The 57107-nt window shown below is 56.3% G+C and carries 55 protein-coding genes and 5 tRNA genes (2 of these 60 running past the window's edge); 15 read left to right on the forward strand and 45 right to left on the reverse strand.

Annotated elements, in window-relative coordinates; genetic code table 11:
- Positions 1 to 970 carry the 5' portion of a biotin synthase BioB gene (gene bioB, locus V4835_RS17010; RefSeq protein ID WP_331412967.1) on the reverse strand. 71 nt of this gene lie to the left of the window's left edge, so 970 of the gene's 1041 nt are visible here — the first part of the coding sequence; the start codon lies at positions 968 to 970; its stop codon lies beyond the left edge, outside the window.
- 86 nt (positions 971 to 1056) lie between these two features.
- Between bioB and bioA the strand changes: the two genes are divergently transcribed.
- Together bioA and V4835_RS17020 are read left to right on the forward strand one after the other, a co-directional pair.
- On the forward strand, positions 1057 to 2346 hold the full coding sequence (gene bioA, locus V4835_RS17015) for an adenosylmethionine--8-amino-7-oxononanoate transaminase (RefSeq protein WP_442877317.1): 1290 nt from the start codon (positions 1057 to 1059) through the stop codon (positions 2344 to 2346).
- A 48-nt stretch (positions 2347 to 2394) separates the two neighbouring features.
- Positions 2395 to 2871 carry a kinase inhibitor gene (locus tag V4835_RS17020; protein WP_014831139.1) on the forward strand — a complete coding sequence of 159 codons (477 nt, stop codon included), beginning with the start codon at positions 2395 to 2397 and terminating at the stop codon, positions 2869 to 2871.
- Positions 2872 to 3407: 536 nt separating this feature from the next.
- On the opposite strand, the gene hutH is transcribed toward V4835_RS17020, so the two are convergent.
- The 5 genes from hutH to hutI all read right to left on the reverse strand — a co-directional run bounded on the left by hutH (position 3408) and on the right by hutI (position 9652).
- Positions 3408 to 4928: a histidine ammonia-lyase gene (gene hutH / locus V4835_RS17025; RefSeq protein WP_063143125.1), complete on the reverse strand. Its 1521-nt coding sequence runs from the start codon at positions 4926 to 4928 to the stop codon at positions 3408 to 3410.
- On the reverse strand, positions 4928 to 6613 hold the full coding sequence (hutU, locus tag V4835_RS17030) for a urocanate hydratase (RefSeq protein WP_148242800.1): 1686 nt from the start codon (positions 6611 to 6613) through the stop codon (positions 4928 to 4930). Before hutU ends, hutH begins: the two co-directional genes overlap by 1 nt.
- Before the next feature lie 126 nt (positions 6614 to 6739).
- Complete coding sequence (locus V4835_RS17035; RefSeq protein WP_024908773.1) at positions 6740 to 7474, reverse strand: histidine utilization repressor; 735 nt, start codon at positions 7472 to 7474, stop codon at positions 6740 to 6742.
- 19 nt (positions 7475 to 7493) lie between these two features.
- Complete coding sequence (gene hutG / locus V4835_RS17040) at positions 7494 to 8432, reverse strand: formimidoylglutamase (protein WP_331412969.1); 939 nt, start codon at positions 8430 to 8432, stop codon at positions 7494 to 7496.
- Positions 8429 to 9652: an imidazolonepropionase gene (gene hutI, locus V4835_RS17045; RefSeq protein ID WP_331412971.1), complete on the reverse strand. Its 1224-nt coding sequence runs from the start codon at positions 9650 to 9652 to the stop codon at positions 8429 to 8431. Before hutI ends, hutG begins: the two co-directional genes overlap by 4 nt.
- A 224-nt stretch (positions 9653 to 9876) precedes the next feature.
- Between hutI and V4835_RS17050 the strand changes: the two genes are divergently transcribed.
- Positions 9877 to 11160: a putative acyl-CoA thioester hydrolase gene (locus tag V4835_RS17050; RefSeq protein WP_063143130.1), complete on the forward strand. Its 1284-nt coding sequence runs from the start codon at positions 9877 to 9879 to the stop codon at positions 11158 to 11160.
- Between the two features lie 87 nt (positions 11161 to 11247).
- Here the strand turns inward: V4835_RS17050 and pgl are convergent, their stop codons facing one another.
- Positions 11248 to 12243, reverse strand: a complete 996-nt coding sequence (gene pgl / locus V4835_RS17055) for a 6-phosphogluconolactonase (protein ID WP_331412973.1) — start codon at positions 12241 to 12243, stop codon at positions 11248 to 11250.
- A 140-nt stretch (positions 12244 to 12383) separates the two neighbouring features.
- On the opposite strand from pgl, the gene V4835_RS17060 reads away from it, so the two are divergent.
- Complete coding sequence (locus tag V4835_RS17060; protein ID WP_331412975.1) at positions 12384 to 13202, forward strand: pyridoxal phosphatase; 819 nt, start codon at positions 12384 to 12386, stop codon at positions 13200 to 13202.
- Here the strand turns inward: V4835_RS17060 and modC are convergent, their stop codons facing one another.
- The 4 genes from modC to V4835_RS17080 all read right to left on the reverse strand — a co-directional run bounded on the left by modC (position 13203) and on the right by V4835_RS17080 (position 16053).
- Complete coding sequence (gene modC / locus V4835_RS17065; RefSeq protein WP_032661184.1) at positions 13203 to 14261, reverse strand: molybdenum ABC transporter ATP-binding protein ModC; 1059 nt, start codon at positions 14259 to 14261, stop codon at positions 13203 to 13205.
- A 2-nt stretch (positions 14262 to 14263) separates the two neighbouring features.
- Positions 14264 to 14953 (reverse strand): molybdate ABC transporter permease subunit, encoded by a 690-nt coding sequence (gene modB / locus V4835_RS17070; RefSeq protein WP_032649484.1) that lies wholly within the window; start codon positions 14951 to 14953, stop codon positions 14264 to 14266.
- Positions 14953 to 15726 (reverse strand): molybdate ABC transporter substrate-binding protein, encoded by a 774-nt coding sequence (gene modA / locus V4835_RS17075; protein WP_331412977.1) that lies wholly within the window; start codon positions 15724 to 15726, stop codon positions 14953 to 14955. The genes modB and modA overlap by 1 nt, the downstream gene beginning before the upstream one ends.
- Before the next feature lie 177 nt (positions 15727 to 15903).
- A complete protein-coding gene (locus V4835_RS17080; protein WP_008501118.1) occupies positions 15904 to 16053 on the reverse strand; it encodes an AcrZ family multidrug efflux pump-associated protein in 150 nt (49 codons plus the stop codon).
- Between the two features lie 127 nt (positions 16054 to 16180).
- On the opposite strand from V4835_RS17080, the gene modE reads away from it, so the two are divergent.
- The 7 genes from modE to gpmA all read left to right on the forward strand — a co-directional run bounded on the left by modE (position 16181) and on the right by gpmA (position 24001).
- Positions 16181 to 16969 carry a molybdenum-dependent transcriptional regulator gene (gene modE / locus V4835_RS17085; protein ID WP_331412978.1) on the forward strand — a complete coding sequence of 263 codons (789 nt, stop codon included), beginning with the start codon at positions 16181 to 16183 and terminating at the stop codon, positions 16967 to 16969.
- 67 nt (positions 16970 to 17036) lie between these two features.
- Positions 17037 to 18509: a molybdate ABC transporter ATP-binding protein ModF gene (gene modF / locus V4835_RS17090; RefSeq protein ID WP_331412979.1), complete on the forward strand. Its 1473-nt coding sequence runs from the start codon at positions 17037 to 17039 to the stop codon at positions 18507 to 18509.
- Between the two features lie 201 nt (positions 18510 to 18710).
- A complete protein-coding gene (gene galE / locus V4835_RS17095; RefSeq protein ID WP_024908784.1) occupies positions 18711 to 19727 on the forward strand; it encodes a UDP-glucose 4-epimerase GalE in 1017 nt (338 codons plus the stop codon).
- 9 nt (positions 19728 to 19736) lie between these two features.
- Complete coding sequence (gene galT / locus V4835_RS17100) at positions 19737 to 20783, forward strand: galactose-1-phosphate uridylyltransferase (RefSeq protein ID WP_047648356.1); 1047 nt, start codon at positions 19737 to 19739, stop codon at positions 20781 to 20783.
- A 3-nt stretch (positions 20784 to 20786) separates the two neighbouring features.
- Positions 20787 to 21935, forward strand: coding sequence for a galactokinase (gene galK, locus V4835_RS17105; protein WP_029739550.1), 1149 nt, complete (start codon positions 20787 to 20789; stop codon positions 21933 to 21935).
- Entirely contained in the window at positions 21929 to 22972 is a 1044-nt protein-coding gene (gene galM / locus V4835_RS17110) for a galactose-1-epimerase (RefSeq protein ID WP_331412981.1), read from the forward strand. The genes galK and galM overlap by 7 nt, the downstream gene beginning before the upstream one ends.
- Before the next feature lie 276 nt (positions 22973 to 23248).
- Positions 23249 to 24001 (forward strand): 2,3-diphosphoglycerate-dependent phosphoglycerate mutase, encoded by a 753-nt coding sequence (gene gpmA, locus V4835_RS17115; RefSeq protein WP_023310804.1) that lies wholly within the window; start codon positions 23249 to 23251, stop codon positions 23999 to 24001.
- Positions 24002 to 24061: 60 nt separating this feature from the next.
- Here gpmA and aroG read toward each other — a convergent pair whose 3' ends face one another.
- The gene (gene aroG / locus V4835_RS17120) at positions 24062 to 25114 is read right to left on the reverse strand and encodes a 3-deoxy-7-phosphoheptulonate synthase AroG (RefSeq protein WP_331412982.1); all 1053 of its coding nucleotides are present in this window, start codon (positions 25112 to 25114) and stop codon (positions 24062 to 24064) included.
- A 304-nt stretch (positions 25115 to 25418) separates the two neighbouring features.
- On the opposite strand from aroG, the gene V4835_RS17125 reads away from it, so the two are divergent.
- Both V4835_RS17125 and zitB read left to right on the forward strand, forming a co-directional pair.
- On the forward strand, positions 25419 to 25799 hold the full coding sequence (locus V4835_RS17125) for a protein YbgS (RefSeq protein ID WP_331412983.1): 381 nt from the start codon (positions 25419 to 25421) through the stop codon (positions 25797 to 25799).
- 104 nt (positions 25800 to 25903) lie between these two features.
- A complete protein-coding gene (gene zitB / locus V4835_RS17130) occupies positions 25904 to 26842 on the forward strand; it encodes a CDF family zinc transporter ZitB (RefSeq protein WP_331412984.1) in 939 nt (312 codons plus the stop codon).
- On the opposite strand, the gene pnuC is transcribed toward zitB, so the two are convergent.
- From pnuC to sdhC, 26 genes are all read right to left on the reverse strand, one after another.
- Complete coding sequence (gene pnuC / locus V4835_RS17135) at positions 26839 to 27558, reverse strand: nicotinamide riboside transporter PnuC (protein ID WP_331412985.1); 720 nt, start codon at positions 27556 to 27558, stop codon at positions 26839 to 26841. The two genes, zitB and pnuC, sit on opposite strands and share 4 nt — an antisense overlap.
- Positions 27559 to 27580: 22 nt before the next feature.
- The gene (gene nadA, locus V4835_RS17140) at positions 27581 to 28624 is read right to left on the reverse strand and encodes a quinolinate synthase NadA (RefSeq protein ID WP_331412986.1); all 1044 of its coding nucleotides are present in this window, start codon (positions 28622 to 28624) and stop codon (positions 27581 to 27583) included.
- A 222-nt stretch (positions 28625 to 28846) separates the two neighbouring features.
- Positions 28847 to 28922, reverse strand: a tRNA-Lys gene (locus V4835_RS17145).
- A 31-nt stretch (positions 28923 to 28953) separates the two neighbouring features.
- A tRNA-Lys gene (locus V4835_RS17150) sits at positions 28954 to 29029 on the reverse strand.
- Between the two features lie 41 nt (positions 29030 to 29070).
- Positions 29071 to 29146 (reverse strand) — tRNA-Lys (locus V4835_RS17155).
- 3 nt (positions 29147 to 29149) lie between these two features.
- Positions 29150 to 29225, reverse strand: a tRNA-Val gene (locus tag V4835_RS17160).
- 26 nt (positions 29226 to 29251) lie between these two features.
- A tRNA-Lys gene (locus tag V4835_RS17165) sits at positions 29252 to 29327 on the reverse strand.
- A 161-nt stretch (positions 29328 to 29488) separates the two neighbouring features.
- Positions 29489 to 30280, reverse strand: a complete 792-nt coding sequence (gene cpoB, locus V4835_RS17170; RefSeq protein ID WP_331412987.1) for a cell division protein CpoB — start codon at positions 30278 to 30280, stop codon at positions 29489 to 29491.
- A gap of 9 nt (positions 30281 to 30289) precedes the next feature.
- Positions 30290 to 30811, reverse strand: coding sequence for a peptidoglycan-associated lipoprotein Pal (pal, locus tag V4835_RS17175; protein WP_003858578.1), 522 nt, complete (start codon positions 30809 to 30811; stop codon positions 30290 to 30292).
- Between the two features lie 35 nt (positions 30812 to 30846).
- Positions 30847 to 32139, reverse strand: a complete 1293-nt coding sequence (gene tolB, locus V4835_RS17180; RefSeq protein WP_063143146.1) for a Tol-Pal system beta propeller repeat protein TolB — start codon at positions 32137 to 32139, stop codon at positions 30847 to 30849.
- Between the two features lie 134 nt (positions 32140 to 32273).
- Positions 32274 to 33560 carry a cell envelope integrity protein TolA gene (tolA, locus tag V4835_RS17185; protein WP_063143147.1) on the reverse strand — a complete coding sequence of 429 codons (1287 nt, stop codon included), beginning with the start codon at positions 33558 to 33560 and terminating at the stop codon, positions 32274 to 32276.
- A 28-nt stretch (positions 33561 to 33588) separates the two neighbouring features.
- On the reverse strand, positions 33589 to 34017 hold the full coding sequence (tolR, locus tag V4835_RS17190; protein ID WP_003858589.1) for a colicin uptake protein TolR: 429 nt from the start codon (positions 34015 to 34017) through the stop codon (positions 33589 to 33591).
- A 3-nt stretch (positions 34018 to 34020) separates the two neighbouring features.
- A complete protein-coding gene (gene tolQ, locus V4835_RS17195; RefSeq protein ID WP_008501101.1) occupies positions 34021 to 34713 on the reverse strand; it encodes a Tol-Pal system protein TolQ in 693 nt (230 codons plus the stop codon).
- Positions 34710 to 35114, reverse strand: a complete 405-nt coding sequence (gene ybgC / locus V4835_RS17200) for a tol-pal system-associated acyl-CoA thioesterase (RefSeq protein ID WP_003858593.1) — start codon at positions 35112 to 35114, stop codon at positions 34710 to 34712. The genes tolQ and ybgC overlap by 4 nt, the downstream gene beginning before the upstream one ends.
- Positions 35115 to 35262: 148 nt before the next feature.
- Positions 35263 to 35553 (reverse strand): cyd operon protein YbgE, encoded by a 291-nt coding sequence (ybgE, locus tag V4835_RS17205; RefSeq protein ID WP_133550023.1) that lies wholly within the window; start codon positions 35551 to 35553, stop codon positions 35263 to 35265.
- Positions 35553 to 35666 (reverse strand): cytochrome bd-I oxidase subunit CydX, encoded by a 114-nt coding sequence (gene cydX, locus V4835_RS17210; RefSeq protein ID WP_003858598.1) that lies wholly within the window; start codon positions 35664 to 35666, stop codon positions 35553 to 35555. Before cydX ends, ybgE begins: the two co-directional genes overlap by 1 nt.
- Positions 35667 to 35680: 14 nt before the next feature.
- Positions 35681 to 36820 carry a cytochrome d ubiquinol oxidase subunit II gene (gene cydB / locus V4835_RS17215; RefSeq protein WP_039261312.1) on the reverse strand — a complete coding sequence of 380 codons (1140 nt, stop codon included), beginning with the start codon at positions 36818 to 36820 and terminating at the stop codon, positions 35681 to 35683.
- Positions 36821 to 36835: 15 nt separating this feature from the next.
- Positions 36836 to 38404, reverse strand: a complete 1569-nt coding sequence (gene cydA, locus V4835_RS17220; protein WP_063143149.1) for a cytochrome ubiquinol oxidase subunit I — start codon at positions 38402 to 38404, stop codon at positions 36836 to 36838.
- Positions 38405 to 39134: 730 nt separating this feature from the next.
- The gene (gene sucD / locus V4835_RS17225) at positions 39135 to 40004 is read right to left on the reverse strand and encodes a succinate--CoA ligase subunit alpha (protein ID WP_008501094.1); all 870 of its coding nucleotides are present in this window, start codon (positions 40002 to 40004) and stop codon (positions 39135 to 39137) included.
- Positions 40004 to 41170, reverse strand: a complete 1167-nt coding sequence (gene sucC, locus V4835_RS17230) for an ADP-forming succinate--CoA ligase subunit beta (RefSeq protein WP_047347067.1) — start codon at positions 41168 to 41170, stop codon at positions 40004 to 40006. Before sucC ends, sucD begins: the two co-directional genes overlap by 1 nt.
- 117 nt (positions 41171 to 41287) lie before the next feature.
- Entirely contained in the window at positions 41288 to 42508 is a 1221-nt protein-coding gene (gene odhB, locus V4835_RS17235; RefSeq protein ID WP_041910762.1) for a 2-oxoglutarate dehydrogenase complex dihydrolipoyllysine-residue succinyltransferase, read from the reverse strand.
- Between the two features lie 14 nt (positions 42509 to 42522).
- The gene (sucA, locus tag V4835_RS17240; RefSeq protein WP_331412989.1) at positions 42523 to 45330 is read right to left on the reverse strand and encodes a 2-oxoglutarate dehydrogenase E1 component; all 2808 of its coding nucleotides are present in this window, start codon (positions 45328 to 45330) and stop codon (positions 42523 to 42525) included.
- 238 nt (positions 45331 to 45568) lie between these two features.
- The gene (gene sdhB / locus V4835_RS17245; RefSeq protein ID WP_008501090.1) at positions 45569 to 46285 is read right to left on the reverse strand and encodes a succinate dehydrogenase iron-sulfur subunit SdhB; all 717 of its coding nucleotides are present in this window, start codon (positions 46283 to 46285) and stop codon (positions 45569 to 45571) included.
- A gap of 15 nt (positions 46286 to 46300) precedes the next feature.
- Positions 46301 to 48067: a succinate dehydrogenase flavoprotein subunit gene (sdhA, locus tag V4835_RS17250; RefSeq protein WP_014883036.1), complete on the reverse strand. Its 1767-nt coding sequence runs from the start codon at positions 48065 to 48067 to the stop codon at positions 46301 to 46303.
- Entirely contained in the window at positions 48067 to 48414 is a 348-nt protein-coding gene (gene sdhD, locus V4835_RS17255; protein ID WP_008501088.1) for a succinate dehydrogenase membrane anchor subunit, read from the reverse strand. Before sdhD ends, sdhA begins: the two co-directional genes overlap by 1 nt.
- Positions 48408 to 48812: a succinate dehydrogenase cytochrome b556 subunit gene (sdhC, locus tag V4835_RS17260; protein WP_020684965.1), complete on the reverse strand. Its 405-nt coding sequence runs from the start codon at positions 48810 to 48812 to the stop codon at positions 48408 to 48410. Before sdhC ends, sdhD begins: the two co-directional genes overlap by 7 nt.
- Before the next feature lie 639 nt (positions 48813 to 49451).
- Between sdhC and V4835_RS17265 the strand changes: the two genes are divergently transcribed.
- A complete protein-coding gene (locus V4835_RS17265) occupies positions 49452 to 50735 on the forward strand; it encodes a citrate synthase (protein WP_063143154.1) in 1284 nt (427 codons plus the stop codon).
- A gap of 100 nt (positions 50736 to 50835) precedes the next feature.
- Here V4835_RS17265 and nei read toward each other — a convergent pair whose 3' ends face one another.
- From nei to V4835_RS17300, 7 genes are all read right to left on the reverse strand, one after another.
- On the reverse strand, positions 50836 to 51627 hold the full coding sequence (gene nei / locus V4835_RS17270; protein WP_063143155.1) for an endonuclease VIII: 792 nt from the start codon (positions 51625 to 51627) through the stop codon (positions 50836 to 50838).
- An 18-nt stretch (positions 51628 to 51645) separates the two neighbouring features.
- Positions 51646 to 52386 (reverse strand): 5-oxoprolinase subunit PxpA, encoded by a 741-nt coding sequence (pxpA, locus tag V4835_RS17275; RefSeq protein ID WP_331412991.1) that lies wholly within the window; start codon positions 52384 to 52386, stop codon positions 51646 to 51648.
- Complete coding sequence (gene pxpC / locus V4835_RS17280) at positions 52373 to 53305, reverse strand: 5-oxoprolinase subunit PxpC (protein ID WP_331412992.1); 933 nt, start codon at positions 53303 to 53305, stop codon at positions 52373 to 52375. The genes pxpA and pxpC overlap by 14 nt, the downstream gene beginning before the upstream one ends.
- Entirely contained in the window at positions 53299 to 53955 is a 657-nt protein-coding gene (pxpB, locus tag V4835_RS17285) for a 5-oxoprolinase subunit PxpB (RefSeq protein ID WP_331412993.1), read from the reverse strand. Before pxpB ends, pxpC begins: the two co-directional genes overlap by 7 nt.
- Positions 53956 to 53969: 14 nt before the next feature.
- Positions 53970 to 54713, reverse strand: coding sequence for a type 2 GTP cyclohydrolase I (locus tag V4835_RS17290; RefSeq protein ID WP_331412994.1), 744 nt, complete (start codon positions 54711 to 54713; stop codon positions 53970 to 53972).
- 10 nt (positions 54714 to 54723) lie between these two features.
- Positions 54724 to 56136: a deoxyribodipyrimidine photo-lyase gene (phrB, locus tag V4835_RS17295; RefSeq protein WP_331412995.1), complete on the reverse strand. Its 1413-nt coding sequence runs from the start codon at positions 56134 to 56136 to the stop codon at positions 54724 to 54726.
- 391 nt (positions 56137 to 56527) lie between these two features.
- Positions 56528 to 56734, reverse strand: a complete 207-nt coding sequence (locus tag V4835_RS17300; protein WP_014069366.1) for a YbfA family protein — start codon at positions 56732 to 56734, stop codon at positions 56528 to 56530.
- Positions 56735 to 57042: 308 nt separating this feature from the next.
- Between V4835_RS17300 and kdpF the strand changes: the two genes are divergently transcribed.
- On the forward strand, positions 57043 to 57107 hold the 5' portion of the coding sequence (gene kdpF / locus V4835_RS17305; RefSeq protein ID WP_014069365.1) for a K(+)-transporting ATPase subunit F. 25 nt of this gene lie beyond the right edge of the window; the window shows 65 of its 90 coding nt (coding positions 1–65); its start codon is at positions 57043 to 57045; its stop codon lies beyond the right edge, outside the window.

Consider the following 57107-nt stretch of genomic DNA (forward strand, 5'->3'; position numbering starts at 1 on the left):
GCTCGTTATCGCCCGTCAGCACCTCGGTCTGGTGCGGGTTAAGCCCCAGCTTGCGGAAAAGCTGAACGTCTTTGTCCTCTTCCGGGTTCGGCGTGGTCAGCAGCTTGCAGCCGTAGAAGATGGAGTTGGCTCCGGCCATAAAGCACATGGCCTGAGTTTGCTCACTCATCTGCTCGCGACCGGCGGAGAGACGCACGAAAGAGGTCGGCATCATGATGCGCGCCACCGCGATGGTGCGGATAAAATCAAACGCATCCACGTCGTCGTTGTCCGCCAGCGGTGTGCCCTTGACCTTCACCAGCATGTTGATCGGCACGCTTTCCGGCGGGGTCGGCAGGTTCGCCAGCTGCAGCAGCAGGCCCGCGCGGTCTTTTACCGTTTCGCCTAAGCCCACGATACCGCCGGAGCAGACCTTGATCCCCGCGTCGCGCACTTTATCCAGCGTGTCCAGGCGCTCCTGATAGGTTCGCGTGGTGATGATGTTGCCGTAAAACTCCGGCGAGGTGTCGAGGTTGTGGTTGTAGTAGTCCAGTCCCGCGGCGGAGAGGCGCTGCGCCTGTTCGTCATTCAGCGTGCCGAGGGTCATACAGGCTTCGAGACCCATCTCCTTCACGCCCTTCACCATCTGCTCCAGATACGGCATGTCGCGATCGTGCGGGTTCTTCCACGCCGCGCCCATGCAGAAGCGGGTCGAGCCGGCGTTTTTCGCCTTGCGCGCCGAGTCGAGCACCTGCTCGACTTCCATCAGCCGTTCGGACTCCAGGCCGGTTTTGTAGCGCGCACTCTGCGGGCAATATTTGCAGTCTTCAGGACAGGCACCGGTTTTGATCGACAGCAGCGTGCTGACCTGAACGTGGCGGGGATCGAAGTGCAGACGATGCACCTGTTGGGCTTCGAACATCAGCTCAAGGAAAGGTTTGTTGAATAATTCAGTGACTTGCGACATCGTCCAGCGTGCGTGGTGAGCCATGGGGCTTCTCCAAAGGGTTTTGTTAATTTTCGGTTCGGTTTATACTCGTAAACCTAAAACTTTTCAAAATGGTTTACAAGTCGATTATGACCCTGGACGATCTCGCCTTCGACAAGCAGCATATCTGGCACCCTTACACCTCCACCACCCGCCCCCTGCCCGTCTATCCGGTGGCTTCGGCCCACGGCTGCGAGCTGCACCTCGCCAGCGGCGAGCGGCTCGTTGACGGGATGTCCTCCTGGTGGGCGGCCATTCACGGGTACAACCACCCGCGCCTGAATGCGGCGATGAAGGCGCAGATTGACCAGATGTCGCACGTGATGTTTGGCGGGATCACCCATCAGCCCGCGGTGGATTTATGCCGTCGCCTGGTGGCGATGACGCCTGAATCGCTGGAGTGCGTGTTCCTGGCCGATTCCGGCTCCGTGGCGGTGGAAGTGGCGATGAAAATGGCGCTGCAGTACTGGCACGCGAAGGGCGAAACGCGCCAGCGGTTCCTCACCTTCCGCAACGGCTATCACGGGGATACCTTCGGGGCGATGTCGGTGTGCGATCCGGATAACTCCATGCACAGCCTGTGGAAGGGCTATCTGCCGGAAAACCTGTTTGCCCCGGCCCCACAGAGCCGCTTCGACGGCGAGTGGAACGAGATGGACATGGTCGGCTTCGCGCGGCTGATGGCGGCGCATCGCCATGAAATCGCCGCCGTGATCCTTGAGCCGATTGTCCAGGGCGCAGGCGGAATGCGGATGTACCACCCGGAATGGCTGAGGCGTATTCGCAAGATGTGCGACCGCGAGGGCATTCTGCTGATTGCCGATGAGATCGCCACCGGCTTTGGCCGCACCGGCAGGCTGTTTGCCTGTGAGCATGCGGGTATCGCACCGGATATTCTGTGTCTGGGTAAAGCGCTGACCGGCGGCACCATGACGCTCTCCGCCACGCTCACGACCCGCCACGTTGCCGACACCATCAGCGACGGCGAGGCGGGCTGCTTTATGCACGGCCCGACGTTTATGGGTAATCCTCTCGCCTGCGCCGTCGCAAGCGAAAGTCTGGCCATTCTGGAAAGCGGCGAGTGGCAGACACAGGTGGCGGCGATTGAGGCGCAGCTGAAAGAGGAGCTAAGCGCCGCCTCGGGTGCGAATTTTGTGGCGGACGTTCGCGTGCTGGGCGCCATCGGGGTGATTGAAACCACCCATCCGGTGAATATGGCGGTGCTGCAGCGCTTCTTCGTTGAGCAGGGCGTCTGGGTGCGGCCTTTCGGCAAGCTTATCTACCTGATGCCGCCGTACAGCATTACGCCAGAGCAGCTGCGTAAATTAACCGACGCGGTCGTAACAGCCGTTAACATTCCCGCGCATTTCACGATTTAACCCTATGCATTACACTTGCTGGACGAGCGATCAACGAGGGTAAATCGTATGAAAATCATCAGTAAAGATCTGCGCGACGGTGAAAAACTGCCGGAACGCCACGTATTCAACGGCATGGGGTATCAGGGAGACAATATCTCCCCGCACCTGGCGTGGGACGATGTTCCGGCCGGAACCAAAAGCTTTGTCGTGACCTGCTACGACCCGGATGCGCCTACCGGCTCCGGCTGGTGGCACTGGATTGTAGCGAACCTGCCTGCCGACACGCGCGTCCTGCCGCAGGGCTCTGGTTCAGACCTGGTTGCCCTGCCTGAAGGCGCCATTCAGACCCGCACTGACTTTGGTAAAGCGGGCTACGGCGGCGCGGCGCCGCCAAAAGGGGAAACTCACCGCTATATCTTCACGGTGCACGCGCTGGATGTGGAGAAGATTGAGGTCGATGAAGGGGCGAGCGGCGCGATGGTAGGGTTTAACGTGCATTTCCATTCGCTTGGGAGCGCGTCGATTACGGCGATGTATTCATAAAAAAAGCCGGGTGGCGGCTACGCCTTACCCGGCCTACATTTCGAACTCGTAGGCACGATAAGCGCAGCGCCACCGGGCAAAAATCACAGCACCGAAGGAAGCAGTCCTACAAGCCTTCCCTCTTCCAGAAGCTGCATCGCCTGGCGCATAAAAAAGCCGGGTGGCGGCTACGCCTTACCCGGCCTACATTTCTCACTCGTAGGCCCGGTAAGCGCAGCGCCACCGGGCAAAAATCACAGCATCGAAGGTAACAGCCCCACCAGCCGCCCTTCTTCCAGAAGCTGCATCGCCTGGAGCATAAAACAAGCCGGGCGGCGGCTTCGCCTTACCCGGCCTACATTTCGCACGCGTAGGCCCGGTAAGCGCAGCGCCACCGGGCAAAAAATCACAGCACCGGCGGTAACAGCCCCACCAGCCGCCCTTCTCCCAGAAGCTGCATCGCCTGGCGCATAAAAAAAGCCGGGTGGCGGCTTCGCCTTACCCGGCCTACATTTCGCACTCGTAGGCCCGGTAAGCGCAGCGCCACCGGGCAAAAATCACAGCACCGAAGGTAACAGCTCCACCAGCCGCCCTTCTTCCAGAAGCTGCATCGCCTTATCAATATCCGGCGCAAAGAAGCGGTCGTCATCGTAGTGCGATACATGCTCGCGCAGCGCATGACGCGCCTGCTCCAGCAGCGGGCTGGATTTTAGCCCTTCTCGCAGATCGATACCCTGACTTGCCGCCAGCCATTCCACCGCCAGCACGCCGCGGGTGTTGGAGGCCATTTCCCACAGACGACGCCCGGCAGCCGGTGCCATCGAAACGTGATCTTCCTGGTTCGCTGACGTTGGCAGGCTGTCCACGCTGTGCGGGTGCGACAGGGCTTTGTTCTCGCTCGCCAGCGCCGCAGCGGTCACCTGGGCAATCATAAAGCCCGAGTTGACCCCGCCGTTACGCACCAGGAACGGCGGCAGCTGGGACATATGTTTATCCATCATCAGCGCAATGCGGCGCTCGGACAACGCGCCGATTTCGGCAATCGCCAGGGCGATGTTATCCGCCGCCATCGCCACCGGCTCGGCGTGGAAGTTGCCCCCGGAAACCACCTCGTTTTCCTCGGCGAACACCAGCGGGTTATCGGACACCGCGTTGGCCTCCACCAGCAGGACCTCTGCCGCCTGACGTATCTGCGTCAGGCACGCGCCCATCACCTGCGGCTGGCAGCGCAGAGAATACGGATCCTGCACCTTCTCGCAGTTATGGTGTGAATCGGCAATTTCGCTGGTGTCGGTAAGCACGTGACGATACATCGCGGCGGCATCAATTTGCCCGCGCTGACCGCGCACCTCGTGGATGCGGGCATCGAACGGGCGACGCGAGCCCAGCACGGCTTCGGTGGTCAGCGCACCGCACACCACTGCCGAGGCAAACAGATCTTCCGCTTCAAACAGGCCGCGCAGCGCGAAAGCGGTCGATGCCTGCGTGCCGTTCAGCAGCGCCAGCCCCTCTTTCGCCGCCAGCGTAATGGGCGTTAATCCCGCTTTTTTCAGCGCCTCTTTCGCAGGAAGCCACTCGCCCTGCCAGCGCGCTTTGCCTTCGCCCAGCAGCAGCAGCGACATGTGCGCCAGCGGCGCAAGATCGCCGGACGCCCCAACAGAGCCTTTCGCCGGGATCCACGGATAGACTTCCGCATTGACCAGCGCCATCAGCGCCTGAATCACGCTCAGGCGAATGCCGGAGAAACCGCGCGCCAGGCTGTTGATTTTAAGGACCATCATCAGACGGACAATCTCATCATCCAGTGGCTGGCCGACGCCCGCCGCGTGCGACAGCACCAGCGAACGCTGTAAGTTTTCCAGATCGTGCGTTGCGATGCGGGTCTGCGCCAGCAGCCCAAAGCCGGTGTTAATCCCGTAGGCGGTGCGCCCTTCGGCAACAATGGCCTCGACGCAGGCGACGCTGTCATTAATGGCGGCGTGGGCCGTTGCATCCAGCGAAAGGGTGACCGGCTTGCGCCAGACGTTACGCAGCTGCTTGAGCGTCAGCGAGCCGGGAGTGAGTGTTAACGCGTTCATTAATGCTTTCCTTGTGTGGCAGGGATCATCGGCAGGTTAAGGCCCTGCTCTTTGGCACAGTCAATGGCAATCTCATAACCCGCATCAGCGTGACGCATCACGCCGGTGGCCGGGTCGTTGTGCAGCACGCGAGCGATACGCGCGGCGGCTTCATCGGTTCCGTCGCAGACGATGACCATTCCGGAATGCTGGGAGAAGCCCATCCCCACGCCGCCGCCGTGGTGCAGCGATACCCAGGTCGCGCCGCTGGCGGTATTCAACAGGGCGTTCAGCAGCGGCCAGTCGGAGACCGCATCCGAGCCGTCGCGCATGGCTTCCGTTTCGCGGTTCGGGCTGGCGACGGAGCCGGAGTCCAGGTGGTCTCGGCCAATGACGATCGGCGCGGAAACTTCACCGCTGCGCACCATTTCGTTGAAGGCCAGGCCGAGTTTTTGACGCCACTCCAGCCCTACCCAGCAGATACGCGCCGGTAAGCCCTGGAAGTTAATGCGCTCGCGGGCCATGTCCAGCCAGCGATGCAGATGCTCGTCATCGGCGACGATCTCCTTCACTTTGGCGTCGGTTTTGTAGATATCCTCCGGGTCACCGGACAGGGCAACCCAGCGGAACGGACCGATACCGCGGCAGAACAGCGGGCGAATATAGGCAGGAACGAACCCCGGGAAGTCGAACGCGTTATTCACGCCCATCTCTTTCGCCATCTGGCGGATGTTGTTGCCGTAGTCAAAGGTCGGAATGCCCATCTGGCTAAAGGCCAGCATGGCGGAGACGTGTTCTGCCATGGAGCGTTTCGCGGCGAGTACCGTGCCTTCCGGGTCGGTTTCCGCTTTTTGCTGATAGGCTTCCCACGTCCAGCCTTTTGGCAGGTAACCGTGCAGCGGATCGTGGGCGCTGGTCTGGTCGGTAACCAGATCCGGGCGCACGCCGCGGGCGACGAGCTGCGGGAGAATGTCCGCCGCGTTGCCGCACAGGGCAATCGACACCGCTTTGCCTTCGGAGGTGTATTTTTTGATGCGTGCGAGCGCATCGTCCAGATCGGTTGCCTGTTCATCGACGTAGCGGGTACGCAGACGGAAATCAATGCGGCTCTGCTGGCACTCAATGTTGAGCGAGCACGCGCCGGCAAGCGTGGCGGCCAGCGGCTGCGCGCCGCCCATGCCGCCGAGACCCGCGGTCAATACCCAGCGGCCTTTGAGCGAGCCGTTATAGTGCTGGCGACCGGCTTCCACGAAGGTTTCGTAGGTGCCCTGCACAATCCCCTGGCTGCCGATGTAGATCCAGCTACCCGCGGTCATCTGGCCATACATCGCCAGCCCTTTTGCGTCCAGCTCGTTGAAGTGTTCCCAGGTAGCCCAGTGCGGCACAAGGTTAGAGTTGGCGATCAGCACGCGCGGCGCGTTTTTGTGCGTTTTAAATACGCCCACCGGCTTGCCTGACTGCACCAGCAGGGTTTCGTCGTGTTCGAGTTCGGTCAGGGATTTTACAATTGCGTCATAGCATTCCCAGTTGCGCGCGGCGCGGCCTATGCCGCCGTAGACCACCAGCTCGTGGGGGTTCTCCGCTACCTCAGGATCAAGGTTGTTCATCAACATGCGCAGCGGTGCTTCGGTGAGCCAGCTTTTGGCGGTGAGTGTGGTGCCGCGCGCGGCGCGGACATCCTGCTGGCGGTATTTACCTGACGACATTGTGTGCTCCTCATACGGGACAGTGATGCATTTAGATATACTTGTATAGACAAGCACACACAAGGTCAGATTTAACAAAAAAGATACAATTTTGTTATATTGCGTTAGCTATCACGCTTTTAAAACTTATGACATAAAGTGGCCCTGCAGCCGGTAGCGGTTACCCGGGAAAAGCAGCCGGGCATGCGACACAATGTGCGACGAGGACCAGGTCCGACGGCGGATCAGCAGGCACGGATCGTGCTCTTTAATGCGCAGCCGCTCGCACTCCTGCGGCGTGGCGCGCACGGCCTCCACAATGTGCTCCCCTTCCGTGAGCGGTGCGACGAGCGAGAGATAGGCGTGCGGCGTGGTTTGGGTGTAATCCTGGTTCAGATAGTCCGGTATCCGTTCCGCGTTCACGCAGCGATCTTCAATCTGCACCGGAATGTCGTTCTCAAAATGCACCATCACGGAGTGGAAAATACGGCTGCCTTCTTTGACATTCAGCTCTACGGCCTGCTCGGCGCTGGCCTGGGTCTCTTCGAGCACCAGCACCTCACAGCGGTGCTGATGATTTCGCGAGGTTATCTCATCGGCAATACTGCGGATTTCAAACAGGGCAGATTGCCCTTTCGGTTCCGCCACAAACGTCCCCACGCCCTGCAGGCGCACCAGAAGCCCTTCGTCGGTCAGTTCGCGCAGCGCCCGGTTGACGGTCATCCGGCTAAAACCAAACTGCGCCACCAGCTCGGCCTCCGAGGGAATGCGGTCGTGCGGCCGCCAGACGCCGGTGGCGATTTTTTCGCTGATCGCCTGCTTCACCTTTTCGTAGAAAGGCGCGGGAGGGCTCGACTGCGGCAGAGGTGAGCGTGAAAACATCGTGACTCCTTGAATAGTGTTATGCCCACCAGTGAGCAATTTGCCAGGCCAGACGGGCGGCAAGCTTAGCGCCCTGTCCGTCCCGATCGTACTGCGGGTTAAACTCTACCAGATCGGTGGCCTGTAGCTTACCGCTACGGCAGATTTGTTCGATAACCGGGAGAAGATCCAGCGCCGGTATGCCTAACGCGGCCGGTGCGGACACGGCAGGCATTTCGCTGGCGGGCAGGACGTCCAGATCGATCGTCAGATAGATACGATCGGCCTGCGCCAGCGCCTTTTCCAGCGCGGATGGCGCATCGCGCCTGAAATGGAGATCCTCCACCAGCGTGACGTTCAGGCGTTCGGCCTCATCCCACAGCGCCAGCGTGTTCGCTGCCCGGCTCACGCCAAAGCAGGCGTACTGAAATTGCCGCCCGCGCTCATCGCAGTACTGCGCCAGCTGGCGAAACGGGGTGCCGGACGTCGCCCGGTCGGCCTTGCGCAGATCGAGATGGGCATCAAGGTTGATCACCGCCACGCGCTCGTTAGGGAACGCATCCAGAACGCCCCGACCGTGCGCCCAGGCGGTTTCGTGCCCGCCGCCAAAGACCAGCGTGCGCATCCCGGACTGCTGGCAGGCCGTGACGGCATCGCTTAACGCCTGCTGCGCCGCTTCCAGCTCGTCGCCTTTAACGTAAACCGAGCCCATATCCGCCAGCCGTTCATGCCCCTGATGGCTCGCCATATTCGCCAGCGCTTTTCGCAGCATATCCGGTGCCTGCACGGCGCCGGGCCTGCCCTGATTGCGTTTAACCCCTTCATCACATTCAAAGCCTATCAGCGCGATGCCGGATGAAAGCGGCGTGAACTGTACCTGCTGCTTTATCGTCTGGAAAATGCGCGTAGCATTGCTGGCCTCGGCGCTGTCGTCGCGCCCCTGCCAGACCGTTTCGGCTACCGGCCGCCATAACCTCATACTGCCTCCCCACGGAAAATACGTTGATACAGCGGATTGCGCCCCGGCTCGTAGACCATCTCAACCGGATGGCGAGCATCCCAGACGATAAAATCAGCGACAAACCCTGCCCTGAGCTGCCCGTGGGTTGCGCCACGGCCCAGCGCCTGCGCGGCATGGCGCGTGACGCCAGCCCAGGCTTCTTCAGGGGTCAGACCAAACTGGACGCAGGCCATGTTCATCGCCAGGTGCAGGCTGGCAAACGGGCTGGTGCCGGGGTTATAGTCGGTCGCGACGGCCATCGGTACCCCCTGTTTTCTGAGCCGTTCAACCGGCGGACGCTGGCGCTCCTGAAGAAAATAGAACGCCCCCGGCAACAGGACGGCAACCGTGCCGCTTTCCGCCATCGCCTGAACGCCTGCGTCGTCGAGATACTCAATATGATCGGCGGAAAGCCCCTTATACTGGCTGACCAGCGCCGCGCCGCCCTGATTCGACAGCTGCTCGACATGCCCTTTCACCGGGATACCCAGCGCAGTCGCCGCCTGGAAGAGGCGCTCGGTTTGCGAAGGGGTAAAGCCGACGTTTTCACAAAACACGTCTACTGCTTCATATAACTCTTTTTGCCACAGCGCGGGCATGATCTGCTCGCAAACCAGCGTGAGGTACGCATCCGGATCCTGCCGGTACTCCGGCGGAACCGCGTGCGCCGCCAGCAGCGTTGGGCTGATATCGATCGGATTATTGAGGCTCAGCTGGCGCGCGACCTGCAGCATCTTCTCTTCGGCCTCGGGGTTTAGACCGTATCCCGACTTGATTTCAACCGTAGTGACGCCTTCATTCATCAGCCGCTGAAGCCGCTGCTGCGCCAGCTGAAGCAGGGTTTCGGGGGAGCTGCTGCGCGTCGCCGTCACGGTAGCGTTAATCCCGCCCCCCTGGGCGCTGATGGTTTGATAAGAGACGCCGTTCAGACGCTGCTCCCACTCCGCCGCGCGATCGCCGCCAAACACCAGGTGGGTATGGCAGTCAATCAGGCCAGGCGTGACCAGACGCCCCTGGAGATCGACACAGTGAGGGTGTCCGGCAGGAACGTCAGATTCAGGGATCACGGCCAGAAGGGTGTGGCCGCGCACGATCAGGGCATGTTGCTCTTTCAGTCCATAAGGCGCAGAGACGTCCGGCGCCATCGTAGCCAGTCGCGCATTTCGCCATATTACATCGTCGGGATGAATCTGCTGCATGGGCATTCCACTTGTCATGGGTTGTATAGACATTTATTTTCATCTGCTGTCTGCTGTCAACCGACTTTGCGGAAAATGTTATTTATTTGTGATCACTTACCTGCCGCCCCGGGGTTAAAAATGCAACTTTTACCCTTTTTATCTTCCCGTTTCGCTCAACTTAGTATAAAAAAGCAGGCTATTTCGTCTATCCCGTAAAGACTTGCATACCCAGGAGCTTCACCTTGAACATTTCCAGGATTTCCCGTCTGGCGTTAGCACTCGCCTTTGGCGTGACCTTATCCGCATGCAGTTCAACTCCACCGGATCAGCGACCTTCTGAGCAGGCTGCGCCCGGTACCGCCTCCCGCCCGATTTTGTCCGCTGATGAAGCGAAGAACTTCGACCGCGCGCACTACTTCTCAGCGATGGATCCTAACGCTGCGCCGTGGACACCGTCGTCTATTAACCTGCCTAAACAGCCTGACTTCGTGGTTGGCCCGGCGGGTGCGCAGGGCGTAACGCATACCTCTATTCAGGCTGCGGTTGATGCTGCCATCACTAAACACAGCGCGTCTCGCCAGTACATCGCGATCCTGCCAGGTGAATATGAAGGCACCGTGTATGTTCCGGCGGCCCCAGGCAGCATTACGCTTTACGGTCTGGGCGAAAAAGCGGTCGACGTAAAAATTGGCCTGGCGATTGATTCCGAAATCGACAGCAACACCTGGCGTCACCTGGTGAACCCGGCCGGTAAATATATGCCGGGTAAACCGGCGTGGTACATGTTTGATAACTGCCAGAGCAAGCGTTCCGCCACCATTGGCGTGATGTGCTCCGCGGTATTCTGGTCCCAGAATAACGGTCTGCAGCTGCAGAACCTGACCATTCAGAATACCCTGGGCGACAGCGTTGATGCCGGTAACCACCAGGCCGTAGCGCTGCGCAGCGATGGCGACCAGGTGCAGATTAACAACGTCAACATTCTGGGCCGTCAGAACACCTTCTTCGTGACCAACAGCGGCGTGCAGAACACCCTGCAGAATAACCGCCTGACCCGTACCCTGGTGACCAACAGCTACGTTGAAGGTGACGTGGATCTGGTGTCCGGCCGCGGCGCGGTGGTATTTGATAACACCGATTTCCGCGTGGTGAATTCACGTACTCAGCAGGAAGGCTACGTGTTTGCTCCGGCAACCCAGTCTAACCTCTTCTACGGCTTCCTGGCCGTGAACAGCCGCTTTAACGCAGCCGGTGACGGCGTGGCGCAGCTGGGACGCTCCCTGGACGTGGACTCTGCGACTAACGGCCAGGTCGTGATCCGCGACAGCGTGATCAACGAAGGCTTCAACATGGCGAAGCCGTGGGCTGATGCCGCGATCTCCAAACGTCCATTCTCCGGCAATACCGGTACGGTGGATGATAAAGGAAACGTGCAGCGCAACCTGAACGACGCTAACTTCAACCGCATGTGGGAATACAACAACCGCGGTCTGGGTAGCAAAGTGGTTGCAGAGCCGAAGCAGTAAGCTGTTTTGCCGGGTGGCGGCTTCGCCTTACCCGGCCTACAGAGATAAAAAAACCTCGCATTCGCGAGGTTTTTTGCTTTTAGCCGCTTAGTGAGCGTTTACCACGACCCACATTGGCCCCTGGCCGACGGCGTAACGTCCTCTCTCTTCCAGCAGCCCCTGCTCGCCTTTAATTTCATACAGCGCGATGTGGTGGGATTTCTGCCCCGCCGCAATCAGGTATTTACCGCTGTGATCGATATTAAAGCCGCGCGGCTGGGTTTCCGTTTGCTGGAACCCTTCAATCGCCAGCACGCTGCCGTCCTCAGAGACGCTAAACACGGTAATCAGGCTGGAGGTACGGTCACAGGCGTACAGATGGCGACCATTTGGCGTAATGTGGATATCCGCCGCCCAGCGGGTATCGGAGAAGTCAGACGGCATCATATCCAGCGTCTGCACGCACTCAATCTGGCCGTTAGGATCTTTCAGCTCCCAGACGTCCACAGAGCTGTTCAGCTCATTGACCACGTAGGCGTACTGCTGGTTCGGATGGAAGACCATATGACGCGGACCCGCGCCTTCAACGGTAGTCACTTCGGCAGGATGCTGCGCCACCAGGTGACCATCGTCGCTCAGGGTGAACAGGCAGATACGATCCTGCTTCAGCGCAGGCACCCACAGCGTGCGGTTATCCGGCGTGATATTCGCCGAGTGGCAGCCTTCAAGCCCTTCCACCACATCCACGGTCTCGACCGGAATGCCATTTTCCAGACGCGTTACGCTGACGCAGCCCGCGTTATAAGAGCCGCTGAAGACAAAGTTGCCTTTACGATCGGTAGAGATATGGGTTGGGCTGCCCGGCAGTGGTGCTTCGGCAGTGTACGTCAGCGCGCCATCGTCCGGAGAAATGCGATAGGCCAGCACGCGGAACTCCGGGCGCACACCCACGTACAAGAAACGTTTATCCGGGCTGATGACCATCGGTTGCACCTGGCCTGGCACATCAACAACCTGAACCAGCGTGAGTGTCCCTTCGGTATTTAAACGCCAGACGTGGATCTGCTGGCTTTCAGGACTGGCGGTATAAACGGTTTGTTTCATGAATATTCACTCCTCACTGCGCATGAAAGTAGTTAACTTTTGACGGTGAATGCTGAATTGTCGACAGGAATTTTGAAGCGTTCGCCTCTCGGTGTACCATCCCATCAAAACGTAAATTCAATATTAACCCGGGAAAACAGATGACCTCGCGTGTGATTGCTCTGGATTTAGACGGTACCTTACTGACGCCGCAAAAAACCCTTCTCCCCTCCTCCCTTGAGGCGCTTAAACGCGCGCAGGAAGTGGGATATCAACTCCTTATCGTAACGGGTCGACATCACGTTGCCATTCACCCTTTTTATCAGGCACTGGCGTTAGATACACCTGCAATTTGTTGTAATGGCACTTATTTGTATGATTATCAGGCAAAAAAGGTTTTAGCATCCGACCCGCTGCCGGTTCCCCAGGCGCTGCAACTGATTGATCTGCTGGATGAGCACGCCATTCACGGCCTGATGTACGTGGACAACGCGATGGTGTACGAGCGCCCTACTGGCCATGTAGTACGCACCAGCAACTGGGCGTTGTCCCTGCCTGAAGCGCAGCGTCCGGTCTTTACCCAGGTTTCCTCCCTGCGTCAGGCAGCCCAGGACGTTGAGGCTATCTGGAAATTCGCCCTGACGGATGAAGACACCACCAAACTGAACACCTTCGCAAAACACGTGGAGCAGACGCTGGGTCTGGAGTGCGAATGGTCCTGGCATGACCAGGTAGATATTGCCCGCAAAGGCAACAGCAAAGGCAAGCGTCTGACGCAGTTTGTGGAATCAAAAGGCTGGTCGATGCAGGATGTTGTCGCCTTTGGTGATAACTACAACGACATCAGCATGCTGGAAGCCGCCGGTACCGGCGTAGCGATGGGCAATGCCGACGACGCGGTCAAAGCCCGTGCCAACGTGGTGATTGGCGACAACACTACCGACAGCATCGCGCAGTACATTTATACCCACCTGCTGTAATCAGGCGGTGATCGAGACGCTCTTAATTTGCGCGTAAAGCCACAGGCCGGGTTTGATCCCTAACTCATCCCTGGCCCACGGGCTGATGCGCGCCCAGAGCGTCCTGCTGCCCACTTCAAGCTTCACTTCCACCTGCCCGTTATCATCAAAACACTCCGCGACTTTGGCGCGCAGAATATTTCGAATACTGGTTTGCAGCGGCGGCTGCAGCACCAGCGAGACGTCCGACGCCTGGATGCGAATTCGCAGCGCGGACTGCAACGGTTTGTCGATCTTATTGACCCAAAGATGCTGGTCACCCAGCGCCAGGGCGGTCATCGCGTAGTGTGGATGGTGTTCCAGAACGCTCACTTTCAGGATGCTGCTCTGCTGTTCCCGGGGTAACCACGGGTGCATTACGCTGCTGCCCCACACCTCTTCGAGGTTACCAAACGCCTTAACGCTGCCCTCTTCCAGCACCAGTACCTTGTCGGCCAGATGGAGGATCTCATCCAGCGAATGGCTGACGTAGAGCATCGGAATATTAATTTCGCGCGTCAGGCGCTGTAGATAAGGCAGAAGCTCGCGTTTACGCGGAATATCGAGCGAAGCCAGCGGTTCGTCGAGCAGCAGCAGTTCGGGTGCGGTCAGCAACGCGCGGCCAATGGCCACACGCTGTTTTTCTCCGCCGGAGAGCGAGGAGGGTAGCCTGTCGAGCAGGGGTTCAATGCCTAACAGCGTCACCAGCTTATCAAACTGCCCGGCCATGCTTTTCGCCATGCCGTAACGCAGGTTGCCGCGCACGCTGTAGTGCGGGAACAGGCGCGCGTCCTGGAAAACATAGCCGATGCGGCGTTTATCCGGCGAGAGGTAAACCTTATTCTCCACGTCATTCAGAACGCGGTCATTCAGGACAATACGGCCTGACTGCGGGCGGGTCAGGCCGCTGATGGCATTAATCAGCGACGTTTTTCCCGCTCCCGACACGCCAAAGATGGCGGTAATACCGCTTGCAGGCAGCGTCTCGTTAAGCGTCAGGGTATGGTTTCCCAGGGTCTGGGTGAAATGGAGTTCCAGCATGCTTATTTCCCCATCCGCTCGCGGCTAAGCCGCGCCAGCCATTCAGACACCATTAGCGATGCCAGCGCCAGCACGATTGAAATAATACATAGCCGCGCCGCCGCGCCTTCACCGCCCGGCGTTTGAATCAGGGTATACATTGCCGAGGGGATGGTTCGCGTCTCGCCGGGGATGTTCGACACAAAGGTGATCGTCGCGCCAAACTCGCCCAGCGAGCGGGCGAAGGCCAGCACCGTACCAACAATAATGCCGGGTAACGTCAGGGGGAGCGTGATGGTGAAAAAGACGCGCCAGCGCCCTGCGCCCAGCGTGCGGGCCGCCTGTTCGAGCTTTATGTCCACGCCTTCCAGCGCGAGGCGTATCGCCCTTACCATCAGCGGGAATGACATCACCGCCGCCGCCAGTACCGCACCGCGCCAGCTAAAAGCAAACGTCAGCCCAAACCAGTCGTAGAGCTTCTCACCGATAAAACCGCGTCGCCCCATCGAAATCAGCAGCAGGTAGCCGACCACCACGGGCGGCAAAACGAGCGGAAGATGAAGCACGCTGTCGAGCAGCGTTTTGCCGGGAAACTGGCAGCGAACCAGTAGCCAGGCAAAGAAGATCCCAAAGGGCAAACTCAGCGCAACCGCCAGGGAAGAGACTTTAAGGCTCAGCAGAACAGCCTGCCATTCAGGATCGGTCAATATCATCAGTGAGTCGTAAATCCATAGCGTTTAAAGATTGCGGACGCTTCCGGGCCCTTCAGGTAATCGCGGAAGGCCGTCACGGTCGCATTTTTATGCCCATCAACAATCGCAACAGGATATTCCACTTTCTTGTGGGAGTCTTCCGGGAACGTTGCGACCACTTTTACACCTTTACTGGCAACGGCATCGGAGCCATACACAATGCCCAGCGGGGCTTCGTTGCGCTCAACCAGCGCCAGCGCGCCGCGTACGTCTTCCGCCGGGGCCAGCTTCGGTGACAATGTCTCCCATGCGCCCAGCTTTTGCAGCGCTTCTTTGGCGTAAATCCCGGCCGGAACGTGCTCCGGATCGCCCACCGCCAGACGGCCACCGTTCAGCAGGCTCGTCCAGTTGGTCTCTTTATTGATGGTGATGTCCGCCTGCGCGCTGGCTTTTGGCGCCACAACAACCAGGCTATTGCCCAGCAGCGTTTCGCGGGTTGTCGCATCGATCGATTTCTTCTCCGCCGCGTAATCCATCCACTTCTGGTCAGCCGAAATGAACAGATCCGCCGGTGCGCCCGCTTCTATCTGACGCGCCAGCGTCGAGGAAGAGGCAAACGAGGAGACCACCTCGACGTTTTTCTCTTTTTTATACGCCGCCGCGATATCCTGCATTGCATTGGTCAGCGACGCCGCCGCAAAGACCGTGATTTTACCCTCGTCCGCCAGCGCGTATCCGGTAAGTGAAAGCGTCAGCGTTGCCCCTGCGAAAAGGCGTACCCATGTACGTGCCATTTGTAACTCCTGTGAGTAGCGTTATATACATATTAATATAACGGTAACGTCAGGGAGATCCCAGCGTTTAATCGTACCGCTGAAGGGGTAAATCTGTGTGATGCGTTAAATATTATCGGCGAAAGTGAGGAAATCTTGAGAGCAAAACGCCCGGACTTGCCGGGCGTTTTTGGGGAATCAATGCTGCTTTTTAGCCTGGTCTCTGTGACCAATGTTCGAAAAGACGTTGAACACTTCACCCAGGCCGTAGATGGCACCGAGGATGATGGCCATCACTACTGGTACCATGATCACGGCGAATACCAGACTTTTCAACAACTCTAACATGGTTTTCTCCAGATATTGTGAACGGTTTATTCTACCCTTTCAGGTGAGAAAATCATCCCCTTTTGTGCGGTACCCTTTGCGCCCTGCCCCATTTAGGCCACAATACTCTTTTTGCCAGGACACTGTTATGCAGGCCGAAATTCTCCTCACTCTACGACTTCAGCAAAAGCTTTTCGCCGATCCGCGACGTATCGCCCTGCTTAAACAAATAGAACAAACGGGCTCGATTAGCCAGGGGGCGAAAAACGCGGGCATTAGCTACAAAAGCGCCTGGGACGCCATTAACGAAATGAACACCCTGAGCGAACAACCGCTGGTGGACAGAGCCACGGGCGGCAAAGGCGGCGGCGGAGCCATCGTGACGCGCTATGGCCAGCGTCTTATTCAGCTTTACGATCTGCTGGCACAGATCCAGCAAAAAGCGTTTGACGTGTTGAGCGACGACGATAACGTTCCGCTGGACAGCTTGCTGGCCGCCATCTCCCGCTTCTCGTTACAAACCAGCGCCCGCAACCAGTGGTTTGGAACGGTGACGGCGCGCGATAATCTCCAGGTACAGCAGCATATTGAGATCCTGCTTGCCGATGGCACCACCCGTCTGAAAGCCGCAATCACGGCGCAGAGCGCAGAGCGCCTTGAGCTGGATGAAGGTAAAGAGGTGCTGGTGCTGCTGAAAGCACCGTGGGTCAATATCACGCGCGATCCCGATACCGCAAAGGCAGCCGATAACCAGCTACAGGGCGCAATCAGCCATATCAAACGCGGCCAGGCGCAGTGCGAAGTGCTGATGACCCTGGCAGACGGGCAACCGCTTTGCGCGACGATACCGCTTAGCGAAGCGGACGGTCTAGAAGAAGGTACTGTGGTCACCGCCTGGTTCAACGCGGACAGGGTGATTATCGCCACATTGTGCTGAGCGCATTGACAATCGCGCCGACAGTGCGTATCCCTGATATCTATTGCTGCAAAAACAGGGATAAATCATGTCATCATTGCATATTTCGCAAGGCACGTTTCGTCTTAGCGATACCCGAACGCTGGCGATTGCTGATTTGACGATACGCGCGGGTGAAAGCTGGGCGTTTGTCGGCACTAACGGCAGCGGTAAATCCGCGCTGGCCCGCGCGCTGGCCAGCGAACTCACCCTCCTTAAGGGTGAATATCAAAATGACTTTACGCGCCTGACGCGTCTGTCATTTGAACAGCTGCAAAAGCTGGTGAGCGACGAGTGGCAGCGCAACAACACCGATTTGCTCAGCCCTGGCGAAGAAGATACCGGCCGCACGACGGCGGAAATTATTCAGGATGAGGTGAAAGATCCCGCCCGCTGTCAGCGCCTGGCAGAACGGTTCGGCATCACCGCCCTGCTGAACCGGCGCTTTAAATACCTTTCTACCGGCGAGACGCGGAAGACGCTGCTTTGTCAGGCGCTGATGAGCGAGCCCGAGCTGCTTATCCTCGACGAACCGTTCGACGGCCTTGACGTGCAGTCCCGTGCGCAGCTGGCGTCCCTGCTGGAGTCGCTTAATCAGCAGGGATATACCCTGGTGCTGGTGCTTAACCGCTTCGATGAAATTCCCGATTTTATCCAGCACGCAGGCGTACTGGCTGACTGTAACCTGACCGAGACCGGTGAAAAAACAGCGCTGCTTAAGCAGGCGCTGATCGCCCAGCTCGCGCACAGTGAACAACTCGACGGTATTACCCTTCCGGAACCTGACGCCCCTTCGGCCCGCCATGCGCTCGATCCCCACCAGCCGCGCATCGTGCTGCGCGATGGGATAGTCTCTTATGACGATCGCCCGATCCTTAACCGTCTAAGCTGGACGGTTAATCCTGGCGAGCACTGGCAGATTGTCGGCCCTAACGGCGCGGGAAAATCCACGCTGCTGAGCCTGATAACCGGCGATCACCCGCAGGGCTATAGCAACGATCTGACGCTGTTTGGTCGGCGTCGCGGCAGCGGCGAAACCATCTGGGATATTAAAAAACATATCGGCTACGTCAGCAGCAGCCTGCATCTGGACTACCGGGTCAGTACCACGGTTCGCAACGCGATCCTTTCCGGCTATTTTGATTCCATCGGCATTTATCAGGCGGTGTCGGATAAACAGCAAAAGCTGGTCCAGCAGTGGCTGGATATCCTCGGCATGGACAACCGGGTCGCTGACGCGCCGTTTCATAGCCTGTCGTGGGGGCAGCAGCGCCTGGCCCTGATCGTTCGCGCGCTGGTGAAACATCCTACGCTGCTCATTCTGGATGAACCGCTTCAGGGGCTGGATCCGTTAAACCGACAGCTTATCCGCCGCTTTGTGGACGTGCTGATTAGCGAAGGTGAAACGCAGCTGCTGTTCGTTTCACACCATGCCGAAGATGCCCCCTCCTGCATCACGCATCGCCTGGAATTTGTTCCGGACGGTGAGGGCTATCGCTACCTTCTCAGCAACGTCGATTAACCGTGGAGGGCTCTGCCCTCCTCTTTTTCAGATAACTTGCATCAATACATCGCTATCCCTTTGATCTAGAATGCTCGGAGTCATTGTAAAAGCGAGAGTGAAAACGAGTGTAAACGATTCCACTATTTTATCCCATGTCACACTTTTCGCGACTCTGTTATGCTATGGTTATTACATACCATAAGCCCAATGGAGCGAAATATGCGAGTTCTGGTAACAGGTGGTAGCGGTTACATAGGTAGTCATACCTGCGTGCAATTGCTGCAAAACGGTCACGACGTCATCATCCTCGACAACCTGTGCAACAGTAAGCGCAGCGTACTGCCTGTGATTGAACGTCTCGGCGGTAAACAACCTACTTTCGTAGAAGGCGACATCCGCAACGAAGCGCTGATGACCGAGATCCTTCACGACCACGCCATCGAAGCGGTGATCCACTTCGCGGGTCTGAAAGCGGTCGGTGAATCCGTTGCGAAACCGCTCGAGTATTACGACAACAACGTCAACGGTACCCTGCGTCTCATCTCCGCCATGCGTGCGGCCAACGTCAAAAACTTTATCTTTAGCTCCTCCGCCACCGTCTACGGCGATCAGCCAAAAATCCCTTACGTTGAAAGCTTCCCGACCGGTACACCGCAAAGCCCGTACGGCAAAAGCAAGCTGATGGTGGAGCAGATCCTGACCGACCTGCAAAAAGCACAGCCGGAGTGGAGCATCGCGCTGCTGCGCTACTTCAACCCGGTCGGCGCGCATCCGTCAGGCGATATGGGTGAAGATCCGCAGGGCATCCCGAACAACCTGATGCCGTATATCGCCCAGGTTGCCGTAGGCCGCCGCGACTCGCTGGCGATTTTTGGCAATGACTACCCTACCGAAGACGGCACCGGCGTGCGTGACTACATCCACGTGATGGATCTGGCCGACGGCCACGTGGCCGCGATGCAGCAGCTGGCCAACAAGCCGGGCGTGCATATTTACAACCTCGGCGCCGGGGTTGGCAGCAGCGTGCTGGACGTGGTTAACGCCTTCAGCAAAGCCTGCGGCAAGCCGGTGAGCTACCACTTCGCCCCGCGTCGTGATGGCGACCTGCCTGCTTACTGGGCCGATGCCACCAAAGCCGACAAAGAGCTTAACTGGCGTGTGACGCGCACGCTTGATGAAATGGCACAGGATACCTGGCACTGGCAGTCACGCCACCCGCAAGGCTATCCGGACTAAGGATCCGTCATGACGCAATTTAATCCCGTCGATCATCCGCATCGTCGTTTTAACCCGTTAAGCGGGCAATGGATTTTGGTTTCTCCGCATCGCGCCAAGCGCCCCTGGCAGGGGGCGCAGGAGACGCCTGCAAAACAAACGCTGCCACAGCACGACCCGGACTGCTTCCTCTGCCCGGGCAACACGCGCGTAACGGGCGATAAAAACCCGGACTACAAAGGCACCTTCGTCTTCACCAACGATTTTGCCGCCCTGATGACCGACACCCCGGACGCGCCGGAAAGCCACGATCCGCTGATGCGCTGCGAAAGCGCGCGCGGAACCAGCCGCGTGATCTGCTTCTCGCCCGATCACAGCAAAACGCTGCCGGAGCTGAGCGTGGACGCGCTGAAAGAGGTCGTCAGCACCTGGCAGGCGCAGACCGCAGAGCTGGGGCAGAGCTATCCGTGGGTGCAGGTGTTCGAAAACAAAGGTGCGGCCATGGGCTGCTCTAACCCGCACCCGCACGGCCAGGTCTGGGCGAACAGCTTCCTGCCTAACGAAGCCGAGCGCGAGGACCGTCTGCAGAAAGCGTATTACGCGGAAAACGGTTCGCCGATGCTGGTGGATTACACCCAGCGTGAGCTGGCGGACGGCAGCCGCACCGTGGTGGAAACCGAACACTGGCTGGCCGTTGTCCCTTACTGGGCCGCCTGGCCGTTTGAAACGCTGCTGCTGCCGAAAGCGCACGTGCAGCGCATTACCGATCTCAGCGACGCGCAGCGCGACGACCTTGCGCTGGCGCTGAAAAAGTTGACCAGCCGTTACGACAATCTTTTCCAGTGCTCCTTCCCGTACTCCATGGGCTGGCACGGCGCCCCGTTTAACGGCGAAGAGAATCAACACTGGCAGCTGCACGCCCATTTCTATCCGCCGCTGCTGCGCTCTGCGACGGTGCGTAAATTTATGGTGGGCTATGAAATGCTGGCGGAAACCCAGCGTGACCTGACGGCGGAACAGGCGGCAGAGCGTCTGCGTGCCGTTAGCGACGTCCACTATCGCGAATCAGGAGTCTAAAAAATGAGTCTGAAAGATAAAACACAATCCCTGTTTGCTGAAAAATTTGGCTACCCTGCCACCCACGTTATCCAGGCACCTGGTCGCGTTAATCTGATCGGTGAACACACCGACTATAACGACGGTTTCGTGCTGCCGTGCGCCATCGATTACCAGACCGTCATCAGCTGCGCAAAGCGCGACGACCGTAAGGTTCGCGTAATTGCGGCGGATTACGGCAATGAGACGGACGAGTTTTCCCTCGATGCCCCGATTGTGACGCACGATAGCCAGCAGTGGTCTAACTACGTGCGCGGCGTGGTGAAACACCTTCAGAAGCGTAACAAGAACTTTGGCGGCGCGGATTTAGTAATCAGCGGCAACGTGCCGCAGGGTGCGGGCTTAAGCTCCTCTGCGTCTCTGGAAGTCGCCGTGGGTACCGTGTTCCAGCAGCTTTATCACCTGCCGCTGGACGGCGCGCAAATTGCGCTGAACGGCCAGGAAGCAGAAAACCAGTTCGTGGGCTGTAACTGCGGCATTATGGACCAGCTGATCTCCGCGCTGGGCAAAAAAGAGCACGCGCTGCTGATCGACTGCCGTTCACTTGGCACCAAAGCCGTTCCTCTGCCGAAGGGCGCGGCTGTGGTTATCGTCAACAGCAACTTTAAGCGCACGCTGGTGGGCAGCGAATACAACACACGCCGCCAACAGTGCGAAACGGGCGCTCGCTTTTTCCAGCAGCCAGCCCTGCGCGACGTGACGCTCAATGAGTTCAATAAGGTGGCACACGAGCTGGATCCGGTCGTCGCCAAACGCGTTCGCCACGTGCTGACGGAAAATGCCCGTACCGTTGAAGCCGCGTCCGCGCTGGCAAAAGGCGACCTGAAACGTATGGGTGAGCTGATGGCGGAATCCCACGCCTCCATGCGCGATGATTTTGAAATCACCGTTCCGCAGATCGACACCCTGGTGGACATCGTCAAGGCCACCATCGGCGACAAAGGCGGCGTGCGCATGACGGGCGGCGGTTTTGGCGGCTGTATCGTTGCGCTGGTGCCTGAAGAGCTGGTTCCTGCCGTACAGGACGCCGTTGCTAAGCAGTACGAAGCAAAAACGGGTATCAAAGAAACCTTCTATGTTTGCAAAGCATCACAAGGAGCCGGACAGTGCTAAACGAAACACCTACTCTTGCACCGGATGGTCTGCCGTATCGCCTGTTAACCCTGCGCAACAGCGCGGGGATGGTCGTTACGGTGATGGACTGGGGGGCAACCCTTCTTTCTGCCCGCGTACCGATGCCGGACGGCAGCGTGCGCGAGACCCTGCTCGGCTGCGCCTCGCCTGAGCAGTACGTCAATCAGTCCGCCTATCTGGGCGCGTCCGTTGGGCGCTATGCTAACCGCATCGCGAAGAGCCGTTTTGAGCTCGACGGCGTGCAGTATCCCCTGCTTCCAAGCCAGGGTGAGAACCAGCTGCACGGCGGACCGAACGGGTTTGATAAGCGCCGCTGGAAGATTGTTCGTCAAAACGACGGGGAAGCGCTGTTCTCGCTGGATTCGCCTGATGGCGATCAGGGCTTCCCCGGAAACCTTACCGCGTTCGCGCGCTTTACGCTGACCGACGACAACCGTATCGCCATTGAATACCGTGCGACGGTCGACAGGCCGTGTCCGGTCAACCTGACCAATCACGCGTACTTTAATCTGGACGGTAACCAGTGCGACGTGCGTAACCACAAGCTGCAGATCCTGGCGGATACGTATCTGCCGGTTGACGAAATGGGCATTCCGCATCAGGGCCTCAAAGACGTGAGCGGCACCAGCTTTGACTTCCGCAGCGCGAAATCCATCGCCCAGGATTTCCTGAGCGATGACGATCAGCGTAAGGTGAAAGGATACGATCACGCTTTCCTGCTGCAGGCAAAAGGCGATGTAAAACAACCTGCCGCGCAGGTCTGGTCTGCGGATGGAAAACTGCAGATGACGGTTTATACCACTGCCCCTGCCCTGCAGTTTTACTCAGGCAACTACCTCGGCGGCACGACGGCGCGCGAACACGTTGAGTACAGCGACTGGCAAGGCCTGGCGCTGGAGAGCGAGTTCCTGCCGGACAGCCCGAACCATCCGGAATGGCCACAGCCGGACTGCGTGCTGCGCCCGGGTGAAGAGTACGTGAGCGTCACCGAGTATCATTTCACTCCGCGCGCTTAACGCCCGGCGGCGCTACGCTTGCACGGGCCTACGATTCCTTGCCCGATAAGCGAAGCGCCATCCGGCAAAAAAAGTCAGCCCTCACAACGAGGGCTTTTTTCTGCGCGCTTTGCTGAAAATAGCGCCGATTGCAGACAAAATCATAACCATGGATTCACAAGCATCTTACACTCAGAGACTATTTTCGCTATGGTTAGGGTTAAGCGTTGCTGGTGGCACGGCCACGGCAATATAATGAGAATTGTTATCATTCTAAAAATGCTTGAGGAGTAAGAGATGGCTATTACTAAGCTGGTTCTGGTGCGTCACGGCGAAAGCCAGTGGAACAACGAAAACCGCTTTACCGGTTGGTACGACGTTGATCTGTCTGAGAAAGGCGTAAGCGAAGCAAAAGCAGCAGGTAAACTGCTGAAGGAAGAAGGCTTCAGCTTTGATTTTGCTTACACCTCTGTGCTGAAACGTGCCATCCACACCCTGTGGAACGTGCTGGACGAACTGGATCAGGCCTGGCTGCCGGTTGAGAAGTCCTGGAAACTGAACGAACGTCACTACGGTGCGCTGCAGGGCCTGAACAAAGCGGAAACCGCTGAGAAATATGGCGACGAGCAGGTAAAACAGTGGCGTCGCGGCTTCGCAATCACCCCACCAGAGCTGACCAAAGATGACGAGCGCTACCCGGGCCACGACCCGCGTTACGCGAAGCTGACCGACGCTGAGCTGCCAACCACCGAGAGCCTGGCGCTGACCATCGACCGCGTTGTGCCTTACTGGAACGAAACCATTCTGCCACGCCTGAAAAGCGGCGAGCGCGTGATCATCGCTGCTCACGGTAACTCCCTGCGCGCGCTGGTGAAATACCTGGACAACATGGGTGAAGACGAAATCCTCGAACTGAACATCCCAACTGGCGTACCGCTGGTGTATGAGTTCGACGAAAACTTCAAGCCAATCAAACACTACTATCTGGGTAACGCAGAAGAGATCGCGGCGAAAGCAGCGGCTGTCGCGAACCAGGGTAAAGCGAAGTAATTTTCGCCAGGCATAAAAAAAGCGCGGAGCCTTCCGCGCTTTTTTACTTCTGCATTCGAATTAACCGCGACGCGCTTTTACCGCATTCGCCAGCTGACGCAGGATGGTATCGGTATCGTCCCAGCCAATGCAGGCATCGGTGACGCTTTTGCCATACACCAGCGGTTCGCTGCCTTCCAGGTTCTGGTTACCTTCAACCAGATGGCTTTCGATCATCACCCCAATCACCGCTTTCTCACCGCCGGCAATCTGCTGACAGACGTCTGCACCCACTTCCATCTGCTTTTTGAACTGCTTGCTGGAGTTGGCATGGCTGAAATCGATCATCACCTGCGGTGGCAGCCCGGCTTTTTCCAGCCCGACCTTCACTTCCGCGACATGTTTTGCGCTGTAGTTTGGTTCTTTACCGCCGCGCAGAATGATATGGCAGTCGCCGTTCCCGCTGGTGTTAACGATGGCGGAATGACCCCATTTGGTCACCGAGAGGAAGCAGTGCGGCGCGCCCGCTGCGTTGATGGCATCAATAGCTACCTTCATCGTGCCGTCAGTGCCGTTTTTGAAACCCACCGGGCAAGAGAGACCGGACGCCAGCTCTCGGTGAACCTGAGATTCTGTTGTGCGGGCACCAATTGCGCCCCAGCTCATCAGGTCTGCCAGGTATTGTGGCGTAATCATGTCCAGGAACTCACCGGCCGCAGGCAGGCCGCTGTCGTTGATCTCCAGCAGCAGCTTGCGCGCAATGCGCAGACCGTCGTTGATCTGGAAGCTGTTATCCATATGCGGATCGTTAATCAGCCCTTTCCAGCCCACGGTGGTGCGCGGTTTTTCAAAATAGACGCGCATCACGATTTCCAGCTCGTCCTTCAGCTCTTCACGAAGGGTGAGCAGACGGGCGGCGTACTCTTTCGCGGCTGCAGGATCGTGAATGGAGCACGGGCCAATCACCACCAGAAGACGATCATTATTACCTTTCAGGATCTTATGGATCGCTTTACGAGCATGAGAAACCGTGTTTGCGGCATTTTCAGTGGCGGGGAATTTCTCAAGGAGCGCTACAGGAGGTAATAACTCATTGATCTCTTTAATGCGTAAATCGTCGTTCTGATAATTCATTTTCTTTCCAGCTCTGCCATATCTTTAGTAATGAAAGCAATCCTTTCAATCTATCTTGTCGACCAGGAAGTGTAAACACGGTTTTACACTTCACGCAGATAATTCCTGGAATTCGCCTAAAAATCGCCACAAAATAGCGAAAAATGAGATCTAACCTAAGCTTTTTAACTGTAACAACCAATTTTACACGCTTAAACGCGATTCCCTACTGACGTAAGTCCGTAAGGCGGAATCTTTCGCCTCTGAAAAAGATGCACTGTTGGAGAATGTTATCCAGCGTAACGACAAGAACAGGAGCACCATGATGAAAATGACAAAACTGGCAACCCTCTTCCTGACCGCCACACTCACTCTGGCCAGCGGCAGCGTCCTGGCCGCGGAAACGGGCACATCAGACAGCAACGGGGATGCGAATGCGGCTGCGGCAGCAGGCCAGCCCGCCCCAGATGCGAAACAGAATATTGCCCCGAATAATGTCGACAACAGCCAGATCAATACCGGTAACACCAACACCGGCGGCACGATGCTGCATCCCAACGACAGCGGTTCCGGCACCATGAATCATGACAATATGAGTTCGGATGAGGTTCATAAGAACTCGATGTGTAAGGACGGCAAATGCCCGGATCCTAATGACAAAGTCGGAAACGACGCGAATACCAAAACTGATGGCACAACCCAATAACAGGTTGTGATCGGAAAGAAAGGAGAGCTCTGGCTCTCCTTTCTTTTTGGAGTAACCTATTAAAAACGCTACACTAAAAACAATAACACATCAGGAAAGCAGACATGGCGCACTCCCATTCCCACTCGCACACTCCCGGCAACGACAACGCTAAACGACTGATGCTGGCCTTTGGCGTCACGGCAACGTTTATGGTTATCGAGGTCATTGGCGGCCTGGTTTCCGGCTCTCTGGCGCTTCTGGCCGATGCCGGACACATGCTGACCGATGCCGCAGCGCTGCTCTTCGCCCTGCTGGCGGTACAGTTTGCGCGTCGTCCTCCGAATGCGCGCCACACCTTCGGCTGGCTGAGGCTGACAACCCTTGCCGCGTTTGTTAACGCCATTGCGCTGGTGGTCATTACCGTTCTTATCGTCTGGGAGGCCGTACAGCGTTTCAGACACCCGCAGCCGATCGCCGGGGCGACAATGATGGTGATTGCCGTGGCGGGGCTGCTGGCAAATATCCTGGCCTTCTGGATTTTGCACCGCGGCAGCGGGGAAAAGAACCTCAACGTACGCGCCGCGGCTCTGCATGTTCTGGGTGATTTGCTCGGCTCGGTCGGGGCGATTGTCGCCGCGCTGGTGATTCTCTACACCGGCTGGACGCCTGTCGATCCGATTCTGTCCGTGCTGGTGTCGTGTCTGGTCTTGCGCAGCGCCTGGCGGCTGCTGAAGGAGAGCGTGAATGAACTGCTTGAAGGGGCCCCGGCATCAATGGATATTGACGAGCTGAAGCGCAACCTGCGCCGTTCAGTCCCGGAAGTCCGCAACGTTCATCATGTGCACGTCTGGCTGGTGGGGGAAAAACCGGTCATGACGCTGCACGTTCAGGTCATTCCGCCTCACGACCACGATGCGCTGCTTGAACGCATCCAGCATTTTCTTGAACATCACTACGAAATTGGCCACGTCACTATCCAGATGGAGTATCAGCCCTGTAACGGGCCGGACTGCCACCTTAACGAGGCGCAGTCCGGACATTCACATCATCATCACCACTAGCTGGAAAGCGCGTGAGAACCTCGCTCACGCGCGCTTTTAATCCACATCCGGCTGCCGTTCAGCGCGATGAAGGTCAGCAGCAGATATTCCAGCGACATCGCATAGACGCCCTGCAGGGCGAAGATGGCCACGCTAATCACGTTGATGATGACCCACAGCAGCCAGTTCTCAACGTATTTACGAGTCATCAGGATCATCGCCGCAATCGACAGCACCATCATGCAGGAATCCCAGAACGGGAAGGCATCCGGCTGGAGGACAGGCATCGTCACGTTCAGGCCGAAACCGGACATGACCGAAACGGCAACGCGGGTCAGGAACGCAAACACCGGGTTGATATAGACGGTCATTAAGCCAATGGCGACCACGCAGGCGACAAACCAGGCGATGGCTTTCGGCAAGGGCAGCCAGCGGATCTGCAGCTCTGCCTCCTGCTGGCTGTTCTGACGCGACCACGCGTACCAGCCGTAGATATTGGCGGCGAAGAAGAACAGCTGTAAAAGCAGGCTGGCGTACAGCTGGATCTGGAAGAAGATAATCGCAAACAGCGTAACGTTAACGAGCCCGAACGCATAGTTGCTAATCTTCTCCAGGCTGGCGAGCCAGATACAGAGTAACCCCGCCAGCGTGCCAACGGCCTCAATCCATGACAGGTCATAGCCACCTGCACCAATCGGTATATGAACCAGAATGTTCTGCGTGCTAAAAAAATCCATCTTTTCCCCGGGGCGTTTTGAATTAAGTACGTAGTGTAGCCGCAAAATCCAGCATGCGGTTAAGCGGAATCAACGCACCTTCACGCAGAGCGGCGTCGACATGGATTTCATGTGCTGAACCGCCTGTCTCGAGCCCTTCGGCAATGGCCTTCAGGCCGTTCATCGCCATCCACGGGCAATGCGCACAGCTGCGGCACGTTGCGCCCTCGCCCGCCGTTGGCGCTTCAAGGAGCTCTTTCTCCGGCACGGCCTGCTGCATCTTGTAGAAGATACCGCGATCGGTCGCCACGATGAGCTGCTTGTGAGGCAACGTCCTGGCCGCGTTGATAAGCTGGCTGGTTGAGCCCACGGCATCCGCCATGTCGACTATCGACTGCGGTGATTCAGGGTGAACAAGGATCGCGGCGTCAGGATAAAGAGCCTTCATGCGCGCCAGCGCCTGGGTTTTGAATTCGTCATGCACAATGCAGGCCCCCTGCCAGCAGAGGACGTCAGCCCCCGTCTGCTTCTGGACGTAATTTCCAAGATGGCGGTCAGGCGCCCAGATAATTTTCTCGCCCAGGCTGTCCAGATGTTCAATCAGCTCAACGGCGATGCTGGAGGTGACAACCCAGTCTGCCCGCGCTTTTACCGCCGCAGAGGTGTTGGCGTAAACCACTACGGTCCGGTCAGGATGGGCGTCGCAGAAAGCGGTGAACTCGTCAATCGGGCAGCCGAGATCCAGCGAACACTCCGCGTTAAGCGTGGGCATCAGAATGGTTTTTTCAGGGCTCAGGATCTTTGCCGTTTCGCCCATAAAACGCACGCCAGCAACCAGTAGCGTGGAAGCGGGATGTCTTGCACCGAAGCGTGCCATCTCCAGTGAGTCAGAAATACAGCCGCCGGTCTCTTCCGCCAGCTGCTGAATTTCCGGGTCGGTGTAGTAATGGGCCACCATCACCGCATCTCGTTCTTTGAGAAGACGTTTGATCTTCTCGCGATAGAATTGCTTTTCATCCTGGCTCAGCGGGACAGGCTTTGGCGGAAACGGATAGATTGCGGCTTCAGGATCAAACATCACACTCATTATGGCTTCTCGTTTTACTGGCTTAACAATATTGCCTTTCTTTTGCATGACATAGCAAAACGCGTGGCAATTGTGTTTTGTATACTAAACAAGATAGCGAATATGAGCGGAAAAGTCACCGGAAATAGGTGCGGGTAGCATTTGTCGGCGGGCGGCTTCGCCTTACCCGACATGCACCGTCGGCAGATAGCAAAAAGGCGCCTTTAGGGCGCCTTTCTACACTGGTGGGTCGTGCAGGATTCGAACCTGCGACCAATTGATTAAAAGTCAACTGCTCTACCAACTGAGCTAACGACCCCTTGCGGGATGTACTTCAAATTTATTCAGGCTGGTGGGTCGTGCAGGATTCGAACCTGCGACCAATTGATTAAAAGTCAACTGCTCTACCAACTGAGCTAACGACCCATCTGGGTATTGCCTGAATTATCACTCGGAACCAATAAAATTGGTGGGTCGTGCAGGATTCGAACCTGCGACCAATTGATTAAAAGTCAACTGCTCTACCAACTGAGCTAACGACCCGAGTGGTGGGTGATGACGGGCTCGAACCGCCGACCCCCTCCGTGTAAAGGAGATGCTCTACCAACTGAGCTAATCACCCACTCTGTACTGCCGGTATGCGTTAAGTGGTGGGTCGTGCAGGATTCGAACCTGCGACCAATTGATTAAAAGTCAACTGCTCTACCAACTGAGCTAACGACCCACTTTTACGCTGTTTTCACGTTGTTTGATATCCCGTGGCAACGGCGGCATATATTACTGATTTAAGAATTCAGCGCAACAAAAATTTCGATGAAGATCACTTAACTGCTTACGAATCATGCTGCACGACCAGAAATAACGCGATTTCTGGTCATGCGGTAATCATCCCATCGAATTCAGACGTTTTTGCGCCTGCTTAGCACCTTCGGTACCCGGGAATTTAGAGACCACCTGCTGATAAACCGCTTTGGCTTTCGCAGTGTCGCCTTTGTCCTGCATGATGACGCCCACTTTGTACATCGCATCAGGCGCTTTTGGCGATTTCGGGTAATTTTTTACCACGGAGGCAAAATAAAACGCCGCATCGTCCTTTTTACCCTTGTTGTAATTCAGCTGACCGAGCCAGTAATTCGCATTTGGCTGATAAGTGGAATCAGGGTATTTCTTCACAAAGCTCTGAAACGCAGCAAGCGCGTCATCCTGACGAGATTGATCCTGCACCAGGGCAATCGCCGCGTTGTAGTCCGTATTCGCGTCACCGCTCTGTACAGGCGCACCTGTAGAAGCAGAAGCATCCGCAGCCGGAGCGGATGTCGCCGCACCGCTCTGATCGCCTGCTGCTGGCTGTGCTTGCGCACCACCACCGCTGCTCAGGCTATCTATCTGCAACAAGATTTGCTTCTGACGTTCCACAACCTGGTTAAGCTGATACTGGCTTTCCTGAATCTGACCGCGGAGAGAGTCAATATCATTCTGGTTATCGGAGAGCTGTTGCTGGAGTTGGGTTAAAAGCTGGCTGTGAGCGTTAGAAATACGCTCGAGTTGAGTGACCCGGTCTTCTACCGAGCCTGAGCCGACACTACTGATTGGTGCCTGAGCAAAAGCGGCCCAGGGGGCCGCTATTCCAACCAGTAACGACAGACTCAACAGATGATGTCTGAAGTTACTGCTCATGCAATTCTCTTAGTAAACCAGTACGGCACGACGGTTTTTGGAGTAAGCCGCTTCGTCGTGACCCAGTACTGCAGGTTTTTCTTTACCGTAAGAAACGATGGAGATCTGGTCAGCAGAAACGCCTTTACCCTGCAGGTACATTTTAACAGCGTTAGCACGACGTTCACCCAGGGAGATGTTGTACTCTGGAGTACCACGTTCGTCCGCGTGACCTTCTACGGTGACTTTGTAAGATGGGTTGCTACGCAGGAAGTTAGCGTGCGCATCCAGCATCGCAGCGAAGTCAGAACGGATGTCGTATTTATCCAGATCGAAGTAAACGATGTTGTTCTGCTGCAGCTGCTGCATCTGAAGACGCGCTTGCTCTTCAGAAGACATGTTGCCATTGCCGTTCGCGTCCATACCGGTGCCGGCACCCATCATGCCTTCGCCGCTCTGGTCATTGCTTGCGTTCTTGTTAGAAGAACACGCTGCGATTGCCATTACAGGCAGAGCGATCATCAGCCCCTTCAGCACTTTGTTCAGTTGCATTTCTATGATTCCTTTAGTAATCAATTAATTATTATTTACAGATACGGCGACCAGGCAGGTGATTTTACCTGTCCATCAGTTGCCGGAATACGCGCTTTGAAACGCCCATCTGTAGAAACCAGATTCAGCACAGATCCCATCCCCTGAGAAGAGCTGTAGATTACCATCGTGCCGTTAGGTGCCAGACTTGGCGTTTCATCCAGGAACGTTGACGACAGAACTTGAACGCCACCCGCTACCAGATCTTGTTTGGCAATGTGCTGCTGCCCACCGTTGGAGCTCACCATTACCATAAATTTACCGTCGCTGCTCACGTCTGAGTTCTGGTTCTGCGAACCTTCCCAGGTAATACGCTGCGGAGCACCGCCGTTGACGTTGACTTTATAGATTTGTGGACGGCCAGCCTGGTCAGAGGTAAACGCCAGGTTTTGACTGTCCGGGAACCATGAAGGTTCGGTGTTGTTGCTGCGACCGTCGGTCACCTGACGGATCTGGCCAGAGCCAATGTCCATCACGTACAGGTTAAGGCTACCGGTTTTTGACAGCGCAAACGCCAGTTTAGACCCGTCCGGAGAGAAGGAAGGCGCACCGTTGTGACGTGGGAAAGATGCCACCTGACGAACAGCACCGTTTGCCAGCGTCTGGATAACCAGCGCTGAACGGCCGCTTTCGAAGGTCACATAGGCCAGTTTAGAACCGTCCGGAGACCAGGCTGGAGACATCAGCGGCTGTGAAGAACGTTTCACCAGGAACTGGTTATAGCCGTCGTAGTCAGATACGCGCAGCTCATACGGGAACTGACCACCGTTGGTCTGCACCACATAAGCAATACGGGTACGGAACGCCCCTTTAATGCCGGTCAGTTTTTCAAATACCGCATCGCTGGCAGCGTGTGCCGCGTAGCGCAGGTACTGTTTAGTGACCTTGTAAGAGTTCTGTGCCAGAACGGTACCCGGTGCACCGCCGGTATCCACCAGCTGCCAGGCCACGTTGTAGGAGCCGTCCGGGTTAGGCGTAACCTGACCCACAACCACGGCATCAATACCCAGCGCAGACCATGCCGCAGGCTGTACTTCCTGCGCGCTACCCGGCTGCTGAGGCAGACGAGAACGATCTAACGGGTTGAATTTACCGCTGTTACGCAGGTCAGCCGCCACGATGCCACCGGCATCTTCAGGTGCAGCGCCAGGACCGGCCCACTGGAACGGAACAACACCGATTGGGCGTGCCGAGTCCACCCCCTGGGTGATCTCGATACGTACTTCTGCGTGCAGTACTGCTGCCCACAGCATCAAAAAACCAAATGCTACACGTAATGCCTGCTTCATCATATCTCCCTTATCTGGGTAACCTTACCCGCGATAATTTAGCAGAATGTTAACAAACTCAAATAGACAAAACTACCAGAACCCTGTGACTAAACCTGGTCTATTTTTCCCCGTTTGCACGGGGAAAATGTAACTTAAGGTTTGAAGTCCAGCGGCGCATTTTTGAAGACTTCGTAAACGGCCTGAGACGGCGGTTTAGGCATCTTCGCCTGACGCGCTGCAGCCAGGGCCGCAGTACATAAAGCCGGGTCGCCACCTTCAGACTTAATATCGAGCAGCATGCCGTCCGGAGCCAGTTTTATACGCAACGTACACGTTTTACCGGTATAGGAAGACGCATCATAGAATCGGCTTTCAATAGCGGATTTAATCTGCGCGGCATAACCGTTGATTTCAGCCCCTGTCGCACCGTTACTCTTAGTGTTACCACTTCCCGTCGGCGCTGCGTTGTTTCCTTTCGCCCCGCCGCCCGTTTTCGGTGCATTCTTACCGGAGCTCAAATCGCCCAGCAGATCGTCAACCCCTGCGGCAGCAGCGGCTTTTTCAGCGGCGGCAGCCTTTTTGGCAGCCGCTTTTTCAGCTGCTGCTTTCTTATCGGCAGCGGCTTTCTCAGCTGCAGCTTTCTTATCGGCAGCAGCCTTCTCAGCTGCAGCTTTTTTATCGGCAGCGGCTTTTTCAGCAGCGGCAGCTTTTTCAGCAGCCGCTTTCTCAGCAGCAGCCGCTTTCTTCGCAGCCTCGGCAGCAGCTTTCTTCTCTGCGTCCTGAGCAGCTTTCTTCGCGGCTTCGGCTTCCGCTTTCTTCTGAGCATCGGCAGCAGCTTTCTTCGCGGCTTCGGCTTCAGCTTTCTTCTGGGCATCAGCTGCGGCTTTCTTCGCGGCTTCCGCTTCAGCTTTCTTCTGAGCATCAGCAGCGGCTTTCTTCGCCGCTTCTGCCGCTAATTTTGCCTGGGCATCAGCCTGTGCTTTGGCGTCCGCTGCGGCTTTTGCTGCCGCCTCTTCCGCCTGCTTTTGCTGTTCCTGTGCTTTCTTCGCGGCCTCTTCGGCTTGTTTCTGCTGTTCCGCCTGCTCTTTCGCGGCTTCCTGCGCCTGCAAACGTTCTTTCTCAAGCTGCTTCAGACGCTCCTGCTCTGCGGCCTGCTTTTCACGCAGTTCTTCCGCCTGCTGTTGCGACTGTTTTTCACGCTGCTCTTCAGCCCGTTTGGCACTCGCCTTCTGCTGTTGCTCGCGATTATAGTTCTGTACTACCGCACCGGGATCCACCATCACGGCGTCAATGGAAGACCCTCCACCGCCGCCGGCTGATGCATCAATATGCTCGTCGAACGAACTCCAGATCAGCGCTGCAAAGAGAATAACGTGCAGCACTGCGGAGACGATTATCGCTCGCTTAAGCTTGTCGTTCTGTTCGGTTGCCTTTGACACTATCGGTTCCCAAAAACTACGCGGATGATCAAATAGGTTGGGTCATTAAGCCAACTGACTTAACACCCGCACTATGTAGCAAGTTCAGCGCTTTAATAATTTCATCGTAGGGTACGTCTTTTGCGCCACCGATTAAGAAGACCGTTTTCGGATTTGACTCCAGGCGACGCTGGGCCTCAGCAATAACCTGCTCAGGCGGCAGCTGATCCATACGATCTTTCTCTACCACGACGCTGTATTGCCCTACGCCGGAAACCTCAATGATAACCGGAGGATCGTCATTGGTGCTCACCGCCTGTGATTCTGTCGCATCCGGCAGATCCACTTCCACGCTCTGGGTAATGATTGGCGCTGTCGCCATGAAGATCAGCAGCAGTACCAACAGGACGTCCAGCAGTGGAACGATATTGATTTCGGACTTGAGCTCGCGACGACCTCGTCCACGCGATCTGGCCATGGTTTACCCCTTGTTGCTCTCGGTGCTGGTAAACGCCTGACGGTGCAGAATCGCAGTGAACTCTTCCATAAAGTTGTCGTAGTTCAGTTCCAGTTTGTTCACGCGCTGGTTCAGACGGTTGTAAGCCATAACCGCCGGAATTGCCGCAAACAGACCGATAGCGGTCGCAATCAGTGCTTCAGCGATACCCGGTGCAACCATCTGCAACGTCGCCTGCTTCACCGCGCCCAGCGCGATAAAGGCGTGCATGATCCCCCACACGGTACCAAACAGGCCGATATACGGGCTGATGGAACCGACAGTGCCGAGGAATGGAATATGCGTTTCAAGGTTTTCCAGCTCGCGGTTCATAGAGATGCGCATCGCACGCGAGGCTCCTTCCACCACCGCTTCCGGCGCATGATTGTTTGCACGATGCAGACGGGCAAACTCTTTGAAACCGCTATAAAAAATTTGCTCGGAGCCTGTAAGGTTTTCACGGCGCCCCTGGCTTTCCTGATACAGACGAGAAAGCTCAATACCCGACCAGAACTTATCTTCAAACGCTTCGGCTTCACGGCCTGCGGCATTGAGGATACGCGTTCTCTGGATGATGATGGCCCAGGATGCGATTGAAAAACCAATCAAAATCAACATGATAAGTTTAACCAGAAGGCTTGCCTTCAGGAACAAATCAAGGATATTCATGTCAGTCACTGCTTAAACTCCGCGACAATAGACTTAGGAAGCGCACGAGGCTTCATTATGGTTGGATCAACACAAACAATCAGCACTTCAGCTGAGTTCAGTACGGTATTCTCTGCGTTGACTATCCGCTGCGTGAAAACCAGTGAGGTCCCGCGCATTGATGTAATTTCAGTTTGGACTTCGAGCATATCGTCGAGTCTGGCAGGCGCAAAATACTCAAGCGTCATCTTGCGAACCACGAAGGCAACTCGCTCAGCCAACAGCACCTGTTGACTAAAGTGATGATGGCGCAGCATCTCTGTGCGTGCCCGTTCATAAAAAGCAACGTAGCTGGCGTGGTAAACCACACCACCGGCATCGGTATCTTCGTAATAGACACGAACCGGCCATCGAAACAGCGTTGTATTCACTTTACATCCCGGTAATGCAACAAAAGTTAATGCTTTTAAACTTCGCTACTATACGCGCGGGAATGATGGTTTGGAATGGGAGAAAGTAAACGGAGAGTAAATTTTTATGGGCTCGGGTAAGCCCATAACGTTAACGGACATTTCTTATTCAGAAGAAGAAGAAAATCAAACCGGCGAGAAGCACCAGATCGGCAATCAGCGGGCAAAAAATTCCCTGCCAGTGAACGGCTTTCGGACGAAAGCCCACGCCGTGGATCACACCTGCGCACACCGCCCACATAATGAGGAAGCCGTGCCAGATTTCAAGCTCGCTGGTTTTCGCTGCAAAGCGCGAAGGGTCCCAGAAGATACAACCTGCCAGCAGTAATGCCATCACTAAAGAAAGCGCCCGTAACGGGCGCTTATCCATTACCGCATATAACATTGCGATAATATTCATTAGTGTTTTTCTTCACCCGCTTTGGTCGCTTCGACGTGCTCAAGCGCCAGGGCAGTGATGACACCAAATGCACAGGCAAGAAGCGTCCCTAAAATCCATGCGAAATACCACATATTCAGCTCCTTACTTAGTACATAGAGTGGGTGTTGCTTTCGATATGTTCTTTAGTGATACGACCGAACATTTTCCAGTAACACCAGGTGGTGTAGAGCAGGATAATCGGTACGAACACGCAAGCAACATACGTCATCAGGTTCAGCGTCAGCTGGCTGGAGGTTGCATCCCACATGGTCAGGCTAGCATTCAGCATGGTGCTGGATGGCATGACGAATGGGAACATCGCAATACCCGCCGTCAGGATGATGCACGCCAGGGTCAGTGATGAGAACACGAACGCCAGAGCGCCTTTCTCCAGACGAGACGTCAGCACGGTCAGCAGCGGCAGCAGCACGCCCAGAGCAGGAATAGCCCACAGCGCAGGGGTGTTGTTAAAGTTCACCAGCCAGGCTCCCGCCTGACGCGCCACTTCTTTGGTCAGCGGGTTAGACGGTGCAGTATGGTTAATCGCAGACGTCACCACGTAACCATCAATACCGTACACTACCCACACACCGGCCAGTGCGAAGCAGACCAGCGTCACCAGCGCGGCAACCTGAGCCGTCGCGCGAGAACGCAGGTGCAGTTCACCAACCGTGCGCATCTGCAGATAGGTTGCGCCCTGAGTGATGATCATCGCCACGCTCACCACGCCGGCCAGCAGACCAAACGGGTTCAGCAGCTGGAAGAAGTTACCGGTGTAGTAAAGACGCATGTATTCGTCCAGGTGGAACGGCACGCCCTGCAGCAGGTTACCGAACGCCACGCCGATCACCAGCGGTGGAACGAAGCTACCGATGAAGATGCCCCAGTCCCACATGTTGCGCCAGCGGGTATCTTCAATCTTGGAACGGTAGTCGAAACCGACCGGACGGAAGAATAAAGAGGCCAGCACCAGGATCATCGCCACGTAGAAGCCGGAGAACGCAGCCGCGTAGACCATCGGCCAGGCAGCGAACAGCGCGCCGCCTGCGGTGATCAGCCACACCTGGTTACCGTCCCAGTGCGGGGCGATGGAGTTGATCATGATTCGACGCTCGGTGTCATTACGACCGAGGAAACGGGTGAGCATCCCCACCCCCATGTCGAAACCATCCGTGACGGCGAAACCGATCAGCAGAACGCCGACCAACAGCCACCAGATAAAACGCAATACTTCATAATCGATCATTTGATGACTCCTGTCTTAGCGTGCCGGCTGAGTAGTCGCAGTGGACTGCTCGTAGTGATAGCGACCGGTTTTCAGGCTGCTTGGGCCAAGGCGCGCGAACTTGAACATCAGGAACAGTTCAGCCACCAGGAACAGGGTGTACAGACCACAAATCAGCAGCATGGAGAAGATCAGATCGCCCGCTGTCAGGGATGAGTTCGCTACCGCCGTTGGCAGTACCTCACCAATCGCCCATGGCTGACGGCCATACTCCGCAACAAACCAGCCGGATTCGATCGCGATCCACGGCAGTGGAATACCGTACAGCGCGGTGCGCAGCAGCCATTTTTTCTCGCCGATGCGGTTGCGGATCACGGACCAGAAGGACGCCGCAATGATCAGCAGCATGATGATGCCGCAGCCCACCATGATACGGAATGCGAAGTACAGTGGCGCAACGCGTGGAATCGAGTCTTTGGTTGCCATCTGGATCTGCGCTTCTGTCGCATCAGAAACGTTCGGGGTATAACGTTTCAGGAGCAGACCGTAACCCAGATCTTTCTTCACACTGTTGAACTGGTCGCGAACAGCCTGATCGGTAGAACCAGCACGCAGCTGTTCCAGCAGCGAGTAGGCTTTCATACCGTTACGGATACGCTCTTCATGCTGAACCATCAGCTCTTTCAGACCGGTCACCTGCTTATCAACAGAACGAGTGGCGATGATACCCAGTGCGTAAGGGATTTGAATAGCGAAGCGGTTTTCCTGCGCATCCTGATCGGGAACACCGAACAGCGTGAAGGCAGCAGGCGCCGGTTGGGTTTCCCATTCGGCTTCAATTGCGGCCAGTTTGGTTTTCTGCACGTCGCCCATTTCGTAACCGGATTCATCACCCAGAACGATAACAGAGAGGATTGCAGCCATACCAAAGCTTGCAGCGATAGCAAAGGAGCGCTTAGCAAACGCGAAGTCACGACCGCGCAGCATGTAGTAAGAACTGATACCCAGGACAAACATCGCGCCGCACACATAGCCAGAAGCGACGGTGTGAACGAATTTAACCTGCGCAACCGGGTTCAGGACCAGTTCGGCAAAGCTGACCATCTCCATACGCATGGTTTCGAAGTTGAAATCAGACGCGATAGGGTTCTGCATCCAGCCGTTCGCTACCAGGATCCACAGCGCGGACAGGTTCGAACCTAATGCCACCAGCCAGGTCACCGCCATATGCTGGACTTTACCCAGACGGTCCCAGCCGAAGAAGAACAGACCTACAAAGGTGGATTCGAGGAAGAAGGCCATCAGACCTTCAATGGCCAGCGGCGCACCGAAGATATCCCCAACATAGTGGGAATAGTAAGACCAGTTAGTCCCGAACTGGAACTCCATGGTCAGACCGGTTGCCACGCCCAGTGCGAAGTTGATACCAAACAACTTGCCCCAGAACTTGGTCATATCTTTATAAATCTGTTTGCCGGAGAGAACGTATACCGTTTCCATAATGGCCAGCAGGAACGCCATACCGAGCGTCAGTGGCACAAACAGGAAGTGGTACATCGCGGTCAAGGCAAACTGTAAGCGCGACAGTTCGACTATATCTAACATCATGACTCCTTGCTCATCGCATGAAGACTCCGAGAGTGAACCCCGTCAGAGAGAGATCCACACGCATGCCCCAATACAAATTATTCGCATCCTTGTCGTCGTTATTACCCTGAAGGAGGATAAAAACGATGACGTGAGGTTACAAATACGTTAATAAAAAACTCAAATTGATCCCGCAAATATAATACGCTGCAAAACCCTTACAATAAACAGGTTTTTATTGAATCACATTTACGTTTTTCGACGGTGATCAATTTATAGCAAAATTACCACTTTTCGGCCATTTTGATCGGGGACAATTTAGCGCCTTTTGATGGGTTTTTCCAAGGATTAAACTTTGATTTAAATCAAAAACAATCCGTTATGTTAATTGTGTTCTGATGTGGTGAACATAGTAAAAACCATGTTAAAGATATGTATATAAAATACAATTAAGGTTATCGAATCGACGGGTGAATATAAACAGAAGTGATTTTTATTAACCTAGTAGCCTGAATGCCTCATTTATTCAGGACATAAATTTTAGTTCGTTTTTCGTTTTTTTCCATCGGCTCTCTTTAAGGTAAATAAATAACAATTATTTTACTTTTACACCCTCTGTAATTAACACCTATTTGTGACTATTGCATGACGCCCGGCAGACAAAAAAAAGGCCGCTTTACAGCGGCCAACCATGTCGAAACGGACATTTTTATACTTCAACGCCCCCCTTTCGGGGAGCAGAGAGGACTTACTTAATGATGGATTTCAGTGCTTCGCCGATATCCGCCAGGCTGCGAACGGTCTTCACGCCTGCGGCTTCCAGCGCTGCGAATTTCTCATCAGCCGTACCTTTACCACCGGCGATGATCGCGCCTGCGTGACCCATACGCTTGCCTTTCGGCGCGGTCACACCCGCGATGTAACCCACAACCGGCTTGGTCACGTGTTCTTTGATGTAAGCAGCCGCTTCTTCTTCCGCGCTACCACCGATTTCACCGATCATCACGATCGCTTCGGTCTGTGGATCTTCCTGGAACAGCTTCAGGATGTCGATGAAGTTAGAGCCAGGGATCGGGTCACCGCCGATGCCCACGCAGGTGGACTGGCCGAAGCCGTAATCGGTGGTCTGCTTCACTGCTTCATAGGTCAGGGTACCGGAACGGGACACGATGCCCACTTTGCCCGGCTTGTGAATGTGGCCCGGCATGATGCCGATTTTGCATTCGCCTGGGGTGATAACGCCAGGGCAGTTCGGGCCGATCATGCGCACGCCTGCTTCATCCAGCTTCACCTTCACGGTCAGCATATCCAGCGTCGGGATGCCTTCAGTGATGGTGATGATTAGCTTGATGCCTGCATCAATCGCTTCCAGAATGGAGTCTTTGCAGAACGGCGCCGGAACGTAGATCACGGTCGCGGTTGCGCCCGTCGCTTCTACGGCTTCACGCACGGTGTTGAACACCGGCAGGCCCAGGTGCGTGGTACCGCCTTTACCTGGCGTTACGCCGCCAACCATCTGCGTGCCGTAGGCAATCGCCTGTTCGGAGTGGAAAGTCCCCTGGCTACCGGTGAAGCCCTGGCAGATAACCTTGGTATCTTTATTAATTAAAACTGACATTATTTCCCCTCCACTGCGGCAACAACCTGCTGAGCTGCATCCGTCAGACTTTTCGCTGCAATAATATTCAGGCCGCTGTCAGCCAGTTTTTTCGCGCCGAGTTCAGCGTTGTTACCTTCCAGACGCACAACAACCGGAACGTTAACACCCACTTCTTCTACCGCACCGATGATACCGTCGGCGATCAGGTCACAGCGGACGATGCCGCCGAAGATGTTAACCAGAACGGCCTTCACGTTGTCGTCAGAGAGGATGATTTTGAACGCTTCGGTTACGCGCTCTTTGGTTGCGCCACCGCCTACGTCGAGGAAGTTAGCTGGCTCACCGCCGTGCAGCTTAACGATGTCCATGGTGCCCATTGCCAGGCCCGCACCGTTAACCATACAGCCGATGTTGCCGTCCAGCGCCACGTAGTTCAGCTCCCACTGTGCAGCCTGCGCTTCACGCGGGTCTTCCTGAGACTGATCGCGCATTTCGCGCAGGTCGGACTGGCGGAACAGCGCGTTGCCGTCAGCGCCCAGCTTGCCGTCAAGGCAGATCAGGTCGCCCTGGGTGGTGATCACCAGCGGGTTGATCTCGATCAGCGCCAGGTCGCGCTCCAGGAAGATGTTCGCCAGACCCATGAAGATTTTGGTGAACTGCTGAACCAGCTTGCCTTCCAGACCCAGTTTGAACGCCAGCTCGCGACCCTGGTAAGGCATTGGGCCCGCCAGCGGATCGATTGCCACTTTGTGGATCAGGTGCGGGGTCTCTTCCGCCACTTTCTCGATTTCCACGCCGCCTTCGGTAGACGCCATGAACACCACGCGACGGGAGCTACGGTCAACAACCGCGCCCAGGTACAGTTCTTTCGCGATGTCGGTCGCCGCTTCAACCAGGATCTGGTTAACCGGCTGGCCGTTCGCATCTGTCTGGTACGTTACCAGACGCTTGCCGAGCCAATGTTCAGCAAACGCACGAATCTCTTCTTTGCTCTTAACAACCTTCACACCGCCCGCTTTACCACGGCCACCAGCGTGAACCTGACACTTAACTACCCACGGGCCGGCACCGATTTTAGATGCAGCTTCTTCTGCTTCACGCGGGGTAGTACAGGCATAACCCACCGGAGCCGGTAAGCCATACCGGGCAAACAGCTGTTTGGCCTGATATTCATGTAAGTTCATGTGTTCTATCCATCCTTCAGGGTAATCGTTATCTTCAAACCTGTAGACCGGCGCAGTCTGTGTGCCGGATGGCGCTACGCTTATCCGGCCTACAGGGCAGGTGATGCTAAATAGTCACTAGACGTCCAGCAGCAGACGCGTTGGATCTTCCAGCAGCTCTTTAATCGCGACCAGGAAGCCCACGGACTCGCGGCCGTCGATCAGGCGGTGGTCGTAAGAGAGCGCCAGGTACATCATTGGCAGGATCTCCACTTTACCGTCTACCGCCATCGGGCGATCTTTAATGGCATGCATACCCAGGATCGCGCTCTGCGGCGGGTTAATGATCGGGGTAGACATCAGCGAGCCGAATACACCGCCGTTGGTAATGGTGAAGTTACCGCCGGTCAGGTCGTCTACGGTCAGCTTGCCGTCGCGGCCTTTAACAGCCAGCTCTTTAATGTTTTTCTCGATGTCAGCCATACCCAGGGTATCCACATCACGCAGAACCGGCGTTACCAGGCCACGTGGGGTAGAAACCGCCATGCTGACGTCGAAATAGTTGTGGTAAACCACGTCATCGCCATCAATAGACGCGTTCACTTCCGGGTAGCGTTTCAGCGCTTCAACTACCGCTTTCACGTAGAAGGACATAAAGCCCAGACGGATACCGTGACGTTTTTCAAACGCGTCACCGTACTGCTTACGCAGGTCCATGATTGGCTTCATGTTCACTTCGTTGAAGGTGGTCAGCATCGCGGTGGAGTTTTTCGCCTCCAGCAGACGCTCGGCCACGCGCTTACGCAGGCGAGTCATTGGCACGCGTTTTTCGCTGCGGGCGCCCAGAGCAGGCTGTGCTGCCGGTGCTGCCACAGGGGCTTTCGCTTCTGCCTGAGCAGGCGCTTTCGCCAGGTGCTTGTCGATGTCTTCGCGGGTCAGACGACCGCCCACACCGGTGCCTTTGATGGCTGCCGGGTCAAGGCTATGTTCAGCCAGCAGGCGACGGATCGCCGGGCTGAGGGCGTCGTTAGACTGTTCTTCCAGAGAAGCCTGCTGGCGCTGAGCCGGCGTAGAGGCTTTCTCTTCAGATTTCGCGCTGGACTCTTTGCCCGCGCTGTTGCCTTCACGCAGGCGACCCAGGATCTGACGAGAGGTAACGGTGGTACCTTCATCTTCCAGCACCGCGTCCAGAACGCCATCCGCCGAAGCCGGTACTTCCAGTACCACTTTGTCAGTTTCGATTTCTACCAGCACTTCATCGCGCTTAACGGCATCGCCTGGTTTTTTGTGCCAGGTAGCGACGGTCGCATCTGCTACGGATTCAGGCAGGTCGGGAACAAGAATATCTACGCTACTCATTTTGTATCCTTTAATTAATCGACGTTCAGCGCGTCATTGACCAGATCTTGTTGCTGCTTCTGGTGAACGGACATATACCCTACCGCCGGAGAGGCGGAGGCCGGGCGACCTGCATAGCGCAGGGCTGACCCAAATGGAATCACTTCACGGAAATGATGCTGGCTGCAGTACCATGCGCCCTGGTTGAGCGGCTCTTCCTGGCACCAGACAAAATCATGTACGTGAGCATATTGTTTCAGCACTTCCTGCATCGCCTGATGCGGGAACGGATAAAGCTGTTCGATACGCACGATGGCGACATCTTTCTGATCGTTCTTGCGGCGCTGTTCCAGCAGGTCGTAATAAACCTTACCAGAACACATTACGACACGCTTCACGGCCTGCGGATCCAGCTCGTCAACTTCACCGATGGCCGGCTGGAAGGTACCGTTCGCCAGTTCTTCCAGGCTGGACACCGCCAGCGGATGACGCAGCAGGGATTTTGGCGACATCACCACCAGCGGACGGCGCATACCGCGCAGCGCCTGACGACGCAGCATGTGGTAGACCTGAGCCGGGGTGGACGGCACGCAGACCTGCATGTTCTGCTCGGCGCAGAGCTGCAGATAACGTTCCAGACGCGCGGAGGAGTGCTCCGGACCCTGCCCTTCATAACCGTGCGGCAGCAGCATCACCAGGCCACACATACGGCCCCATTTCTGCTCGCCGGAGGAGATGAACTGGTCGATAACTACCTGCGCGCCGTTGGCGAAGTCGCCGAACTGCGCTTCCCAGATGGTCAGGGTGCGTGGTTCAGCGGTGGCGTAACCGTATTCGAAGGCCAGTACCGCTTCTTCAGACAGCACGGAGTCCCAGACCTTGAACTGGCCCTGACCGTTGTGCACGTGCTGCAGCGGGGTGTAGGTTGAACCGTTGGACTGGTTGTGAACAACCGCGTGACGGTGGAAGAAGGTACCACGGCCCGCATCTTCACCGGACAGACGAACAGGAATGCCTTCGTCAACCAGCGTTGCGTAGGCCAGCGTTTCCGCACCGCCCCAGTCAAACAGCTTCTCACCTGCCGCCATGGACTGACGGTCAGCGTAGATTTTCTGCACGCGAGACTGCATCTCGATAGCGTCCGGTACGGTGCTGATGCGTTTAGCCAGCTCCTGCAGGCGCTTCATCTCCACCTTGTTCGGGTAGCTCTCATCCCACTCGTGGTTGAGGTACGGCGACCAGGTAAAGGAGTGCATGTTCATCGGACGCAGCTCTTTCACCACGCATTCACCCGCATCCAGCGCGTCGCGATAGAGGTTGACCAGCTCGGTCGCATCTTCCAGCGTCGCCACTTTGTCCGCTTCCAGCTTGTCAGCATAGATTTTGCGCGGCGTTGGGTGTTTTTTGATTTTCTGATACATCAACGGCTGGGTTGCACTTGGCTCATCCGCTTCGTTGTGGCCGTGACGGCGGTAGCAGAAGAGGTCAATGAACACATCGCGTTTAAAGGTATTACGGAAGTCCAGCGCCAGACGGGTAACGAAAGCCACGGCTTCCGGGTCATCCGCGTTAACGTGGAAGATTGGCGCCTGCACCATCTTACCGATGTCTGTGCAGTACGGGGTAGAACGCGCATCCAGCGGGTTAGAGGTGGTAAAGCCCACCTGGTTGTTGATCACGATGCGAACGGTACCGCCCACTTCGTAACCACGCGCTTTCGACATGTTCAGGGTTTCCTGAACCACGCCCTGCCCTGTTACCGCCGCATCACCGTGGATGGTGATAGGCAGCACTTTATTGCTGCTCGGCTCGTCCAGACGATCCAGACGCGCACGCACGGAACCGATAACCACCGGGCTAACGATTTCCAGGTGTGACGGGTTAAACGCCAGCGCCAGGTGAACCAGACCGCCTTCGGTTTCGATATCAGACGAGAAGCCCATGTGGTACTTCACGTCGCCGGTGCCGAGGTGTTCTTTATGTTTGCCCGCGAATTCGTCGAACAGGTCCTGCGGTTTTTTACCCAGCACGTTGATCAGTACGTTCAGACGGCCGCGGTGCGCCATACCCAGAACGACTTCACGGGTACCGCTCTTGCCTGCGTGACGAATCAGCTCTTTCAGCATCGGCACCAGCGCGTCGCCGCCTTCCAGCGAGAAGCGTTTTGCGCCCGGGAATTTCGCGCCCAGATAGCGCTCAAGCCCTTCCGCTGCGGTCAGCTCGTTCAGGAAGCGTTTTTTCTCGTCAGCCGAGAAGTTCGCGTGGCCCGCTACGGATTCGATACGCTGCTGGATCCAGCGTTTCTCTTCGGTAGAGGTAATGTGCATGTATTCCGCGCCGATGGAGCCGCAGTAGGTTTGCTTGAGCGCGTCAATCAGATCGCCCAGCTTCATCGTGTCTTTGCCGATGGCAAAGGAACCTACGTTAAAGCTTTCCTGGAAATCGGCCTCGGTCAGATCGTGATACGCCGGATCGAGATCGGCCACACGGTCTTGTTTCCACAGTCCCAGCGGATCGAGATTCGCATGCTGGTGACCGCGGAAGCGATAAGCGTTGATAAGCTGCAGGACTTTAACCTGCTTCGCATTGGTGTCAGGGTCGGAAATCGCAGAAGAGTAACGTGAGGCATCCTTCGCCAGACGACGGAAATAATCACGTGTTTTGGAATGGAATTGATCCGGTTTGACCCCTGTGCCAGGCAACTGCTGGAACATGGAACGCCAGTTTGCGTCCACTGAGTCAGGATCGGTTAAGAAGTCTTCATAGAGCTGTTCAATCCAGCTCTGGTTCGCACCAGAAAGGAAAGAAGAGTCCAGCCAGGCTTTCATTGCGCCGTTCTGCATCGTGATCCCTTAAGCATTTTTATGCTTACTTTCGCCGTAGAAACTACCACGCACACCACGTGTACGTGCCGGGGTTCACCTGCGAGCTCTTTTCATTTGGCCCGCGAAGGAACCTTTAGAAACTGTCTAGACTTCAGGGCAGTTTTTAAAGGTTTCTGCAATTTGCCCGGTGACGCTACGCTTACCGGGCCTACTGTTACGTAGGCCGGATAAGCGCAGCGCCATCCGGCGTTTTTACTTACGCACTGCGCTGCAGCAGCATCGACTTAATATGGCCGATGGCGCGCGTCGGGTTCAGCCCCTTCGGACACACACTGACGCAGTTCATGATGCTATGGCAGCGGAATACGCTGAAAGCGTCACTCAGTCCTTCCAGACGGCTGTCGGTTTCGGTGTCGCGGCTATCGATCAGGAAGCGATAGGCAGCCAGCAGACCGGCCGGGCCGATAAACTTGTCCGGGTTCCACCAGAACGACGGGCAGGACGTTGAACAGCATGCGCAGAGAATACACTCGTACAGCCCATCGAGTTTTTCACGCTGCTCAGGAGACTGTAAGTGCTCGCGAGCGGGTGGATTTTGCCCATTATTCAATAAGTAAGGCTTAATCTTCTCATATTGTGCATAGAATTGCCCCATGTCTACCACCAAATCACGCACGACCGGCAGGCCTGGCAGAGGACGGATAACAATTTTCTGACCAGGGCGCTGCAACGCTGAAATTGGCGTGATGCAGGCGAGGCCATTTTTGCCGTTCATGTTCACCCCGTCAGAGCCACACACCCCTTCACGGCAGGAGCGACGGAACGACAGCGTTGGATCTTTCTCTTTCAGCTGGATTAAGGCATCCAGCAGCATCATGTCGCGACCTTCTTCCGCTTCCAGGGTGTAATCCTGCATACGCGGAGCGTCGTCTACATCCGGGTTATAACGATAAACTGAGAATTCGAGTTTCATTATCCTGTCTCCGCATTAGTAAGTACGAATCTTCGGCGGGAACGCCGGACGCAGTTTCGGTTCCATATTGACGCTACGACGCGTCATGGATTCCGACTCTGGCAGATACAGGGAATGGCACAGCCAGTTTTCGTCATCACGATCCGGGAAGTCGAAGCGGCTATGCGCGCCACGGCTTTCGGTGCGGAAGTTTGCCGACATCGCGGTCGCGAACGCGGTTTCCATCAGGTTATCCAGCTCCAGGCACTCAACGCGCTGGGTGTTGAACTCGCTGGAGGTGTCGTCCAGACGGGCATTTTTCAGACGCTCGCGGATCGCTTTCAGCTGCTCAAGACCTTTCGCCATCGCGTCACCTTCGCGGAATACCGAGAAGTTGTGCTGCATACATTCCTGCAGCGCTTTACGGATTTCCACCGGATCTTCGCCGTTACGGTTGCCGTTCCAGCGGTTGAGGCGCTCAAGAGAGGCATCAATTTCGTCGTCGGTTGCATCACGCAGCGCGCCCTGCTCGGCAATGGATTCCTGCAGATGCAGACCCACTGCACGACCAAACACCACCAGGTCCAGCAGAGAGTTGCCGCCCAGACGGTTTGCGCCGTGTACGGATACGCAGGCAATTTCGCCCACCGCGAACAGGCCAGGAATGACAACGTCTTCGCCCTGCTCGTTCACGGTCAGCGCCTGACCGGTCACTTTGGTCGGAATACCGCCCATCATGTAGTGGCAGGTTGGAATAACCGGAATCGGCTCTTTCACCGGGTCGACGTGTGCGAAGGTGCGGGACAGTTCCAGGATGCCCGGCAGACGGGATTCCAGCACTTCTTTACCCAGATGGTCGAGCTTCAGCTTCGCGTGTGGACCCCATGGGCCGTCACAGCCGCGGCCTTCACGGATTTCGATCATGATGGAACGCGCCACCACGTCACGACCCGCCAGGTCTTTCGCATTCGGGGCATAACGCTCCATGAAGCGCTCGCCGTGCTTGTTCAGCAGGTAACCACCTTCACCGCGACAGCCTTCCGTCACCAGAACGCCCGCACCGGCGATACCGGTTGGGTGGAACTGCCACATTTCCATATCCTGCACCGGCACGCCCGCGCGGATAGCCATACCGACACCGTCACCGGTGTTGATGTGGGCGTTGGTGGTGGACTGATAGATACGGCCTGCGCCGCCGGTCGCCAGCACGGTAGCGCGGGCTTTGAAGTAAACCACTTCACCGGTTTCGATGCACAGCGCGGTACAGCCGACGACTGCGCCATCGGCGTTTTTCACCAGATCCAGCGCATACCACTCGGAGAAGATGGTGGTGTGGTTTTTCAGGTTCTGCTGATACAGGGTATGCAGCAGTGCGTGACCGGTACGGTCAGCCGCCGCCGCGGTACGTGCCGCCTGCTCGCCGCCGAAGTTTTTCGACTGGCCGCCAAACGGACGCTGATAGATAGTGCCATTTTCCAGACGGGAGAACGGCAGACCCATATGGTCCAGCTCCAGAATCGCTTCCGGGCCGGTTTTACACATATATTCGATGGCATCCTGGTCGCCGATGTAGTCGGAACCTTTTACCGTGTCATACATGTGCCATTCCCAGTTGTCTTCATGGGAGTTACCCAGCGCAACGGTGATACCGCCCTGCGCAGACACGGTGTGGGAACGGGTCGGGAACACTTTAGAGAGCAGCGCACAGGTCTGGCCGCTCTGGGAAATTTGCAGTGCGGCACGCATACCTGCGCCACCGGCACCAATCACAACAGCATCAAATTCTCTGACTGGCAGTTTCATTACACACCCCACACCACAACGAATCCATAAATAACGTAAACCACCAGTGCAACAACAATGGCCAGCTGCAGCGGGAGGCGAATCGCCAGCGGTTTAACGTAATCGGTCAACACCTGCCACATGCCAATCCAGGCATGAATAAGGATGGAGAACAGAGCCAGCAGGGTGAACACTTTGGTGAAGGCGGAGCCGAAGAACCCACTCCAGATTTCCCACGTCAGCGTGCCGCTGGTCGCGAAGAAACCAATCATATAGATGATGTAAAGCGTGAGAACGATGGCGGTAGCACGGACCAGGATGAAGTCATGTACGCCGTTGCGTCCTAATGCGGAGGCGTTGCTTACCATACGAGAACTCCTGCGAGAAGTGAAAGCACGACTGTAATCACAAATGAAATGTTAGCGGAGCGTTTCCCGGCTTCGAACGTTTCTTCCAGGTAGCCAAAGTCCATCAGCATATGGCGAACACCCACAACAACGTGGTACGCCAGCGCGGTCAGAATGCCCCACATGATGAATTTCACGAAGAAGCTGTTCATGATGGCAGAGGCCTGGAGGAATCCTTCAGGGGAAGAGAGGCTGGTGCCCAGTAACCACAGTAAAATACCGACCGCCACAAACGTAATCACACCAGAAACACGGTGCAGAATGGACGCTATTGCTGTTACAGGGAACCGGATCGTTTTGAGATCCAGATTGACAGGTCTTTGTTTTTTCACATTTCTTATCATGAATAACGCCCACATGCTGTTCTTATTGTTTCCTTCCTCCGGACTGCGATGCGGGTCAAGCAGCGTTCCTTTTCTATAACTGCGCGTCATGCAAAACATTGCTTCCAAATGCTAAAACGACACGTTACAACGCTGGGTGGCTCGGGATTGCAGGGTGTTCCGGAGACCTGGCGGCAGTATAGGCCGTTCACAAAATCATTACAATTAACCTACATACAGTTTGTCGGGTTTTCTCTGGAACAGTGATCAGGGTCACGATAACAACATCTTTTTAATTTTTAATCATCTGATTTGACAAATGTTAAACAATATTGTTACAAACGTCAGCAGAAAAGGCATATAATGCGCAAAAGTTATGAGGTCTCACTTTCACCTGACAAATAGTTATGTAACAGTGTGATGGTATTGACCGAAGTTATCAGGACAGTTATTAGTGATATACAGGTTTGAATAATTCGGACTGCAAAAACGCTGATTTGCTGTTGTTTCACTGATATTTCATTCGTTTACCTGCAAGGCGCCATAGCTCTGTACCCTGGTTTGTCCTCGTGAGCTGAGCGGTAAGCCAAATAACAATCTGGTAACGGTGATTAACAGCTGAAAGCAAATCCGGTGAAGCGCAGTCTTAAGCATAAGGCGCTAAGGAGACCGTAAATGGCTGATACAAAGGCAACGCTCACCCTAAATGGTGACACTGCTGTTGAACTGGATGTGCTAAAAGGCACGCTCGGTCAGGATGTTATTGATATCCGTACGCTGGGTTCTAAAGGTGTGTTCACCTTTGACCCTGGATTTACCTCTACCGCATCTTGCGAATCCAAAATCACCTACATTGACGGTGACGAAGGTATCCTGCTCCATCGCGGCTTCCCCATCGATCAGTTAGCCACCGAATCCAACTATCTGGAAGTGTGCTACATCCTGCTGAACGGCGAAAAACCGACGCAGGCACAGTACGATGAATTCAAAACCACCGTGACCCGTCACACCATGATCCATGAGCAGATTACCCGTCTGTTCCATGCGTTCCGTCGTGACTCTCACCCAATGGCGGTGATGTGCGGGATTACCGGTGCGCTGGCGGCGTTCTACCACGACTCCCTTGACGTGAATAACCCGCGTCACCGTGATATCGCGGCGTTCCGCCTGCTGTCCAAAATGCCTACCATGGCGGCGATGTGCTACAAATACTCCATCGGCCAGCCGTTTGTGTATCCGCGCAACGACCTCTCCTACGCGGGTAACTTCCTGCGCATGATGTTCTCCACGCCGTGCGAAGAGTACGAAGTGAACCCAGTGCTGGAACGCGCAATGGACCGTATTCTGATCCTGCACGCTGACCACGAACAGAACGCATCTACCTCTACCGTCCGTACAGCGGGCTCTTCAGGCGCGAACCCGTTCGCCTGTATCGCTGCGGGCATCGCCTCCCTGTGGGGACCGGCGCACGGCGGCGCGAACGAAGCGGCACTGAAGATGCTGGAAGAGATCAGCACCGTTGAGCACATTCCTGAGTTCGTGCGTCGCGCGAAAGACAAGAATGACTCCTTCCGCCTGATGGGCTTCGGTCACCGTGTTTATAAAAACTACGACCCGCGCGCCACCGTTATGCGTGAGACCTGCCACGAAGTGCTGAAAGAGCTGGGTACCAAAGATGACCTGCTGGAAGTGGCGATGGAGCTGGAACACATCGCGCTGAACGACCCGTACTTCATCGAGAAGAAACTCTACCCGAACGTCGATTTCTACTCTGGCATTATTCTGAAAGCGATGGGCATTCCGTCTTCCATGTTCACCGTAATCTTCGCCATGGCCCGTACCGTAGGCTGGATTGCGCACTGGAACGAAATGCACAGCGAAGGCATGAAAATCGCCCGTCCTCGTCAGCTGTATACCGGCTACGAGCAGCGTGATTTTAAGTCTGATATTAAGCGCTAACAGGAGTTGGGTGCGGCCTGATGCCCTCACCCCGGCCCTCTCCCCACAGGGAGAGGGAGAAAACCTTAAAAACGGTAACCCAAGGGTTACCGTTTTACTTTTATTTCTGGCAGTGCGGGCACCAGTAAAAGGGTCTCGAAGAGAGCATAATCCTGTCGATAATCCCGCCGCATCGCTCGCACTTTTTCCCCGCCCGATGAAACACCTTAAAGCGGAACAGCGCCCCGTGATGCTTGTTCTCATCCACCACGCCGCGCGTGGTGTACGACAGCCGCGGAATATCCAGCAGCGCGTGGGATAGCGCCTCCAGCTGTTCATCATTCAGCTGAGACGCCTTATGCTGCGGTGCCAGCCCCACTTCCCACAGAATTTCTACCCGAAGGTAGTTACCCAGCCCGGCCAGAAAGGCCTGGTCGAGGAACAGGCCGGAAAACTGTCGGTTACGGAATTTAGGTGATAACAGCCGGGCCTTCACGTCGCTCGCCGTCAGGCGCATGTCCAGCACGTCCGGCCCGACCCGCTGCAGAAACGGGTGCGTCAGCAGCTGCTCCGGCGTTAACATTTCGATATCCGACGCGCTGTAAAGCAGGATTGCTTTATCCGCCGTTTGCAGCCTGACGCGCAGCACGCGGGTAGTTTGCGGCTGCTCGTCCGCCTCCACCACTCGCCAGACGCCGTAAAGCTGGTTATGGCTATATAACGTCAGGTTATGGGAAAAGTGCGTAAGCAAGGCCTTGCCGCGCGTTTCAATATGGGTCACCGTCTGCCCCACCAGCTGTGATTCAAACGGTTTTAGCTGAGGAAAAGCAAACCAGACATCCGTCAACGGTTTGCCCTTTATCGCCGCCTCCAGGCTATCCGCCGCGCGGCGGATCTCCGGACCTTCTGGCATGTTATTGTCCTTTCATGATTATTCTGCGCTGACCAGAATGCCCTCTTCAGAGAACGCCGCCCGCAAGCGGCGCGCGAACTGGAGCGCATGCTCGCCGTCACCGTGTAAACATACCGTATCGGCCTGAACGTTTGCCGGTGTTCCGTCCACGGCGGTCACCCGCCCGACGCGCACCATTTCCAGCGTCTGCGCCAGCGCTTTAGCTTCGTCGGTAATCAGCGCCCCGGCCAGCGCACGTGGAACCAGGCTGCCGTCCGGCATGTAGCCCCGATCGGCAAACACTTCCTGACGGGTGGTCAGGCCCAGCCGTTCTCCAGCACGAATCAGCTCGCTGCCCGCAAGGCCTACCAGAATCAGCTGTGGATTACAGTCCCGCACCGCGCGGGCAATCGCCTCCGCCAGCGCCGGATCTTTCGCCGCCTGGTTATAAAGCATGCCGTGCGGCTTCACGTGGCGCAGCACGCCCTTCTCGGCGCGCACCATCGCCTCCAGCGCGCCGATCTGGTAGAGCACCTGAGCGTAGACCGTCTCCGGCGGCAGATCCATCGCCGTGCGGCCAAAGTTTTCCCGGTCGGGGAAGCTCGGATGAGCGCCTATCGCGACGCCGTTTTTGATGGCATTACGCACGCTCTCCAGCATGGTTTGCGCATCGCCCGCGTGAAAGCCACAGGCGATGTTGACCGAGGTGACCAGCGTCATCAGCGCCAAATCGGCGCTGCCGCCCTCCCCCAGATCGGCATTCAAATCAATCTTTACCATCAAGCCTCCACGCCAGCTGTTCGAGATAACGCTGCTGATCCTGTCGCGCCTTAAGCGCCTCCTCCAGCGAACACTGCACGAAGTGAATCGGCTGTCCGAGGGGAATTTGCGCCAGATGGTAGCGATCGGCTTCAATGATGCAGGCAATTCGCGGGTAACCGCCCGTTGTCTGCGCGTCGTTCATTAACACGATGGGCTGACCGTTGCCCGGCACCTGAATGACCCCCGGCAATAACCCGTGGGAGAGCAGTTCCCGGTCAGTCGTGCGGGTCAGCGGCTGCCCCTGCAGGCGGTAGCCCATACGGTTACTCTGCGGGCTGAGCTTCCACGGCGAGCGCCAGAAGGACTCTTTAGAAGCCTCGTCAAACTCATGATATTCCGGCCCCGGTAAGGCGCGGATCTTGTTTCCCCACAGCAGCTGTTTTACGCCCTGCGTGGTGGAGAAATGGCGCGCGGAGGGCTTGATTGCCAGCCGATCGCCGTCGCGCAGCAGACGCCCTTCGTGACCGCCGATCCCGGCTTTCTGATCGGTACTGGACGAGCCCAGCACCTCCGGCACGTCGATGCCCCCCGCCACCGCGAGATAGCTACGCACACCGTGCAAAGGACGCTTTAAGGTCAGACGCTGTCCGGCTTTCGCCCGCAGCCGCCAGCCGGTCCACACCGCTTTGCCATCCAGCGTCGCATCACACCCTGCGCCGGTTAAGGCAAACCAGGTCTCCTGACTAAACTCAATGACGCACTGGCCGAGCGTAATTTCGAGCGCGGCCATATTGCCGGGGTTGCCCACCAGCACGTTAGCAATCTCCAGCGCAGGCCTGTCCAGCGCGCCACAATAGCTCACGCCAGACTGGCGCATACCAAAGCGGCCCGCATCCTGTACGGAGGTATAAAGCCCGGCGCGAATAAGCGTTAACATACCCCCTCCTTCTGCGGGATAAAGCGAAGGGTATCGCCGGGACGCAGGAGTATTGGCGTCTCCAGTCCCGGGTCAAATAACGGTGTGGCGGTATGCCCAATAAGCTGCCAGCCGCCGGGCGATGTCAGCGGATAAACGCCGGTCTGCTCGCCGCCGATAGCCACCGTCCCCGCCGGTACGCTGAGGCGCGGTTCGGCACGGCGTGGCGTATGCAGCTGAGGGGATAATCCCCCCAGATACGGGAATCCGGGCTGAAACCCCAGGAACCAGACCACGTAGTCCACCGAGCTGTGCAGCTCAACAACCTGCTTTTCCGTTAATCCACAGTGGTCTGCCACCACGCCGAGATCCGGCCCCCCCGCACCGCCATAAACGACCGGGATCTCAATGGCACGCGATTCCGGCTCAAGCGCCTCACTCTCTTCCCACCAGCGCTGCAAACGTTCGATGGCATCCAGCGCCAGCGTATGCGGGCTACGCAGCACCACGGTGATGTTATTCATCCCCGGAATGGCTTCAACCACCTCCGGTAGTTCGACCAGACGCTGTGTTAGCCGCCAGATACGCTTTTGCGTGGCAAGGGTCACCGGCGGCTCCAGCTCCAGAACCACTGCCGTTTCTCCCAGAAGATAACAACGCGCTCGCTGCACTCAGGCACCTCTCATCAGGCAGGATTAGGGATATCAATAAAGGTCACATCCAGATCGGTATTTTCCATCAGCCACTCGCTGAGGGCGCGAATGCCGCCGCGCTCGGTGGCATGATGGCCTGCCGCGTAAAAATGCAGTCCCTGTTCACGCGCCGAATGAATGGTCTGCTCGGAAACCTCGCCGGTGATAAAAGCATCGACGCCGAAACGCGCGGCGCTGTCGATAAAGCCCTGACCGCCCCCGGTACACCAGGCAACACGCTTCACCGTATCCGGACCGGTATCGCCGCTCCACAGCGGACGACGCCCCAGGCGCGCTTCAATCCACGAGGCCAGCTCCAGCCCCGGAACCGGCATCGCCAGTTCGCCCCACGGCACCAGCGGCTCAATTTCGCCCATCACGGTAATGCCCAGTAGCTGCGCCAGCTGGACGTTGTTGCCGAGCTCCGGGTGCGCATCCAGCGGCAGGTGGTAACCGTACAGGTTGATGTCATTTGCCAGCAGCGTTTTCAGGCGGTTGCGCTTCATCCCGCGAATAATCGGCGATTCGTTTTTCCAGAAGTAACCGTGATGGACAATCACCGCGTCGGCGTCCTGACGAACAGCCTCGTCCAGCAGCGCCTGGCTTGCCGTCACGCCGGTGATAATTTTTTGCACCGTCTCGCGCCCCTCAACCTGGAGCCCGTTCGGGCCGTAATCGCTGAAGGACGTGCTGTTCAGTTTTTCGTTAATCAGGCTTTCCAGTTCGCTGTTTTTCATCATCACTCTCTTATGCTTTGCGGGCAGCTTCGTACGCCGCCAGCGTGGCGACACGCGCCTGTTTATGGTCGACAACCGGACGAGGGTAATCCAGCTTTACACGCTGTTTATCCGCCCATGCCCACGGTTCGTGGATCGCTTTAGCAGGTATACCGTTAAGCTCAGGCACCCAGCGGCGAATAAACTCGCCGTCTGCATCAAATTTTTGTCCCTGAGTGGTCGGATTAAAAATCCGGAAATAGGGCGCGGCATCGGTGCCGGTAGAGGCCGCCCACTGCCAGCCGCCGTTATTCGCCGCGAGATCGCCATCGATCAGCTGAGAGATAAAATAGCGCTCTCCGATACGCCAGTCGATAAGCAGATCCTTCACCAGAAAGCTGGCGGTAATCATCCGCAGGCGGTTGTGCATCCACCCCGTCTCGTTAAGCTGACGCATGGCGGCATCGACTATCGGGTAACCCGTTTGCCCTGTTTGCCAGGCTTTCAGCAGCCGATCGTTCGTTTGCCACGCCACCTTCTCCGTCCAGTTGATGAAGGGACGATGTTTACATAAATCAGGGTGATACGTCATCAGATGGCGGTAGAACTCGCGCCAGATCAGTTCATTCAGCCAGACGGACCCTGCGCCCCCCTCCAGCGCCTGCGGCTGCTCCGCCAGCAGGCGATGTAAACACTGGCGAGGAGAGATCGCGCCCAGCGCCAGACAGGCCGACAGGCGGCTGGTGCCCTCGATGGCGGGAAAATCCCGACGCGCGTCGTACCAGGCCGCGTCCTGTTTGCAGAACTGGCGCAGTTGGGCGATAGCCGCTTTCTCGTCGGCGGGGAACAGCGTTTCATCAAACGGCTGCTGAGGGTAATCAAACGTCAGTTCAGGAAGGTCTTTTATGGCTTCGCCTCTCACGGCAGGCGCGGCAACGCACTCCGGCAGCGCCTCTTTCAGACGTTTGATAAAGGCATTTTTGAACGGCGTAAAAACTTTATACATCTCGCGGCTGCCGGTCATCACGCTGCCCGGTGCCAGCATCACGCTGTCATCAAACCCTTCGCAGACCACCTCTTCCAGCATCTTCTCCAGCTGACGGTCGCGCTGCTGCTCGTTGAATTCGTACTGATAGTTGTAAAAAAGACGCGTGACGTTGTGCTGCTTACAGATCTCCTGCACCGTCTGCAGCTGTGCGGCAAAATCACTCACCTCTTTATAGAGAAGCGGTATGCCTTTTCCGGCGAGCGAGTGCTGCAGGTCGGTCAGATACGCACGCAGCAAGGCCGCCTGGCGGGGGGCCATATCGTGCTGCCGCCACTGCTCGGGCGTGGCTATAAACAGAGCCAGTACGTTAGCGTCTTTGGCGCGACAGGCCGCCGCGAGTGCCATGTTGTCATGTACGCGCAGGTCCGCGCGAAACCAAACCAGATGGGTGGGCATAAAACTCCAGGCAATTGTCCATTATGTCCATAAGGGCATGCCGTAAAAGGAAAAAGCATGCATTGAACTACTTTGCCATGAAGTGTAGACGGGATGAAATAAAAAAGGCCGCCAGGGCGGCCATACAGACTGCTAACAAAGTGCTTGTTGTGCGTTTTGCCCGGCGGCGCTACGCTTGCACGGGCCTACAATGAAACATGCAATGCATTGATATCTCTGCACTGTGTAGGCCGGGTAAGCGCAGCGTCACCCGGCAAGATAGAGGGCTAAATATATCCCTGTAACCTCTGACGAGGGCCTGAAGCCCCCTAACGGACCGCGAATCCCGAGGGACAAAAAAACCGCCACATTGCTGTTGGCGGTTTTTTTATTGCGATGTGTAGTCTTCGTATCAGTAGAAATCGCAGGTCGCTTTCTCGGCCTGATCCATCCACACCGGCTTCTCGCTGGTTTTCGCCCAGACGCGGTGCAGATAGCTGTAAAAACGTGCTCGATCTTTCCAGAACAGCATCACCGGCAGAGCCAGCACGCCAGCCACTACGGCGAAAGTGCGACGCATGAACACGATATGAGCCGGATACTCTTTATAAAGATCCATATTTTCTCCCCTATAGTTGGCCGGAAACGTCATCCGGAAAATTCAAAATCTGTGACCTGGCTAAAATAATATCGCTTTGTTTGTAATTTTACTACTCATCCGACCACTTATTTTTATCCATTTAGTGAATATTTACATTCACGCCGTAATTAAGTTACAAAAAAGTTAACGATTTACTTATCAATAGTTAAATTGTGGGCTTTGCCATTTTTATACTTTTTTTACACCCGCCCTCCCCATTTTTGCGAAATCTTTGCGCCGGAAATCCTACCGTTAGTACAACAACGAAAGTCACCCGGAGGTGGATTGTGAGTGCAGGTCTTATTGCCGGCATCGTGCTGGTGTTCCTGTTATTGGGTTATCTGGTCTATGC

Source organism: Enterobacter cloacae complex sp. CARB60 (genome assembly GCF_036487345.1).
In the GTDB taxonomy this organism is placed as follows: Bacteria; Pseudomonadota; Gammaproteobacteria; order Enterobacterales; family Enterobacteriaceae; genus Enterobacter; species Enterobacter asburiae_D.

What these genes read in the sequence shown, in the direction of transcription:
- sucC (WP_047347067.1), bottom strand. Translation starts at nt 41,170, where the DNA reads ATGAACTTACATGAATATCAGGCCAAACAGCTGTTTGCCCGGTATGGC.
- sdhC (WP_020684965.1), bottom strand. Translation starts at nt 48,812, where the DNA reads ATGTGGGCGTTATTCATGATAAGAAATGTGAAAAAACAAAGACCTGTC.
- V4835_RS17035 (WP_024908773.1), bottom strand. Translation starts at nt 7,474, where the DNA reads ATGTTTTCACGCTCACCTCTGCCGCAGTCGAGCCCTCCCGCGCCTTTC.
- odhB (WP_041910762.1), bottom strand. Translation starts at nt 42,508, where the DNA reads ATGAGTAGCGTAGATATTCTTGTTCCCGACCTGCCTGAATCCGTAGCA.
- V4835_RS17125 (WP_331412983.1), top strand. Translation starts at nt 25,419, where the DNA reads ATGAAAATGACAAAACTGGCAACCCTCTTCCTGACCGCCACACTCACT.
- galE (WP_024908784.1), top strand. Translation starts at nt 18,711, where the DNA reads ATGCGAGTTCTGGTAACAGGTGGTAGCGGTTACATAGGTAGTCATACC.
- sdhB (WP_008501090.1), bottom strand. Translation starts at nt 46,285, where the DNA reads ATGAAACTCGAATTCTCAGTTTATCGTTATAACCCGGATGTAGACGAC.
- modB (WP_032649484.1), bottom strand. Translation starts at nt 14,953, where the DNA reads ATGATATTGACCGATCCTGAATGGCAGGCTGTTCTGCTGAGCCTTAAA.
- cydX (WP_003858598.1), bottom strand. Translation starts at nt 35,666, where the DNA reads ATGTGGTATTTCGCATGGATTTTAGGGACGCTTCTTGCCTGTGCATTT.
- V4835_RS17080 (WP_008501118.1), bottom strand. Translation starts at nt 16,053, where the DNA reads ATGTTAGAGTTGTTGAAAAGTCTGGTATTCGCCGTGATCATGGTACCA.
- modC (WP_032661184.1), bottom strand. Translation starts at nt 14,261, where the DNA reads ATGCTGGAACTCCATTTCACCCAGACCCTGGGAAACCATACCCTGACG.
- aroG (WP_331412982.1), bottom strand. Translation starts at nt 25,114, where the DNA reads ATGAATTATCAGAACGACGATTTACGCATTAAAGAGATCAATGAGTTA.
- tolB (WP_063143146.1), bottom strand. Translation starts at nt 32,139, where the DNA reads ATGAAGCAGGCATTACGTGTAGCATTTGGTTTTTTGATGCTGTGGGCA.
- hutI (WP_331412971.1), bottom strand. Translation starts at nt 9,652, where the DNA reads ATGCAGCAGATTCATCCCGACGATGTAATATGGCGAAATGCGCGACTG.
- cpoB (WP_331412987.1), bottom strand. Translation starts at nt 30,280, where the DNA reads ATGAGCAGTAACTTCAGACATCATCTGTTGAGTCTGTCGTTACTGGTT.
- pal (WP_003858578.1), bottom strand. Translation starts at nt 30,811, where the DNA reads ATGCAACTGAACAAAGTGCTGAAGGGGCTGATGATCGCTCTGCCTGTA.
- modE (WP_331412978.1), top strand. Translation starts at nt 16,181, where the DNA reads ATGCAGGCCGAAATTCTCCTCACTCTACGACTTCAGCAAAAGCTTTTC.
- nei (WP_063143155.1), bottom strand. Translation starts at nt 51,627, where the DNA reads ATGCCAGAAGGTCCGGAGATCCGCCGCGCGGCGGATAGCCTGGAGGCG.
- tolR (WP_003858589.1), bottom strand. Translation starts at nt 34,017, where the DNA reads ATGGCCAGATCGCGTGGACGAGGTCGTCGCGAGCTCAAGTCCGAAATC.
- pxpC (WP_331412992.1), bottom strand. Translation starts at nt 53,305, where the DNA reads ATGTTAACGCTTATTCGCGCCGGGCTTTATACCTCCGTACAGGATGCG.
- V4835_RS17300 (WP_014069366.1), bottom strand. Translation starts at nt 56,734, where the DNA reads ATGGATCTTTATAAAGAGTATCCGGCTCATATCGTGTTCATGCGTCGC.
- ybgE (WP_133550023.1), bottom strand. Translation starts at nt 35,553, where the DNA reads ATGAATATTATCGCAATGTTATATGCGGTAATGGATAAGCGCCCGTTA.
- sdhA (WP_014883036.1), bottom strand. Translation starts at nt 48,067, where the DNA reads ATGAAACTGCCAGTCAGAGAATTTGATGCTGTTGTGATTGGTGCCGGT.
- phrB (WP_331412995.1), bottom strand. Translation starts at nt 56,136, where the DNA reads ATGCCCACCCATCTGGTTTGGTTTCGCGCGGACCTGCGCGTACATGAC.
- gpmA (WP_023310804.1), top strand. Translation starts at nt 23,249, where the DNA reads ATGGCTATTACTAAGCTGGTTCTGGTGCGTCACGGCGAAAGCCAGTGG.
- cydA (WP_063143149.1), bottom strand. Translation starts at nt 38,404, where the DNA reads ATGTTAGATATAGTCGAACTGTCGCGCTTACAGTTTGCCTTGACCGCG.
- modF (WP_331412979.1), top strand. Translation starts at nt 17,037, where the DNA reads ATGTCATCATTGCATATTTCGCAAGGCACGTTTCGTCTTAGCGATACC.
- cydB (WP_039261312.1), bottom strand. Translation starts at nt 36,820, where the DNA reads ATGATCGATTATGAAGTATTGCGTTTTATCTGGTGGCTGTTGGTCGGC.
- pxpA (WP_331412991.1), bottom strand. Translation starts at nt 52,386, where the DNA reads ATGGTAAAGATTGATTTGAATGCCGATCTGGGGGAGGGCGGCAGCGCC.
- hutG (WP_331412969.1), bottom strand. Translation starts at nt 8,432, where the DNA reads ATGAGGTTATGGCGGCCGGTAGCCGAAACGGTCTGGCAGGGGCGCGAC.
- pnuC (WP_331412985.1), bottom strand. Translation starts at nt 27,558, where the DNA reads ATGGATTTTTTTAGCACGCAGAACATTCTGGTTCATATACCGATTGGT.
- bioA (WP_442877317.1), top strand. Translation starts at nt 1,057, where the DNA reads ATGACCCTGGACGATCTCGCCTTCGACAAGCAGCATATCTGGCACCCT.
- V4835_RS17060 (WP_331412975.1), top strand. Translation starts at nt 12,384, where the DNA reads ATGACCTCGCGTGTGATTGCTCTGGATTTAGACGGTACCTTACTGACG.
- nadA (WP_331412986.1), bottom strand. Translation starts at nt 28,624, where the DNA reads ATGAGTGTGATGTTTGATCCTGAAGCCGCAATCTATCCGTTTCCGCCA.
- modA (WP_331412977.1), bottom strand. Translation starts at nt 15,726, where the DNA reads ATGGCACGTACATGGGTACGCCTTTTCGCAGGGGCAACGCTGACGCTT.
- hutH (WP_063143125.1), bottom strand. Translation starts at nt 4,928, where the DNA reads ATGAACGCGTTAACACTCACTCCCGGCTCGCTGACGCTCAAGCAGCTG.
- pgl (WP_331412973.1), bottom strand. Translation starts at nt 12,243, where the DNA reads ATGAAACAAACCGTTTATACCGCCAGTCCTGAAAGCCAGCAGATCCAC.
- galT (WP_047648356.1), top strand. Translation starts at nt 19,737, where the DNA reads ATGACGCAATTTAATCCCGTCGATCATCCGCATCGTCGTTTTAACCCG.
- sucA (WP_331412989.1), bottom strand. Translation starts at nt 45,330, where the DNA reads ATGCAGAACGGCGCAATGAAAGCCTGGCTGGACTCTTCTTTCCTTTCT.
- V4835_RS17290 (WP_331412994.1), bottom strand. Translation starts at nt 54,713, where the DNA reads ATGAAAAACAGCGAACTGGAAAGCCTGATTAACGAAAAACTGAACAGC.
- sucD (WP_008501094.1), bottom strand. Translation starts at nt 40,004, where the DNA reads ATGTCAGTTTTAATTAATAAAGATACCAAGGTTATCTGCCAGGGCTTC.
- sdhD (WP_008501088.1), bottom strand. Translation starts at nt 48,414, where the DNA reads ATGGTAAGCAACGCCTCCGCATTAGGACGCAACGGCGTACATGACTTC.
- V4835_RS17020 (WP_014831139.1), top strand. Translation starts at nt 2,395, where the DNA reads ATGAAAATCATCAGTAAAGATCTGCGCGACGGTGAAAAACTGCCGGAA.
- zitB (WP_331412984.1), top strand. Translation starts at nt 25,904, where the DNA reads ATGGCGCACTCCCATTCCCACTCGCACACTCCCGGCAACGACAACGCT.
- galK (WP_029739550.1), top strand. Translation starts at nt 20,787, where the DNA reads ATGAGTCTGAAAGATAAAACACAATCCCTGTTTGCTGAAAAATTTGGC.
- V4835_RS17265 (WP_063143154.1), top strand. Translation starts at nt 49,452, where the DNA reads ATGGCTGATACAAAGGCAACGCTCACCCTAAATGGTGACACTGCTGTT.
- hutU (WP_148242800.1), bottom strand. Translation starts at nt 6,613, where the DNA reads ATGTCGTCAGGTAAATACCGCCAGCAGGATGTCCGCGCCGCGCGCGGC.